Below are 55781 nucleotides of genomic sequence, written 5' to 3'. Positions count from 1 at the left end.
CAGCGCACCGACACCGCTCTACGCGATCTACCAGCAGCGCTGGGGCTTCTCCCCCGTCACGGTCACCGTCGTCTTCGGTGTCTACGCGGTGGCCGTACTCCTCTCCCTGCTGGTCTTCGGAAAGATCTCCGACCATGTCGGCCGTCGCCCCGTCCTGGTGACCGCGCTGCTCGGACAGGCGCTGGCGATGATCGTGTTCGTCAAGGCCGGCGGGGTGGACGCGCTGCTCGCCGCCCGCGTCCTCCAGGGCGTCAGCACCGGCGCGGCGGTCGGAGCGCTCGGCGCCGGGATGCTCGACATCGACGCGCGCCGAGGGGGCTTCCTGAACTCCCTCGCACCGACGATCGGCACGGCAGGCGGCGCCCTGGTCTCCGGGCTGGTCGTGCAGTATCTGCCCTCGCCCACCCGCCTGGTCTACCTGCTGCTGCTGGGCGTGTTCGTCCTCCAGGCGCTGGCGGTACTGGTGATGGGCGAGACGGTCTCCCGTAAGCGGGGTGCCCTGGCCAGCATGGCTCCCGAGTTCAAGCTCCCGCGCTCCGCACGCGCCGCCGTGGCCATCGCCGCGCCGGTCATGTTCGCGGTGTGGGCGCTGACCGGGCTGTACGCGGCTCTGGGACCGGCCATCGTCCGGACCCTGGTGCACTCCTCCTCCGTGGTGTGGGGCGGACTGCCGCTGTTCGTGCTCGCCTCCTCCGCCGGCCTGGCCGTCGTGGTGCTGCGTGGTACCGCCACCCGCAAGGTCATGTTCATCGGGATCGGCGCACTCGCCGTGGGGGTGCTGATCACCTTGGTGTCCGTGGCCTCCGGTGGTGGCGGCACCCTCTCGGTGACCGGCTTCTTCATCGGCGCGGCGGTCTCGGGCTTCGGTTTCGGCGGCGGCTTCCAGGGCGGCATCCGGCTGGTCGTGCCTCTGGTCGAGCCCCACGAGCGCGCCGGTGTGCTGTCGCTGTTGTACGTCATCTGCTACGTGGGCCTGGGCGTCCCGGCCGTGATCGGCGGGCTCCTGGTGGTGCACGGCGGCGGGCTGGTGGCGACCACCCGGGAGTACGGCGGGGCCGTCGTCCTGCTCGCCCTGGTGGCACTGACCGGGCTGCTGGTGAGCGGCCGCCGCGCCGAGCGGGTCGCCGTACTGCGACCGGCCGACCTCGCAGTCACGCCCGCACCATCGACCGAGATGGCGGAGCGGTGACCTCACTGGCGCTACGATAGACAGATCTGTCTGAGAGAGGTGTCGAAAATGGCGACCAGCAAGGCCGGGACCCGAACCCCGGCGCGGGAGCGACTGCTCCAGGCAGCCAACGAGCTCTTCTACGGCGAGGGCGTGCAGGTCGTCGGCATCGACCGTGTCATCGAGCACGCCGGCGTGGCCAAGGCGTCCCTCTACAACACCTTCGGCAGCAAGGAAGGCCTCGTCTGCGCCTACCTGGACTTCCGCAGGGACCGCAGCCGCGAGCGGATCACCCGGTCCCTGACCCGCTTCCGCACCCCGCGGGAGCAGCTGCTCGGCGTCTTCGACGCACAGGGCGAGGCGTTCACCGACCCTGCTTACAACGGCTGCGCGTTCGTACGGGCCACCGCCGAGGTGCCGGCCGACAGCATGGTGCGTCGTGCCGCCGAGGAGTACCGGGCCTGGGTGCGCGGCCTGTTCGCCGAACTGGCGACCGCCTCCGGCTTCGCGGAACCGGAAGAACTGGCCCGCCAGCTGCACCTCCTGTACGACGGCGCGGAACAGGCGGCGCGGATGGACCGCGATCCCTCCGCGGCCACGACCGCCCGCAAGGCAGCCGCCGCACTCCTCGATTCGGCGCCGCTCGCGAAGTCGGCGGACTGACGGTCGCCCCGGCTTCGACGCTCGTACGACCACGCCCCAATAGGCGGGTCGTTACAGCGGACAGGCCCGCGGTGCGCCCGGAGTCCGACGTGCCGGGAGTCCTACGTGTTCGGAGTCGGACACGGTCGGACTCGGGCGTGCCTGGAGTCGGACGTGTCGTCGACGTAGAGACCACGGAACCCAAGGACGTCCTGCACCCGTTCGGATGATTGCCGAGTCAACTCACCGGCAATCTCGTACTCGCCACAGGCCGAACGCAAATCGATCCTTGAATCATCGTAGGATTTGTCGCATGAGCACTCCCCTCCCGTTCAGGTTGGTGAAGCGGACGCCCGCCTACTGGCGCGTCACCTTTGATAATCCGCCGATCAACCTGGTCGACTACGGAGTCTTCGCAGCACTCGGAGACCTTGTCGACCAGATGGAAGCGGACGACGAACTGAAGGTGGTCGTATTCGACAGCGCGGATCCCGACTACTTCCTGGCGCATTTCGATCTGCTGCCACCCGAGAAGCCCTACACCGGACCCACCTGGCTGGACATTGCGGCCCGCATGACCCGTTCTCCCGTCATCAGCATCGCCTCCGTCCGCGGCCGGGCACGAGGAGTCGGCTCCGAATTCACCCTGGCCTGCGACATGCGATTCGCCAGCAAGGAGAAGGCCGTACTGGGGCAGCCGGAGGTGGCGGCGGGGATCACCCCCGGGGGCGGAGCGACCGAGAGGCTGCCGCTCCTGGTCGGACGAGGGCGCGCTCTGGAGATCATCGCGGGAGCGGACGACTTCGACGCGGAGACGGCCGAACGGTACGGCTGGATCAACAGGGCCCTCCCCGATGCCGAGCTGGACGCTCACGTGGAACGCGTCGCCGGCAGAATCGCCTCGTTCGACCGCAAGCCGCTGGCTGAGGTGAAGGCACTCGTCAACCGCTCGACGCTGCCCACAGAGGCAGACTTGACGGCAGGTCAGGACACGTTCCGCGCATCCTTGACCTGGGCGGAGGCCCACGAGCGCATCCGAAAGCTTCTGCGGCGAGGCATGCAGCAGCGAGGGGAACTCGAATACGACCTGGGAGAACGTATCGCCGAAAGCGAGTGAGTGTCGCAGCAGCCGCCGGGGCACTCATCGCTCGGCCGACACGTGACCGCGACACCTTCGAGAGGGTTCACCTGTTTCATCGGTGAGCCCTCTCGGCTTTGCCGGCGATGTGCCCTCCGAGCGACCCCTACCGAGCCCAACCAATTGGCGCGACAGGCCTGCACATACTTGACACGGCAACTATTGTGCGTTTCGATACTCCTACCGTTTGTTCGCGACCGAATCGGGCTCTGCTTGCCCGTCAACCAAGTACTGGAGTAGCCCGTGAGTTTTCTGCTGAACGAGGCCGCACCCGACGATCCGATGTGGAACAAGCGTGGCGCTCTCTATGTGCCGTCTGGAGAGGGGCCAACGGTGTGGGCCGCGGACGACATCTATACGGTCAAGGCGACGGGCGCTCAGACCAACGGAAACATAGGCTTTATCGAGGCCACGGTTCCGGCCGGTGGCGGTCCCGTGCCACACGCGCACACAGAGGAGGACGAGACTTTCTACGTTCTCGACGGTGAGCTGGAATTCGTGGACGGAGACCACACATTCACCGCTGTTGCGGGTGACTTCATCCACGTCCCCAAGGGCATCCGGCACGGCTTCAAGAACCGCCGCATCCACGCCGCGAGGTTGCTCTTCATCTACACGCCGGCGGGCCTGGAGCAGCTCATGCTCGATCACAGCACACCCGCCCGACCCGGCGAGACGCCGCCACCTGTCAACGACGACATGATCGCCCGCGCGGAACAGGTGATCCACCAGTCGAAGACCATCATGCTGCCGTGACTCTTCAGCAGCCTCACCCCCTCACGCCGCGGTCACTGTGAGCCACCGTCTTCCCGTGCCTCGACGTCACGCCGACGGGGCACCGGTCACCGCGCAAGCGTGGTCAATGGGCAGGACCAGACGGCCTCTTCGCCCCAGGGTGCTGCCGCTCTCCCTCAATGTGCCGTGTGCGCGCGACTGTTGATCAGTTGTCAGATGACGTAGCGTGATGCCCGAGCCGATGGGGGGAGACCATGCGAGCTCCCAAGGAAGCCATGAGAGGGGGCGGCACGCTGCATGACGAACGCCGACTGGATGGGGCAGGGATCGTGCCGGACGGCCGACCCGGATGAGCTGTTCGTCGAGGGCGCCGCACAGAATCGCGCCAAGGCAGTGTGCACCGGTTGCCCCGTGCGCACGGAGTGCCTGGCCCACGCCCTCGACGGGCGCATCGAGTACGGCGTCTGGGGTGGCATGACGGAGCGGGAGCGACGCTCGCTGCTACGGCGGCGGCCGGACGTACGCTCGTGGCGGGAGCTCTTGGAGACGGCTCGCTTCGACCACGCACGCGGCTCGGAGGACCCGGTCACCGAAACCAGGGCGAGCTGAAGAGACGGCGAGCTGCCCGCTCTCGCGCCGACGCTCTGTCTGACGTCACGTCGGACTCCTGGACCTCTCCCGTCGCCTGGGACGTCTTGGTCGCGGCGATCAAGTCGCTTGATCGTTCCGTGCGCGCAGGTGTTGCCGCGGTGGGTATCGATCCTGACTTCATCCCGGAGCCCTGACTAGACGGGGCTGTTGACGGCGGCGTGTAAGCGGTGACCCGAACCCCTGGTGTTCCACTGGCGACCACACCGTCGTCGCGTGGTCGAAGACCCACTGGGAGCTCCATTCACCACATCGTCGTCACTGCCGGCGCTCAATCTGTCGTCGCCGTTGCCAACCACTGCCTGCTAGCCGCAAGAGGCCGTAAGGCCAGTGGGAGCTGCCCGCCCCACCGCAGGGGACACCACTGCCGCATCGCCGTGAGCACTGACGGCGACCCCTGGGCGCAGCCCCGGTCATCCCTCACCGTCGTATGCAAGCCACGTCCCGCTCGGCCAGTGCACAAACGCGATGTGACGGGGGATCCGGCACAACTCCGGTACCGGATCCCCCTCTCCCCATCTCCTGCTCCGGGGCGACACGTCCCAGAGCGGGAGTCGACAGGGGTACTGGCGGAGTGCCACTCATGAGCGCATTCCTGCCTCGCCGCCCCACGACCACTACGGCGAGGACCCTGTCATAGAGAGAACGTCTCGTATGACCCACTGGGTTCACATCAGCGCCCAGAATTTTTTCGCCGCGAGACGCGGCGCCGTGGAGACGTTCTCGAGCAGCCCAGAGACGCCCCGCGTCAGGCCCGGACCCTGGTGGTGACGCCTGCATTCAGCCGCCTCGGTCACCTGCCGGCCATCGGCCGTCTTCACTGCGTCACCTACCCCACGAGGCGACTCGACGCGTTTCCCGCCATCCACGGCTCCGCATCTGTACCGTGCCTGCAGGCGAGGGCCTGAGACCTCGGACGGACGGTCACGCAACGGCGGGGGGCTGGGTGCGGAAACTCATCAGCAGGACATGGTGGCTCGAGCTAGCTGTATACCTGGCCTTCGGCGCAGCGGCCACAACCGTACTTTGCCTGGCCGCTTCGGTGCTCCTGATGGGACTCCCCCATGGTTGGCATGCGGCGACAACCTGGGTGCATATCGAGCATCGCTTCCTATGGCTGGCGAGCCGCCTTGTGCCCGCCTCGGTGGGGGCGTACCTCGTCGTACGTCTCCGTCGTGCACGGACGGAACGGCTCCGTCGTCGCGCGCCGGAGCACCGAACGCAACCCAAGTCGCTGCCCTCGACTCGGTACCGGGGCCGACACCTGTGAGCCGTCCCGGGCTCCGCTGACCGCCAACGCATGCCATACCTGACCCTCCCGCCGACAACTATTGGCGCCAAGGTCGCGCTGCTAGGCGGCATCGCACCCGGCGCGGGCGAAGGACCAGCCGAGTGTGCGAGGCGAGCGGCCGCTGTCCGTTCCGCCTTCCGACGGTGACCGTTCCGCCTTCCTCCGGTGACCGTTCCGCCTTTTGACGGCGCCTTACGGCCGGTCGCTGCCGGATTCTGGATTCTCAGGTACAGAAACTGTTAGGATCGTCCACATGGGCAGGCCACGATCGTTCGACGAGGCCGCCGTGCTCGACGCGGCGGCGGCGGAATTCCGGGTGCACGGCTTCGCCGACACCTCGACCGAGCAGCTGTGCGAGGCGGCGGGGGTGCGGCGGAGCAGCCTGTACAACGCCTTCATCTCCAAGGACGAACTCTTCGTGCGCGCCCTGGAGCGTTACGTCGCCATGTACCGCGAGGCCCGGACAAAGCTGCTCACCGACGACCAGCTCAGCGGGGGCGAGCGGCTTCGCCTCCTTATGGAGGGCGTTGCCGAGGAGGAGCGAGCCGCGCGACAACAGGGGCATGCGGCGGGCTGCATGGTCGCACACAGCCTGATGACTCCGGACCTGCGCGAGCGGGACGAGCGTGTGACCCGCATTCTCGACCGGGACCTGCGCGACCACGTGGCCCTCCTCGAAGAGGCGATCCGGGCCGGGCGCCTCGACGGCAGCATCCGAGCGGAAGTCGAGCCGGAGGAGGGCGCCTTGCTGGTGATGGCTCTCATCTCCGGTCTGCGCGTGACGGCTCAGGCCGGTGTCGAACCGAGACTCTTGCGGCAGGTCTCGCTCAACGGCCTTCGCTCGCTCTTGAGTTGACGACAGCATCTTCACGGCGGCGCATCCACCTGCCTACATTTTGGATTATCGAATACAGAACTGTGAGGACTGGGCCCGTCAGATCTCCGACACGCAGCTACGCAGACCCATTTGGCGAATGCACCGTCAACTCACCGCCCGTGCGACTGACTTACAGGGTCGGCGTCAGAACACGCTGACCAGTCCGAACTACACCAACGGCCAACTTGAGCCACGTCACTCGTAAGGACACCCATGACCATCACACTCATCACCGGGGCCAACAAGGGCATCGGATTCGAGACGGCCAGACAGCTTCTGGCGTTGGGCCACGTCGTCTACATCGGCGCTCGTGACGTCGAGCGCGGCGAGAAGGCCGCTGCGGCGCTCGGTGCCCGCTTCGTGCAGCTCGACGTGACCGACGACGTATCGGTGAACAGCGCCCTGGCCACGATCGACTCGGCCGAGGGCCGACTCGACGTCCTGGTGAACAACGCGGGCATCCTGGGGAACGGCACCCTCGACGGTCCCACGGCGCTCCAAGCCTTCGACACCAATGCCGTGGGGGTCGTGCGCGTCACGGAGGCGGCGCTTCCCTTGCTGCGCAGGTCCTCGAACCCCACGGTGGTCACGGTTTCCAGCAGCGCCGGGTCCTTCTGGGCGGTGACCAATCCGGAACGGCCGGAGTTCAAACTGCCGTTGGCGCTCTACTCCGCGTCCAAGTCGGCAGCGACCATGCTCACGGTGCAGTACGCCAAGTCCCAGCCGGGCATCAAGTTCAACGCAGTCGAGCCGGGCACCACCGCCACTGACCTGACCGCGGCATTCGGCGTAGGACGGTCACCGGAGGAGAGCGCCAGGGTCGTCGTACGCCTCGCGACTCTCGACGCGGACGGTCCGACCGGGATCTTCCAGGACGAGAACGGTGAAGTGCCCTGGTAATCGGCTGAGGGCGGTCGGGGGCAGCCCGGCCTGGGCGGGCCCCCGACCGTGGCGGCTGAGCCGACGCGCAGACCGACCGGACCCCCACGGGCGACTCGCCCAAGCAGGCGCGCCCGTCGGCCGCCGGCCAACCTGCATCGATCGCAAGAGGATCTCGACGACCGACGATGCCGGACTCCGCCGTCGGGCGCATCCATGCCCTGGCCGTCCGGTGACCCGGACCAGGTCATTCAGTAGCTGTCGTAGCTGGGCTCACCGTTCGGACGGTAGACGGCGACGATGGTGCCGCCCTTCGTCGTCGAGACGCTCACCGGCTCCAGCGCGGTGGGGATCGCGCCGTCGGCGAACAGCCTCTTTCCGGTGCCGATGATCACGGGGTGGATGGTCAGCCTGTACTCGTCGACGAGGCCGTGCCGCATCAGGGTCTGAGCGAGGTCGCCGCTGCCGACGACATTGATGTCGCCGCCGTCGGACGCCTTCAGCTTGCGTACGGCATCCGCTGTGTCTCCCTCCAGCAGTGTGGAGTTCTGCCAGTCGACGGACGTCAGGGTCCGGGAGGCCACGTACTTGTGCATGGTGTTCATCCGGCTGGTGAACGGGTTCTCGGGGTCCGCCGTCGGCCAGTACGCGGCGAAGATGTCGTAGGTCTTGCGGCCGAGCAGCATCGCGTCGGAGCCCTCGTACCAGCCTGCGATGGCTGCGCCGACCTCGTCGTCGGACACCGGCCTCTGCCAGCCGCCGTGCTCGAAGCCGCTCTCCGCGTCCTCGTCCGGGCCACCCGGCGCCTGCATGACGCCGTCCAGCGTCAGGAACGTGCAAACGTTGATCTTGCGCATGGTGCGCTCCCTTCGTCGACAGGTAGACCACGCAGCCGCCGGAAACTCATCGGAACAGCTCGCGCGGCTCAGCAGTCACAATGCCGTCGGATCGGCCCGGCTGCATGGATGCGGTCCCTTTCGGCCGCCCCGGCGAGTCTGGTGCGCAGGCACTGGCGTCGCCGGGGGGGGGCGCGTCGGCTCGGGGGACCTGCAATTCAGTGGGACATGTCTGGGACGGGTTCAGGCCAGAACCGCCCTGGCCCCCTGGTGGGCCTGTGCCCCGTTCCGGACCGACGGTACGGGCCTGGAGTGCAGGACGTTGACGTCGTCCTTCGAGGTTTACGAGAGGAGGCGGCAGCGGTGCCTTGGCCCCGCGATCGCTTCGATAAGGCCTCCCGGTAGCGTCACCGGGACACTCGCTTCGAAGGGGAGCAGCTACTCGTGGACCTCGGCATCATCGGGCAGGCAGCCGGACTGTTCGCCGTCACCAACATCGACGACATCCTGATCCTGGCGCTGTTCTTCGCCCGGGGAGCCGGCCACCCCGGCTCCGCCCGCCTGATCGCGCTGGGCCAATACCTGGGCTTCGCCGCGATTCTGGTCGTGGCGGCGGCCGCCGCCTTCGGAGCCACCTTCCTGCCCGAGTCCGCCATCCCCTACCTCGGCCTGCTGCCACTCGCCTTGGGCTGCAAGGCCGCTTGGCAGGCCTGGAGGGACTACCGCGACGGGGACGGTGACGGTGACGAGGGGGCGGAACAGACCCAGGACGGCGGGCCGAGCCCGCTGGAGGTCGCCGCGGTGACCTTCGCCAACGGCGGCGACAACATCGGCGTCTACGTGCCCGTCTTCGCCACAGCCGGCATCGGCGGGATGAGCGTGTACGCGGCGGTGTTCCTCGTGCTCGTGGGCGTGTGGTGCTTCGCGGGCAACTATTTCGCCACCCGGCCCGTCATCGCCAAGGCCCTCGCCCGCTGGGGCCATGTCCTCCTGCCGGTGACTCTGATCGCCATCGGCCTGCTCATCCTCGTCGAAGGCGGCGCCTTCGACCTGTAGCACCGCGCGGCGCGTCATCGGCGCAGTTCGCATTCCTCACGGCACCAAGCACCTCCCGAACCGGTGAACAAGTAGTGCCGCTCCTCGCCTGCAGAGGCAGCACCGCGACACTCAAGTGCCGCCCACTGAAGCACCGTTGGGGTACGGACGGTGGCGCCGCCCGTGCCGGCAGTCCCGAAATGAGGGACTACTGACCTCCCCCGCGAGTCGCCGCTCGGTGGTCGGTCTGTGCACACGCGCGGGCGCGGAGCATCCAGCAGGCCGCCGTGAACCGTACGTCCGCGCCGTGGACGTAGGGATCGAAGGCCGGGCGGACCTTTGCGACGACCTGTGCGCGTGTCTGCTCGTCCGCCTCCCGCAGTCTCAGGCCGACCGGGCCCAAGCGGGTGAAGTAGCCGACCAGCTCGGCTTCGGGCAGGACGCAGGTCACGTCGATCGGTCGGATGTCGACGTCGGACCAGCCGCTCTCCCGCAGGATGCCGCCGACCCGGTCCGCGTCGGCGAAACCGAACTGGCCCGGCTCGTCCGCTCGGCGGACCGGGAGATCCGGCAGCAGCGGTGCCGCGGCGCGCTCGGCCGTCGTCATGAAGGGATTGTCCTCAGGACCGCGCCACGCAATGGCCCGCAGGAGGGCGTGGTCCGCGGCGGCCCGCCGCAGGTTCGCGAAGGCGCGGACCGGATCCGGGAAGAACATGACGCCGAAGCGGGACACCACGGCGTCGAACGCTCCCGGGTCGAACGCGTGCTCCTGCGCGTCTCCGATGATGAAGGACACCGGCACCTGCTCCCGCTCGGCTCGCTCCCGGGCGGCGGTGACCACCGGCTCGGAGATGTCGAGACCGACGCAACGGCTCGACGTGCCGAGGCGCCGCGCGATGGCGAGGGTGGTGGCACCAGTTCCACAGCCGACATCCAGCACCCGACTCCCAGGAGCCGCGGTGACCTCCTCGACCAGTAGCTCTTCGAGAGGCCTGAAGAGGTTCTCCAGCACGTCCTGTGCGGCCACCCAGGCGTTACCGGCCGCTCCGTTCCAACGGGTCGCCTGGTCGCCTTCGTCGCTCTGTCCGCTGCTCACGGTCGCCTCCTCAGCTGTCTCTCATCGCTCCGGAGTGACACTGTGCCACCCCTGTGCGACGTGAGGTGAAGGTCATGATGGACCTGGGCGCTGCCGGTGTGCCGCGGCGCGCCGAGACCGCCGCACGGTCGTGGCGCGGCCTTCCCGCCCGGGCCGCCTGCTGGGCCTCCTCTCCTCTCGACCTGTCCGCCGCCGCTCCACTCCCCCACGCTCGTCAGATACCCGCGCCGGCCGGTCGGCGTTGCGCCCGGTGACGCGGCGGCTGAGGCAACGCGCCGATGCCGACCGACGCCGCTCGCTGTCAGTCGGCACGGACTAATCTACAGTCCATCTGTACAGTTAGGTTGTAGATAATATTTCCCGAGGAGGATCACCATGAAGCTCACCAAGCACGCCCATGCCTGCGTGACCCTTGAGAAGGACAACGCGCGCCTGGTCATCGACCCGGGCACCTTCACCCCGGACGCGGGAGCGGCCGTCGCCGGCGCCGACGCCGTCCTGATCACTCACGAGCACTTCGACCACTTCGACGAGCAGCTCGTCGCCGCTGCTCTGGAGTCCCGACCCGAGCTGCATGTCTACGGCACAGCCGCCGTCGCGGCCGCCCTCGGCAGCTACGGGGACCGCGTCCACAGCGTCACCGCGGGCGACACCTTCACCGTGGGCGCCCTCGACGTCTCGGTCCACGGACACCGGCACGCGCTGATCCACGCCGACATCCCCTGCCCCGACAACGTCGGTTACCTCCTGGACGGCGGAGCCGTGTACCACCCCGGGGACGCCTACTTCGCACCCGACGCCGCCGTGCGCACGCTCCTGCTGCCGACCAGCGGCCCCTGGACCAAACTCGGCGAAGCCGCCGACTACGTCCGCAGGGTCGAGCCCGAGCGGATCATCCAGATCCACGAACTCATGCTCAGTGACCTCGGACAGCAGTCCACTGCCAACATCCTGGGTGAGAACGGGCTTACCGGCACCCCGATCACCCGTCTGGCCCCCGGCACCAGCATCCAGCTGTGATGCCGTCCCTCACGAGCTCCGCAGGCGGTCGGTCAGTCGAGCCAACAGGCGTACGCAGTCACTCAGTTGGCGCCGCTCCTCCACGTCCAGCGCTTCGCTGATCGCGGTTCCGAGCCGGCCTGACCGCTGCTCTCGTTCGGCCTGCAACCGGGCGCGTCCGGCGTCCGTGATGTGGACCAGGAGCTTGCGCCCGTCGGTGGGGTGGGGCTCGGTGCGGACGAAACCGTCGGCCAGGAGTTCTTTGACGGTCTTGGCAGCCGACTGGTGCGTCACCCGACGGCGCTGCGCCAACTCGGCCGTCGTCTGCGGACCGCCGCGGTCGAGGTGTCCCAGAGCAGCGGCTTCTCCGGACGGCATGGTGTCCACCGTGCGTACGGCCCGGACCAGCTCGCCGATCGTGTGGCGCAGCTCTTCCGCCAGCGCTTCGTCGTCCATGGTCGCACCCTACCCGCGGAGTTGAACCCGACTGTACAGTTCGGCTGCGGATTGCGCGCGTGGGCTACGCACCGGGCGGCGCAGGCGTGACCGCGGCACAGGCGTGACCCGTGGACGAACGCGCCGCCTCTCCCGTACAACCACCCGTCCATCCAGTTGTTGCGGGGCTCTATACGTGCACCCAGCTGCGGTACGCGTCCATGTCGACGTTGCTGCCGCAGATGACGGTGGCGATGTGCCGGCCTGCGAAACGGTCCCGGTCCTCCAGGACGGCGGCGACGCCGAGGGCCGCGGAGGGTTCGACGACCAGGCCGGCACACTCCAGGAGCATGCGCATGCCTGTGACGATGGACGCCTCGCGGACGAGGACGGCGTCGTCGGCCACCGCGATGAGGTCGTCCAGGACGGCGGGGATGGGATACCGGCCGGCGACGCCGTCGGCGATCGTGTCGGTCGGCCCCGTGGTGACGACTCGGCGCTGGTGCCATGAGCGGGTCATGGCGGGTGCGCCGGAGGGCTGCACGCAGATGACCTCCACGTCCGGAGACAGGCTCTTGAGAGCGAAGCCCACTCCGGTCGCCATGGCGTCTCCGCCGAGGGCGATCAGTACGGCGCCCAACGGGGCCGCCGAGCATGCCAGTTCCAGACCGATCGTCGCCGCGCCCTCGCAGGTCTCGATGTCGAGACTGTCCTCGACCAGTCGGATGCCTCGCAGTCGCGCGAGGTGCGCGGCCCGTTCACGGGCGCTCTCGAAGTCACCGTCCACTACCTCCAGTTCGGCTCCCGAGGCGCGGATACGGTCGAGCTTGATTGCGGGTGCCATGTGTGAAGCCACCACCGTCACCCGCACGCCCCGAAGGCGGCCGGACCAGCCCAGTGCCTGCCCGAGATTGCCGGCACTCGCACACACCGCCTCGGTTTCGCCCCGGTCAGCCAGCAGTCGCGCGACGAGTTCCGTGCCACGCGCCTTGAAGCTGCGCACCGGGTTCGCCGTCTCCAGCTTGATGCTCACTGTGCAGCCGAGCTCGCGGCCCAACGCGTCGCACTGATACAGCGGTGTGTCCAGAAAGACCGGGTCGATGATCCCGCGGGCCGCGCGGATCCGGTCCAGGTCGAGTCGCGTCGAAGGCATGCGCAAGAACGTAGCGCGCGACGCGGGGCGACGGGGACGACGTCGATGAGACGGGCAGGAGCCCCCCACGGCGCCCCGCTCGCCCCGAGATCTGCCGCTTGCTGCCGTGCCCGCTCCCTGTGGAACCCCCTCTCACCTGGCGTGCTGCTGCACGTAAACTCCGGCCCGCTCCCCCACCCGCCCGCTGACGACCGAGACTCAGGGACGACTCATGCCCACGATGCGCCGCGTCGCCGCTCTCTGCGCAGCTCTCCTGGTGCTCGCGGGATGCGGCGACTCACGAGGACGGCACGAGGATCACTCGTCCCGTACCAGTCGTCCTGACGGCAACACCGCTGCCCCAGGCTGGAGTTACGACTACACCGGTCAGAGCACCAACGCCTCCTTCACCGACATAACGGCCGCCTCCGCCGACGACGCCTGGGCCGTGGGCAAGAGCCCCGTCACCGGCTGGGTGGACGACCAGCAGACACTCCTCTTCCACTACTCCGGGAAGGTCTGGCGCCCCTACGACCTTTCGTCCGAACTGCGCCGCCGCCTCGATGAGCTCCCGACCGTCCGGCTCGACTCCTCCGGCCCCGGGGACGTGTGGCTCTTCGCGGGCGTCCTCACCAATCCGGACAGGAGTCGTCCGCCACTGGCCGCGCACTGGGACGGCACGGTATGGCGGACCGTCCGCCTTCCCCGGGACTTCCCCCAGATCGTGAGGGGCGCCGCCGTCTTCGGTCCCGAGGACTCCTGGATCGTCGACGGTTCGCGCACCGCCTGGCACTGGGACGGACGCCAGTGGCGCGCTTCCCGGCTCCCCGTCCGGGCACAGGCGCTGGCGGGTGTGTCCGGGCGCGACCTTTGGGCGGTGGGATCCGAACTCACACCTGAGGCCAACCCGGGCCTTGCCGGGGCACATTGGGACGGCAGTCAGTGGACGGAGACGACGATGCCCGACCTGGCGCCGGGCCCGAAGGGCGACCAGCACTACGGCGAACTCACCCGAGCCATCGCTGTGTCGGCGGAGGATGTGCGCGCCTTCGGCACCGTCTCGAGCGAAGGCGGGGACACCGACGCCTACTTCGCCCGGCTCGCCGTACGTTGGGACGGCTCTCGGTGGAAAGAGGAGGACCGACCGCCGTGCTGCGTGACCGGCGGAATCGCCGGCGGTCTTCTTCTCACGCCCAAGCGCTACCTGACCGCATCCGGCGAGGCGAGACGGATCGCCCAACCCCACTGCTCGACCTCCCGGTCAGGCGGGCGTGGATGCGGGCAGCACCTCGAACTAGAAGACTACGCAACGGTTCCGGGCACCCGGCAGGTCTGGGGCGTCGGGTCGCTCAGAGGCGGCACACCCACTCCACGCCCGGTCATCGTCCGCCTGTCCACGGCTCGTTGACCAGAAACACCAGCTCTCGGTTCGTCGCACGGCCCCCTCTGGCGCCAGCCCGCCAGACATAGCCCAACCCGCGCGCCCATCAGGGTCTTTGGTACGCCACACCCGGCCCCCGCCCTCCGGCTGCCGTACTCGATCTCGGCCGCCGTGGTCCGGGGTCACGTGCTGCGCGCCAGCACCGCCTCCAGAGCCCGGGACAGCGCCCACGCGCTCGGGTCCGCGCCGCCGGTACCTGTCATGACGACGGTCGGTGCCTTCCCTGTTCGCCGAGCGGTGCGACGGGCGATGTCGTGAGCGGGCCCGGCGGCGGAGCCTGATCCGCACAGGAGCAATCGACGTCCCTCGCCGACCAGTTCGGGCAGAGGGCCGTGTGGCACCCGCAGGCCCGTCATCGCTAGGGAGAGGATGCGCTGCGGCCCCTCGTGCTCGCGCAGAAGGGTGTCGTACACGCCCGGAGTGACTCCGGGTGCGGTGACCAGGCACACGACGTCCGCGCCCGGCTCCCCGGCCCGCAGTACCGCGAGCCGGAAGCCTGTGCCGCCGAGCGGGGGTGGTGCCATGCCGGGCACCGGGGAACCCGCCAGCAGGTGCAGGGCGTCGCCCACCGTCGGATGCTCGTCCCGGTGCTTGGGCAGGCCGTCCAGCAGGTGCAGACACTGGTCGAGGACGGTGCGGACGTCGGTGGCCGTGAATCTCGTCCGGTCGTACAGGGCGGTCAGTACGAGGGTGCCCTCGCTGTCGTGGTGCGCGGCCAGGGTCAATGGGGTCGCCGTGTCGCCACCGGTACTGTGCGGCGGGCCCGCCCCGATGCCCTGCGCCGCCAGTTCGGCCCGCAGATCCTGAGGGAGGTCGGGCTTGCTGTCGAAACGCACCGTGGTCTCGACGAGGCCGGCGTCCGGTCCGCGTCCGCTCCACCGGCGGATGTTCTCCTCGCAGACCCAGGCATACGGGGGCAGGTCGAGCGCGGCGTCCCGGACCCGCAGCAGCAGGTCGGCCAGCGGCGCGGAGGGCTCCACGGTGACGGTGACGGGCAGCGTTTCACCCAGCAGTCCAGGGGTGTCGGCCGCACCCCGCAGCGACATGTCCCGCCCGGAGACGTGCACGCCGAACGCCACCGGCAACGGGCCGCGGGCACCGGCCGCCCGGTACAGCAGCAGCGCCCACACCACGTGCAGCACACTGCTCTCCCCCGCGCCCCGGTCCGCGGCCCACGCGCACAGCCGGGCGGTCTGGGACGCGCTGAGCCTGCACTCGATACGGCCTCGTCCGCCGCCCCCGGGCAGGGGTGGCCCACTCTGACGGCCCACCCTGACGGCGGCAGCGGCCGGCGGTGCGGCCGACGCCCAGAACGCGCTCGCTCCGGCCGGGTCCTGCCGGGCCCGCCACCGGGCGTGGTCACGGAGATCGGGACGACGCTGCCCGCCGGGCAGGATGCCGCCGGCGAGATAGGAACGGTAGAACTGCCGTACCAGCAGCCGCACTCCGCGCTCGTCCAGTAGGGCGGCGTGCCAGCTGAGGACCACACGGGCGGGCCCCCCTGCGGCGCCGTCCCCATGCGGCCCGTCCAGCAGCAGGACGCGCAGCAGGCCGGGCCGGTACAGCTCGAAGCCGCGGGCGCGTTCCCGCTGGAGCAGTTCGCCCAGCGCGACGCCGGCGTGCGCGTGGTGGACGACCTCCACCGCCACACGATCGTGGAGTACCAGGCGAGCGGCGCCCGCAAGGTCGAAGCCGGCCCGCAGGACCGTCTCCCGCTCGGCGACGGACTGCCATGCGGTGATGAATTGGCTGGAATCCAGGGGCCCCGTCCAGTCCCACCACAGCTGCTCCACGTACCGGCCCGAGCCGTTCGAGTCCTCGACCGCCGCCGTGAGCAGGCTCCGCTGATCCCCGCTCACGGGGATCGTCTCCGCCTCTGACGGTGCCAGCAGATCGGCCAGCAGGTCGTCGGTGAGCGTCGCGCGGGATCCGGTCCGGGCGTGCAGGGTGAGCCGCTGGGCGGACCGGCCGGTCCGTCCGGTGTCCGCACCGTCGGCCAGGGCGACGTCGTAGCCCCGGTGGCGTGCCGCGACGCGGGCCGCGACGGCCTCCGCGCCGGTCCGGGTGAGCGAGCACAGGTCGAAGACGAGCGGTGATCCGGTCGAGGACGGTTCGTGCACCACCGCGGGAACGGTGCCCAGGTGCTCGTGACGGCTGTTCACCCGTCCCTCCCCATGCCGCACGCCTGCGTCCGAACAACCGTGCCGGGCCCCTCGACCCCATTGACGAATCGTTTCGGCACCGTGCGTCGCCGCGAAGCTCCGGCAAGCCGCCTCCCGGCCCCGGCGCTCACTGCCGTCGGGGGCTCCGACGCCCCGAGAAGTCGATGATCTTCACGTCCGACGGCGATGAGAGCTCTCGGCCCTTCGCTGATGCGGATCCGGCCGCCGAAGCGGGTGCGGGTGCGGACGCCGGAACGGGTGCGGATACGGGTGCGGGTGGGGGTGCGGACGCCGGAACGGATGCGGATACGGGTGCGGGTGGGGGTGCCTGCGACCGGGACTGCTGTGCCGTGCTCCGGCAGTGCGCCTCGCTCACCCAGAAGCGGCCCCCTACCAGATGCGTGGTGAAGGCCCACTCCCCGACCGCGTCCCCGACAAGACGAGCGCCGCCCGTCGCGTCCCACTCGAAACCGACCGCCGAGAACCGGCGCCGCATGCCGTGCCCCAGCGCCTTGGTGTACGCCTCCTTCAGCGTCCACAGCCGCAAGAACCGCTCCGTACGCTCCGGTTCGGGCAGAGCCGCGAGCACGTCACCCTCCTCGGCGGTGCACACGTGCTCGCGCAGCGCCTCGAACGAGATACGCCGGTCTACGGGTTCGGCGTCCACGCCGATGGGCCCGCTGCGGCTGACTCCGACCACGATCAACTCACCGGTGTGAGTGAGGCTGACCTCCAGGTCCGCGCCGAGCCCGCGCAGCACGGGCCGCCCGCCCGGCAGGTAGGCCAGGTCGAGCCGGTCCGTGGGTACCTGCAGTGCGGCGGCGGCGGTGTACTTCACCACGGCCCGTGAGACGGCGAGGCTCATCCGGCCCGCCGCTGCCGGGTGTTGGCGGTAACGGGGCCAGTCGCGGCCCAGCAGGGTGCGCAGCCCGGGGTCCAGCAGGACAGGGGTCAGCCACTGGCCCCAGGTGGCGTGCACCACCGCCCGGCCCGTCTCTTCGACCCGCTCCTGGACCTCCTCCCACGGCCCGTCCGGCCCGGGGGCATGGCACGGCGGCGGCGACGCCGGTGCGGCGACGACGGGTCCGAGGTCCCGGGGCACGCTCACCACGCAGTCCTCGTCGCATACAGGTCGCAGTCCACACGGTCGGCCGCACGCCGAACCAGTTCGTCCCATACGGGCGAGGTCTCGGGCGTCCGGTCGGACACGGGCAGGGCGAGCCGTTTGCTGATCCGTCCCAGTGCCAGAAGCGCCCAGTCGCTCCCGCCGAGGAAGCTGGGAGGCGTCACGGCCGCCGCGTCCCACACGCCCAACACCGCGACGGCAAGCGCCAGTAGGGCCTGACGGTCGGCCAGCGCCCGTGCCGCCGGGTCGGCGGCATCGTGAACGGCATCGGCCACACAGGCGAGTTGCAGCTCCCGCTGCTCGACGAGCAGCCCGCGGACGAGGCGGGAAAGCGCGGCGGTGCCGGGACGGCTGTCGTCGGCGAGTCGCTCACCGGCGGCCGTCAGCGCCGCTGCCCATGCCTGGGGGCTGTCGCTGCCTGGCTCGGTGGTGATGCCCTCGGTGATCCTGAACAGCTCGGCGGGGTAGGGGGCGTGGGGCGGCCGCGGGTTGTTCGCCGCGTTCAGTGCGCACACGACACGGGCCTGGGCGTTTCGTTCGGTACTCCAGTCGGCTCCGGCGAACGCCTTGTCCCGCTGGATTCGGGCCAGCGTGCGCCGTTCGAGGGTGTCCGCGCCGAACCCGCACTCGTTCAGCACCAGTTCGAGATCGCCGAGCATCTCGTCGAGCAACCGCGGCACGAGGTACCCCACGACATCGGTGAGCCACTGCCCGCCCTGGGCCGAGTCCGGCCCGTCCGTATCCGGAGTCCGTTGCGTGCGGGAGCGCAGAGCTACGGCGGTCAGGCTCTCGCAGGCGAGGAGGTCGGCGAGGGCCGAGGCCAGGACCGGCCGCCACTGGCCGGCACCGGGCTCGTACGCGCACAGGCCGTCCACGATGCGAGTGGCCCCGCGCAGGACTCCGGCTGTTGAGGCGAGCAGCGCCGCCGGCCCGAGCAGCGCCACCGTCGGTGGCGGGACGACGGTGTTCAGGAGCGGACCCCTGGTCCAGGCGTGCGCGAGGGCCAGATCCCGGCGAAGGAGCGGGCGCAGGGCGCGGGAGATCTGCCACGGTGCGGCCCTCACCTGTGTGGCGTCGGGCAGTCCGGCGGGCGGGGCGGGCAGAGCGCCAGGTTCCGCGGCCCACAGGGCGGCACGCCCGTAGGGGTGGGTGCGGTCCCGGGGATCGCCCAGCAGGGCCTCCAGGCGCGCCGCGTACCGCGCCACACCGGACGCGTCGTCCGCCGGGCGGGTCGCGGTCGACGACGCGGGGTGCCGGTTGGTGCCCGGAAGTTGCCGGGTCAGGTTCATCGCGGACCTCCTCGTCGTCGTGGTTGCGCTCGTTGTGCCGGTCTGTTCCGCAGCGGTGTTCATCGCAGTCGGCGTACGGCGCTCTCGGCGTGCCAGCGCGCCAGGTCCAGGGCCTCGGTGCTCGAACGTCCCAGCCATTCGCGAACGTGGTGACGGGCATCCACGAGCAGGGCGTCCTCGCCCAGGACGGACTGGACCGCGCTCTCATCGAGCATCACCTGGTGCACCGAGACGACCCGAACTCCGCTCTCGTCCGGTTGCAGTGACCACTCCCCCCAGTGCGCGGCGACGAGATCGGGCGTCACGATGTCCTTGTGCACGATCCGTCCGGCAGCCGGGAAACACAGCCGTACGGACTCGGACACCCGCGTGTCGCCCGTGTCGGGAGCGAAGGTGTGCAGGACTGTCAGCTGGACGCCCGGCTGGTCCTCGGTGAGATCGACCCGTTCCACGTCGGGCACCAGGTCGACCCAGTCCTTGACGCGGTAGAGGAAGTCGTAGACCAGCTCCGAGGAGCCGAGGACGTACACGCTGTCCTCGAAGGACAGCAGCAGTTCGTCCAGTCGGTCCCAGCGCTCGGCCGCCTCGCGGAGCGCCGTCAACTCCGTTGCCACGTCCGCCCGGAGTGCCTCGGTCTCGTCCCGGGAACGGCGCGGGCGTTCCTGACGCAGGGTCAGCAGACACCGGTCGGCGCTTTCGGACGCCACGCTCCAGGAGCCGGACGTCGGTGCGTCGGGCAGCAGGTCGTCGCGCGTCTCGAAGTCGATGCGGCGTTCACCAGGGCGCAGTTCGCGCCGGGCCAGCGCGGAGCGCACCGCACCGTGCCACACGTGCCACAGACGAAGGCTCTCCTGCGTGCCGTCGAAGTCCAGGCGTTCGACATGGACGAAGGGGGGCAGCAGGACCGGCCAGCGCGGGGCGTCGGCGAGCATGCCGTAGACGACGTCGGCGGGCGCCGCGACCGTGACGGTCTGCTCGGCGACACACACTGACTGCGACGGCATGCGCGACCCCTTCCTCCAGATGTGCTCAACGCTGCACGACCGAACCTGAGCGGTGCTCGATTTCCGGCGGAGACGACGCGAAACGGCCCGCGACAGGGCGAGATGACGTTCCGTCAGCCGACGGTGGCCACGGGGGCGTGCGTCGTGGGGCGCCCGGGCAGCGTGCGGGGGCCGGACATCAGCATGGAGCGCTGAAGCTTGGCCAGCGTCGGAGACGGTTCCAGGCCCATGGTGCGTACGAGGGTTGCGCGCAGCCGCTGGTAGGCGTCCAGCGCCTCACCACGACGGCCCGAACGGTAGAGCGCCAGCATGAACTGGCCACACAGGCTCTCGTGCGTGGGGTGCTGACCGACCAGCACGGTCAGCTCTCCGAGCAGTTCACGGTGCCTGCCGAGCCGCAGGTCCGCGTCGACACGCTGGTCCAGGGCGCACAGCCGGCTCTCCTCCAGTCGCCTGACCTCGGTCCGCAGCTGGGGGCCCACCTGGACGCCGGAGAGTGCCGGGCCGGTCCACAGGTCGAGCGCCTCGCGCAGCAGACTGGCGGCCCGGGGTCCGTCCCCGGCGTCCATGGCGCGGTAGCCGCAACCGGCGAGGCGTTCGAAGTCCTTCACATCGCTGGCGCCCTCGCCCTCCTTGAGCAGATAGCCGCCGGGGACGGTGAGCAGGACGTCCTTGGCCGGGCCGCGCTGCTCCGCGCCGTCGCCCGCGCTCTTCTCCAGGGCGGCGCCGATGAGTTCGCGAAGTTGCAGGATGTAGGTCTGCAGGGTCGCTCGGGCACTGCGCGGGGGCCTGGCCCCCCACAGTTCCTCCGTCAGGTCGCTCACCGGAACGACCTGCCCCGCCCTCAGCGCCAGGAGCGCGAGCACTTGGCGCGGCTTGGGTGCCGTCGGCGTGACGGGTATGCCGTTGAGTCGTACGGCGAGTGTGCCGAGTATTTCGATGTCCACGCGTCCCCCTGCGGTCTGGTGCAGCTCTAGTGCTTCCCCAGCACCGCGAGTAAAAAACAGCACGCGCGGTATGTCAATACCGTACCGGTTGCCCTGTTTCCCGTCCAGTGGGACTCCAGGCGTGTACGAGTAGGCACATTTGCACGTAATGCCCCGCTTCACTCCGGCAGGGTCACCTGGAAGTGGATTCAGTTAGGCGACACACGGTCTTTTTTACGGAGGGCCTGACCAGGGCGTCCCACCCCGCAGGAGGCTGTGGCGTGCCGGTAGCGGAGGGACACGAGGACATGTGCGCCGCCTTCGCCGTAGGGACGCATTCTTTTTCGGGCGGGGCCTCCAAGACCGGTCGGCCGCCGCAGAGGATTATTCGGTTGCGGCGTACGGCATGCGCCGACCCCGGGAGCCCGGCACGACAGCAGGCGTCCCGGGGCCGGACACAGGGCAGGCGTGCCGTGGGTACGGCGTTCCTACGCCTGGCGGGTGGGCAGGATGATCGCCTGACGCAGGTTCACGTGGCTGGCCCGGCTGGTGGCGTAGGCGATCAGATCCGCGATGTCCTCCGCCGACAGACCCGTCAGCGCGTCGAACATGCCCGCCAGCTGACCGGACAGTTCCGCGTTGTCGATGTGGCCGCCCAACTCGGTGCTGGTGAGGCCCGGTTCGATGTTGGTGACGCGCACGTCGCGCGGGCCGAGCTCGGTACGCAAGGACTGGGACAGATAGGTGAGAGCCGCCTTGGTGGCCCCGTAGACGGCGTAGTCGGGGAAGGTGATGTGGGCGCCGATCGAGGAGATGTTCACCAGGTCGGCCGTCCGGCCGTCCTCGGCGGACGCGATCAGGTCGGGGGTGAACGCGCGGATGACCCGCAGGGCACCGGCCACGTTCGTGTCGAGCATGCGCTGCCACTCGTCGGTACGGCCGTGGGTGATGGGGTTGGGGAGCATGACCCCAGCCGCGTTGACCACCAAGTCCACCTGCCCGTACGCGGCGTGCACCTGCCGCACCGCCACGTCCACGGATGCCTGGTCGGTGACGTCGGCTGCGACCACGAGGGCCTGTCCGCCGTCCGCCTCGATCTTGGCGGCCAGCTCCGTCAGGCGGTGTGCGCGTCGGGCCAGCAGGGCCACACGCACACCGTGCGCGGTCAGTTTCCGGGCGGTGGCCTCTCCCATGCCGCTGGCGGCTCCGGTGACGAGGGCGGTACGGCCGGCGAGGGTGTCGTACGACATGAGGGCTCCTGGGTGGTGGTGTCGTCGGGTTGCCGTGACCGGGGTGTCTCGCGGTCACGGCAACCACCCTGCGACAGAGCGAGGTTGTTACCCAGGGTGGCCGTTTTCCTGGGTCCACCAGTACCAGGATCGGATGCAAGGCGGCGCCTAGGATCGGTGCATGGACACATCCAGGCACGCGGAGATCGGCGACTTCCTGCGCTCGCGGCGCGCTCGGATACAGCCCGAGGAGGTCGGACTGCCGCCACACGGCAGGCGGCGCGTGCCCGGACTCCGCCGCGAGGAGGTCGCCCAGCTCGCCGGTGTCAGTGTCGACTACTACATCCGCCTGGAGCAGGGCCGCGGCACCTCCGTCTCCGACGCCGTGCTCGACGCCGTCGGTCGCGTCCTGCAACTGGACGCCACCGAGCAGGAATACCTGCGCACGGTGGCCAGGCCCGGGCCCCGCCTGGCGCCCGCCTCCCCGGCTGCGGTGCAGAAGGTGCGCCCCGGGCTGCGGCTGCTGCTCGACAGCATGGACCGGGTCCCCGCGTTCGTGCTCGGGCGCCGCATGGACGTCCTCGCCTGGAACGCGCTGGCGGACGCCGTCGTCGGGTTCTCGCTGATGCCTGCCGAGGAGCGCAATATGCCGCGCCAGGTCTTCCTCGACCCGCGGGCGCCCGAGGTGTATCCGGACTGGGCCGCGGTGGCCGCGGAGACGGTCGCCCACCTGCGACTGGACGCGGGCCGCCACCCACGCGACCGCCGGCTGGCCACGCTGGTCGGCGAACTGTCCATCGGCAGCGAGGACTTCCGCCGTCTGTGGGCGGACCACCAGGTCAAGGAGAAGACGTACGGCGCGAAGCGTGTGCGGCACCCCGTGGTCGGGGAACTGACGCTGCCCTACGAGACCTTGACCGTGGCCGGCGACCCGGACCAGATGCTGGTCGTCTACACACCGGAGCCCGCGTCCCGGACGGCCGAACGCCTGGACCTCCTGGCCAGCTGGACGGCGACCCCGGAGCCGGCGCGGGAGTGAGCGGAGTTCGACTGGTTCCCTCACCTCTGGAAACAGGACGCAGGACACGTGGTGCCCGCAGTGGAGCGTGGACCGCCGATCACCGTGCTCCCCTCCCCGCGGCATAGGGTCGCCATCGTAGGGAAAGCCACACATGCATGCAGACACGGGCATCCGGCAAGGACGCATCTCCCGCTGGAGACAGCACAGTTGAAGTGGTCCGCAGAGACGGGGCCTACCGTGACCTCCTGCGCGGCTACGAGGTCCTCATCGACGGCCGCAAGGTGGGGCAGGTCCGTCGCGGGCAACGGGCCCGCTACGACGTCACCCCGGGCCCGCACACGGTCCGGATGCGTATCGATTGGTGTTCGAGCCCTGACGTCAAGATCACAGTGGAGGCGGGGGAATCGGTCACGCTGACATGTGAGCCGAATGGTTCCGCCGCTCGCGGGACGGTCCAGATGCTGACGTCGCCCCGCAAGTACATCCGGCTGCAGCTGGACGATTCGCCCTCGGCCTGAGAGCTCTTTTCCGGATCACCCCGTGGCGAGTCGATTTCAGGCCTGCTGAGTCCGAAGGAGTCGCTGCCTGCGACGATGTGCTGGTGAGCTATGACCTTGCGGTGTGGGACGGCGACCGTCCACTCGACGACGGGCAAGCGGGCTCGACCTACGACGAGCTCTTCGAGCGCCACCTAGAGTCGGACGATGCTGTCGTACCTCCGGTGCCGCGCATCGTGGCCTACGTGGAAGCCCTCGTCGCGCGGTACCCGGACGACGAGGGCCGTGCCGTATGGGCGTCACCGCCGGTGATCGAGGAGGCATCGGGGCCGCTGGTGTACCTGCTCATGTCCTATGGCAGGGCTGAGGAGGTGTCCGAGTACGCCTCTGCGCTGGCTCGCGAGCATGGACTCGTCTGCTTCGATCCGCAGGCGGAACGCCTCCGGCCATGAGCTGCCGGTCTCTCAGCGGGCAGACCAGAGGAAGATGCCGGCGATGTGGAGTCCGTCCAGGAAGACGGTCGCGGTCTTCTCGTAGCCGGTCGCCATACCGCGCCACGCTTGAGGCGGTTGATGCACCGCTCGACGGTGTTGCGCTGCTTCGGCCGGCAAGGACCGGCCCTACTCCGCCCGCGCAGCATGCCCGTTCAGCGTCTTGACGACCTGGTCGTAGTCACCGCGGGCCTCGCCGTAGCGCAGGAACTTCACGCGCTCGACCTGGATCTCCTCGGCGTCGGGCTGCGCTTCGATCAAGTCCATGACCTCGGTGACGAACTCGTCGAGAGGCATGGCGTGTTCGTTGTCCTCGTGCCCCGGCATCAACGCGGTGCGGACGGCGGGCGGTTCGAGCTCCACGATCCGTACCCAGGTGCCGGCGAACTGCAGGCGCAGCGACTCGCTGAGCATGTGGATCGCCGCCTTCGACGCGTTGTAGCTGGGGGTGATGCCCAACGGAGCGAACGCGAGCCCCGACGACACGGTCATGATCGTGGCGTCCGGCCGGGCGCGCAGGTGATCGACGAACGCGGCGATGAGCCGGATCGGACCGAGCACGTTCGTCGTCACCGTTGTCTCCGCCGAGGCCAGGAACGAGGACGGGCGACTCCAGTCCTCGGCGTACATCACGCCGGCCATGGTGACGAGGACGTTGAGGTCCGGATACTCGGCCAGCACCTGCTTCGCGGCGGACGCGATGCTCGCCGCGTCCGTCGTGTCGATCCGCACCGTGCCGATGCCGGGGTACTCGGCCGCGATCCGTTCCAGCAGCTCGGTTCGCCGGCCGCCGATGATCACGGTGTTCCCGCGAGCCCGCAGTTCCAGAGCGAGGGCGAGACCGATGCCGCTGGTGGAACCGGGGATGAAAATGGTGTTTCCGGAGATGTTCATGCCCCGATGGTCGGCGTTCCGCTGGGGCGGGTGCAGAGACCGGTTATCAGGGGATCGGCGATCCCTGGCTCGCCCCCGGGGGCAGAGCGATACTCGACCACATGGACCACGCAGCACTGGCCGACTTCCTGCGCCGCCGACGCGAGGCACTCCAGCCCGAGGACGTAGCTCTTCCCCCGGGCACGCGTCGGCGTACCCGGGGGCTGCGGCGCGAAGAGGTCGCTTCCCTCGCCGTGATGTCGACCGACTACTACACACGGCTGGAGCAGCGGCGCGGCCCGCAGCCCAGCGAGCACATGCTGGCCTCTCTGGCCCGGGCGCTGCGGCTGACGGGGGACGAGCGCGACTACCTGTACCGGATCGCCGGGCACAACGCGCCGACGGCCCTGTCCCTCTCACCGCATGTGGCGCCCGCCCTGCTACGGGTGCTGGACCGCCTCCATGACACTCCGGCGCTCGTCCTGACCGACCTGAGCGAGACGCTGGTGCAGAACAGGATGGCCACCGCCCTGTTCGGGGACGCGTCGAACCACCGAGGGCTTGCCCGGAGCGCGATCTACCGGTGGTTCACCGATCCCGCCGAGCGGACGATCTATCCCGAGGCCGACCGGGACCGGCAGAGCCGCGCCCAGGTCGCGAGCCTGCGCGCCGCCCACGGAGTACGCGGTCCGCGGTCCAGGGCCGGTGAGCTCGTACGGGCCCTGCACAGGGCGAGTGAGGAGTTCGCCGAGTTGTGGGCGCGGCACGAGGTCGCGCAGCGCTTCGAGGACCACAAGACGCTTCTTCACCCCGAACTCGGCGCGATCGAGCTGGACTGCCAGGCGCTGTTCACCGAGGACCGCTCGCAGACCCTCCTCGTGCTGACGGCTCCGCCGCGGACCGAGGGCTACGAGAAGCTCCAGCTGCTCGCCGTACTGGGGCTGGACCGCTTCACCCCTGCGGAGAACTAGGCTCCGCGCCGACGCCACCCGCGCCGACGTTCTCTCGAGAGGCCGAACGAGCCGGCGGACGTCGGCCCGTGGTTCCAGGCCGTCGGACACCGCTCAGCACTGCTGCTCGGACTGGAGATCGCCGTAGTATCTCGCCGCGAATGTCCTCGCGGGTGCCCACGATCTCCGATCTGGACGCAGACGCCGTGTCGCGTATCACCGGCCGCCGCGTCCAGGACCGTGTGCTGGAGCGGGAGCCGTCTCAACGTGATCGTCGAGTTGTACGCCGCGATGCGGCAGGATGCCAATCACCCGCGTGCTGCGGTTGGTTCGGCCGAGCTGGGCCTGGTCGGCGGGGCGACGACCAACTCGGTGTCCGGGTCATGGCCGATGTGCGGAGGGCCGGCGACGATCATGGTGGCTCGCGCCCACGGCTGCTCTCGCACCATGAACGGCAGTTCCTCCAGCAGCCAGTTCGCCACGTGCTCCCGCTGCTCGGAGTAGTCGCCGTCGCGGACCGCCAACAAGCGCTCTTGCTCGTCGAGGTCACCTTGCATCCACACCGAGATGTCCAACCACGGGGCCAGCTCTGCGCGGATGACGCCGGTGCCCTCGACCCAGACGAAGTCGGCACCCGCGGGGATGGTGATCGATCCCGGCCGGCCGTACTGGCTCCAGGCATCAGGGCGGTAGTCCACCGCCTCACCCCGGTGCAGGGGTTGCAGGATGTTCTCGACGAGGACGGCGCCCCAGTCGAAGTAGGCGTGGTTCCATGCGATGTCGTCGGTGTGCACGACGGCGGAGTTGGGCACCACCTTGCGCAGCCGCTCGGCCAGAGTCGTCTTGCCGGCGCCGCCCCTGCCGTCGATGGCGGTCACCCGCGGACGTCCCGTCACGTCGGGTGATGCGTCACGCAGTTGCCGGACGGCGTCGAGCATGGTCACCACCCGCCAGCCGTCGGCCTCGGTCTCGCCTGGATGCAGACGCATCGGAAACCTGCCTCCGCGGGTGAGGACACCTGCCCGGTCGATACTGACACGCCCGGCTCTTTCTCAGCCAGGGTGTCCGCCGCGCCCGGTAGACCGACCCGGAAGAAGGAAGTCAGCACGGCCCTGCCCACCTCCCCGCTCCCCCGGCCGGATCCTCCTCGTAAGTCTGTCGGCAGGGGGTCAGAAGCTGACGGGTTCCCGTACGAGGGGGCATGTCATGCAGTGGCCGCCGCCGCGTCCACGGCCCAGCTCGGCGCCGACGATGGTGATCACCTCCACGCCCGCCTTGCGCAGCAGCGTGTTGGTCTGGGTGTTGCGGTCGTAGGTGAAGACCACGCCCGGCTCCAGGGCGACCGCGTTGTTGCCGCTGTCCCACTGCTGGCGTTCGGAGGCGTACTCGTCGCCGCCGGTGGCGATCACCTGAAGCGAGGACAGTCCCAGGGCGTGGGCGACGACGTCGGTGAAGGGGCGTGAGCCCTCGTCGGTGATGTGCAGGCCGGGAGCCCGGTCGCTGGGGCGCAGGGAGAACGTGTGCACCGCGTCCATGATCTTCGGGTAGAGGGTCACGATGTCGCGGTCGGCGAATGTGAACACGGTGTCCAGGTGCATCGCCGAGCGCAGCCGGGGCATGCCGGCGACGATGACGTGCTCGGCGGCACCCTGGGCGAACAGGGCTGCGGCAACCTGGGTGATGGCCTGGCGGGAGGTGCGTTCACTCATGCCCATCAGGACGACACCGCCGCCCACCGGCATGATGTCGCCGCCCTCGAAGGTGGCCTGCCTCCAGTCGGTCTCCGGATCGCCCCACCACACGGTCGCGTGGGCGTAGTCGGGGTGGAAGGTGTAAATGGCCTTCATCAGCAGCGTCTCGTCGTGCCGGGCGGGCCAGTACAGCGGGTTCAGCGTCACGCCTTCGTAGAGCCAGCACGTCGTGTCGCGGGTGTAGAGCGTGTTGGGCAGCGGCGGCATCAGGTATTCGCGTACGCCGGTGGACTCGCGGACCAGTGCCAGGTAACCGGACCGGAACTCCTCGGGCAGGTCCGTGGTGGCGAGCCCTCCGATGAGGTATTCGGCGAGCTGACGCGGCGCGAGGGTCTCCAGGAAGGCGCGGGTGGGGTCGACGAGGCCCGTCCCGACCTCGTTGGCGGTGATCTTGCGGTCGAGGAGCCAGTCCTTGGCCTCGGGGATCGCCATGGTCTGGGCGAGCAGGTCGTGCAGTTCGACGACCTCGACGCCGCGCCGGGTGAGCTTGTCTACGAAGTCGGCGTGGTCGCGCTGGGCGTTCTCCACCCACAGGACGTCGTCGAAGAGGAGGTCGTCGGAGTTGGTCGGGGTCAGCCGGCGGTGGGCCAGGCCGGGGGCGCAGACCAGGACCTTGTGGAGGCGGCCGACCTCGGAATGGACGCCGTAGAGCGGCTTGCCGTTGGTGTCGTTGCGGTTCACGGGTGCCTTTCCAGAGGGTGCGGCCGACGGTGGGGCGGGAGGTCAGAGGCTGATCCAGCCGGCGGCCAGGGCGATAAGGCCGAGGACCGCGCCGGCCACGGACACGGCGAGGATGACGAGTTCGGCCGGTGAGAACACCGTCCTGCCCTGTTCCCGGCGGGCCATCACGAACAGGACCGTCGCCGGCGCGTAGATGATGAAGGACACCAGGACGAACTTCAGGCCCGCCGCGTACAGCAGGAACGCGGTGTAGAGCGTGGCGAGCCCCGCCACGGCCAGCTCCCGGAGGGTGCCTCGTCCGCCGCGGGTGCCGGAGTCGGGCCGTACTCGGATCTTGAGAGCGAAGGCGGCCGCGGGTAGGAACGGAATCAGGGTGAGCGCACTGGTCAGGTCGAGTGCGAAGTTGAAGGCGTTCTCGGAGAGCAGGGTGACGAACAGGACGACCTGGGTGAGCAGGGCGGTCATCAGCAGTGCCGGGACGGGCACGTCGGCGTGGTTGGAGCGGCGCAGGAAGCGGGGCATGTCGTCGTCCTTGGCGGCGACGAAGAGCACCTCGGCAGCCATCAGGGTCCAGGCGAGGTAGGCCCCCAGGACGGACACGATCAGCCCGACGCTGACGAAGACGCTGCCCCAGGTGCCGACCGCCGCCTCCAGCACCCCGGCCATGGAGGGCTGGCGCAGTTCGGCGATCTCCGCCATGGGGAGGATGCCGTAGGACACGATGGTGACCGAGGCGAAGACGGCGAAGACACTGAGGAACCCCAGTACAGTCGCCCGCCCCACGTCCTCGCGCCGTTTGGCGTGCCGGGAGTAGACGCTGGCGCCCTCCACGCCGAGGAACACGAAGACGGTGGCGAGCATGGTGCCGCGCACCTGGTTGAACAGGGAGCCCGCGTAGTCGGCGCCGCCGAAGTTGTCGGCGAAGACGTCCACCTTGAGGTAGAAGAGCGCCAGGATGACGAAGACCAGGATGGGCACGACCTTGGCGACGGTGACGATGCGGTTGATGGCCGCCGCTTCCTTCACGCCCCGGCGGATCAGGAAGTAGAACGCCCACACGCCGAAGGAGGAGAGCACGGCGGCCAAGAGGGTGTCGCCGTCGCCGAGCGCCGGCCAGATGGCGCCGATCGTGGACATGATCAGCACCCAGTACGTCACGTTGCCCACGCACGCGCTGGCCCAGTAGCCGAACGCGGCGAAGAAGCCGAGGTATTCGCCGAAGCCGGCCTTGGCGTACGCGTAGACCCCGGCGTCGAGGTCGGGTCTGCGTACGGCGAGGGTCTGGAAGACGAAGGCGAGCATCAGCATGCCGGTGCCGGCGACGGCCCACGCGATCAGCGCGCCGGCGACCCCGGTCTCCTGTGCGAAACGCCGTGGGAGCGAGAAGACACCCGCGCCCACCATCGAGCCGACGACCATCGCGGTCAGCGTCAGCAGGGTCAGTTTCGCCGCCTGCCGGGGTGGACCGGCCGCGCTGTCGGCCGGGGCATCGGTTTCGGTCATGGCGTCCCTGTCTGTACGTCCCGGCCCGCGGGTCACGCCTCGGTGAGTGGCCTTCAACCGGCGCCGTTCATGCCGTTGCCGCCGACAGGGTGAGAACGGCTCCGGTTCGGCGCCGCCGGTCCCGCGCAGGCCCCTCTTCCGCACACGTCGGCTCCCAGGTCGGGCGACAACCCGGTACCGCTCCGGGCTCCGCTCGATCGAGACGAGAACCTACCGGCCTCGATACCCCTTGTCCCGATATGTGCAGCGGATGGAGCAGCACGACCGGCGCCGACGTCTCCCGGTATGCCCGTCGACCGGAGACGCCCCGGGTTCGGCGGTGAAGCCGGTCCGGCGGCTACTGCCGCGCTAGCGGCGTGACCGGAGTCCGGTCCTTCACGTTTCTCACCGGGGCGGGGACGTGGGGCGCCCACATGATGATCCGGATCGTGGTGCCGAGACCGGGGGTGCTGTCGATGTCGAACTCGTGGACGAGACGCCTGGCGCCGCTGAGCCCTAGACCCAGGCCGCCGCCAGAGGTGTATCCGTCGGACAGCGCCTGCTCGACGTCGGCCATGCCGGGACCGCGATCGGTGAAGTCGACCCGCAACCCCCGCCTCCCGCCGGTCTCCTCGCAGGCGATCTCCGCCTCCCCACCACCCCCGTGGATGAGGGTGTTGCGTGCCAGTTCACTGACGGCGGTGACCAGTTTGGTCTGAGCCACCAGACCCATGCCCAGATCGGCGGCGGCACGGCGTACGTGCTGGCGCACCCGCGCCAGCTCACCCTCCGAATCGATGGTCAGAGTGGAGATGACGCTGCTGGAGGCCTGCATCACGGACCTTCCTGGCGACGGCGTCGGGTTGGGCGGAGACGCAAGGCTGTGCGAGGAGACGCGCCGAGTCGACCCGCGCCCCTGGACGCATTTCTGAGTAATGGACACGTCACTCGCTGTTTCTTGTCGTATGACAAACTTTAGCCGCGCGGGGCGCGCGGTGAACACCAAATCCCGGCAAGGAGGTGGAGCGATACCGGACTCCCCCTTCACCTGTCCGTCAGGACAGGACTCGCGTCGCCCACGCAGGCGATTCCGCACGCAGATGACCAGCAGCGATTGCGAAAGTGAGCCTCCCCTTGTCAAGTTTCATGACGCGAGGTATATAGGTGGGTGTCGTCTCATGCGCATCCCGTCTGCGGAGAGGAGTTGACCGAAGATGCTCATGCGAACCGACCCCTTCCGGGAGCTCGACCGGCTCACCCAGCAGGTGCTGGGGACCGCCGCGAAGCCCGCGGCCATGCCGATGGACGCCTTCCGCGTCGGTGACACCTTCGTGGTCGAACTGGACCTGCCGGGCGTGGCCCCCGAGAGCATCGACCTGGACGTCGAGCGCAACGTTCTGACCGTCAGGGCCGAACGCCGCCCGAGCGCCGAGCAGAACGCGGAGGTCGTGATCACGGAACGGCCCGCGGGCACGTTCAGCCGCCAGCTGTTCCTCGGTGAGACCCTGGACACCGAGCGGATCGACGCCTCCTACGAAGCCGGTGTCCTGCGGCTGACGATCCCGGTCGCCGAACAGGCCAAGCCCCGCAAGATCACCATCAGCGGCGGCGACACGCGCAAGCAGATCAGCGGCTGAGACCGCGACAGGTGGCGGGTGGGAGCCGCACCGCAGGCTCCCACCCGTTCGGAGCCCGCTCGGAGCGCTACTCGGAGGCTGTCATGCGTATGCACTGGAGCGCGTTCGTCGCCGCGGTCCAAGAGCGCGGCCAGTACCCCACCCCGCAAGAAGCCGAACGATCCTCCCGCGTCGTCCTCGCCCTCCTCGGCGCTCATCTGGTGGGCGAGGTACGGGCGGAACTGGCCGCCCGCCTCCCCGAGACGCTGGCACTCATCCTCCTCAACCCGCTCCAGGCCCACGAGCCCCTTTCTCCGGAACGATTCATCCGGGCGACCTCGGCGTGGATCGAAGGCGCCTCGGAGAAGACCGCGGCATGGGACGTGAGCGCAGTCCTCAGCGTCGTCGCCGACATCGCGGGCGACGACCTGACCAACCAGCTCCTCCTCCAGCTCCCTCCCGGCTACGACCTGCTCTTCGGCCGTCCGCAGACGAGGTGAACGTCATGCCCGGTGCCTGAGGACGGCACTCGTGACCTGCCCCGGTACGAAGTCCTGCGCGTCGTGCGGGGAAGCGGCCATGCGGTTCGCGTAGAAGGCGCTGGGCGTACGGCCCGTCATGGCCTTGAAGGTGCGGTCGAAGTGCGGCTGATCGTGATAGCCGGCCTGTGCCGCGGCATCGGACCAGGTCGACCCCGTCTCCCTCAGCGCCAGAGCCGTCTGCAAGCGCATGATCTGAGCCGCGCCCTTGGGGCTCAGCCCGATCTGGCAACGGAAGCGCCGTTCGAGGTGCCGGCGGCTCCAGCCGGTCTCCCGCGCCAGGTCCTCGATGCGGGTGCGCCCGCACGAACGCTGGATTCTGCGCCACGCCCAGGCCACTTCGGGACTGCCCACGGGATTCGACGCCAGGGCCTCCTGGAGCACTTGGTCCAGCAGGGCGAACCGACCATCCCAGTGCGGGATCTCCGCCAGCCGCGCCGGCAGTTCAGCCCACGGGGAACGGCACAGCTCCTGCGGCGCCACCGGCAGCCGGCTCCACTCCGACATGGGCACCTTGAACAGCCGGTGGGCGGCGAGCGGAGTGAGCAGGACGGTCACACCGTGGATGAGACCGGTGTGCTCACCGATCGCGGCGGTCGCCCTGACACCGTTGGTGAGGGACACCCCGCTGCCGGCGCACACCGGATCGCAGGTGTCCACCACCCGCAGCGGGCCGCCGAAGCCCAGCATCACCTTCACCACGCCATCGGGCACCAGCAGTCTGCGCCGGACTCCGATCACGTCGAAGCGGAAGCCGCGATAGCCCAGAACCTCTGCGCGCAGGTGCGCGGCCGCGGGCCGGCTCAGTAACTCGTGCATGTCCCGATCCCCCATCGGTCGACGCGAACACCCAGCGATCGTAGGAGAAGCCGCCGCTGGTCAGAGCGGAACAACAAGGGATGGCCAGAACCGCTTCCACGGCGGGGCGGCAGGTCGCATTCGTACAAGCGCAGCCGTGCGATCCCGGCGACGCTTGTCGACGACCGGCGGCGTTCCGTGCGTCCGCCGACCGGTCCGGCCGACCACCCGACGCCATGCGCACACCTCACCGGCGAAGCATTTTGCGCTCCACCGGCCCATCTACAACGCGCTCTCCGCAACGTGCGGGAGAGCGCCTCTGATCGAAACTGGGGGATCAATGACGAAGACAGCAAGGCGAGTTGCCGCGGCACTGGCCGGCACCGCCGCCGTTCTGGTGGCCACCGTGGTGCCCGCGCAGGCGTCCGAAGCCTCCGCCACGGCGGCGGGCGGTGCCCTGCCCTGCTACGGGTCGGCTTACGGATACTGGGCCGAGCCCGGCGCCAACGGCGGCTACGCCCACTATCCCAACTACGGCCAGTGGGACGTCGTGGACGGCAACTGCAACGACATCAACATCAAGACGGACTCCACCCGCACCGTCCGGGTCTGCACCGTGAACAGGTGTCACGACTGGAAGACCGCTCCGAAGGGGACCTGGACGGTGATCTTCAAGAACTCGGTTCCCGGAGCTTCCTACTACCTGCAGTTCCAGGGCTCCAGCTCCAACACGGGCCTGCTCGCGAGCTGACCGGCTGGAGCTGACGGACTGGCGCTCCCGGTGTCCGACTCCGGGAGCGCCACTCGTGGGCCGCTACTCGACACTTCGGCCGCTGAGTCGTCCGGCGCGACGGCTCAGCGGCCGAAGGTGTCCGCGAACCTGCGCCCGTCGACGACGGGGTAGTCGAAGTCCGTCGCATTGAAGGCCGTCGCGTAGGTGCTCGTCAGGCCCGTGGTCGCACCCCGCAGGACCCAGGCGGCGCCGTCGTCGTATCCGTTGGGCAGGACGTCCTCGCCGAACGCGCCGACCGCCAGGTCCGCCCGGCCGTTGCCGTTGATGTCACGCAGCCGCAGCGAGGAGCCGAAGTGGTCGCCCGCCTCGGCGGCACCCGGCACACCGGAAGTGGCCTGGTGGAAGGACTGGGCGCCACTCGTGGTCAGACCCCCTGAACCGCCCTTCAGGAACACGATGTTGCCGACGTTGCTGTGGCCATCCACGGTCTCGTACGAGGCGCCGACCGCCACGTCCGCGCGCCCGTCACCGGTCGCGTCCCCCACCGCCACCGCCGCCCCGAAGTTGTCGTACCGCTCGTCGGTGCCGGGGACGCCCGCGCTGGCCTGGGTGTAGGTCGTGCCCGTGACCGGGAGTCCCGTCGCCTTGCCGTACCGCACGGTGAACGAACCACCCTGCCCGACCGCCGTGTTGCCGGTGACCAGGTCGTCGTATCCGTCACCGTTGATGTCCCCGCCGTCCACGGCCGGTGCCCAGGACGCCCCCTGTGGGGCGGTGCCTTCGGCCAGCACCGAGTAGGAGCGGCCGAGGTCCCCGGGACCGCCGCGCAGGAGCCCGACGTAGTTGCCGGTCGTTCCGTTGTCCGGGTCCGTCTTCCGTCCGTGCAGCACGTAGTCGCTGCCGTCCGTGCTGGAGAAGTGTCCCGCGACGACGCCGTCCAGGAGGACGTTCTCGGGCAGGAAACCGACCTCCGGCGCCAGCGCCCCGTCCTGGGTCGGCTTCCCGTCGGCGTACCACCAGAAGGTGTCGGCGCCGATGACGACCAGGTTGCCGGTGCCGTCGCCGTCGATGTCGGCGAAGGCGGTGCCCTCACCGAAGGCGAAGGCCTCGCCGGTCGGGGCGGTGAGCGTCATGCCGCCGGAGGTGAAGGGGGTCGGTCCGCCCCACACGATGGTGACCGAGCCGCGCGGCTTGCCCGTCACCTGCTCGAAGGGGGCACCGACGATCAGGTCCGCGTAGCCGTCTCCGTCGACATCACCGCTGGTGACGTTCTCACCGAACTTGTCCTCGGACTCCGAGGTACCCGGCACACCAGGCGTGTTCTGCGTGATGTTCACCGAGCGCGCGGGGCTGACGCCGGAAGCCGAGCCGAACAGGACGGTGACCGTTCCGCCACTGGCCTTCGGCGTACCGATGGCCAGGTCGCGGTAGCCGTCTCCGTTGAAGTCGTCCGCGAGTGCGGAGGGTGCCGCGACGGCCCCGGGGGCGCCGAGCCCGGCGACGGCGAGGACGGCAGCCGTGGCAGTGGCCAGAGTACGAGCGCGCAAAGTGATGCTCCCTGTCTGTGGTCCCGGAGCCGATGACGGCATGGGCTTCGGTGGTCTACGACCTCGCGGGTGGACAAAGGGTTGTACGCACGGGAAGACAGGATGAACGGCCCGACGGGAGGGGGAGCACATGGGCCGTACGACTCCACTCCCCGTCGCGGCCGTGCCAGTCACATGTGCCTGCGCTTTGCGTCCGCCCGGCGAGCCCTTTCGAGGCCCGCCCCGAGGCTGCCGTGTCCTCGGGATGCGTCGTCCTCGGCCCTTCCCCACTCCTCACGTACTGCGTGCACCCGGGTCGGATACCGGTGGGGACGGCTGTGCGCGGTCCGGACTACTGGCGAAGGAGCGGGTGCGGTAGCGACTCCGGAACTCCTCCAGCAAGGCGTCGGTGACCTCGGCTCCGGCACTCACGGCGGCGTGGACGTCTCGGAAGTAGTCCTCGTATCCGGCGGGAGTGTAGAGGCAGAGAGCCCGTGCGGGGGACGGACCCGCGTTGCGGAACCCGTGCGGAGTGCCGCGTGTGGCGGCGAGCAGGTGTCCGGGGCCCACGGTCGCCTCACCGTCTCCGGTGTGCAGCGTCAACTCGCCTTTGAGGACGTAGAAGTACTCGTCGTGGCCATCATGTACGTGCGGCCTGGCGCCGATGGCCCCCGGGGCGAGGCGGAACTCCTCGAAGGCGAAGTGTCCGCCCGTGTGCTCGCCGGTGAGCCGGAAGAAGTGGGCGACCCCCGCGACGTCGATGAGTTCTCCGTCCTCGGGACGGCGCAGCAGCGGACGGGCTGGATCGTGCTCGTCGTGATCTGTCATCGGGACATTGTCGCGGAGCGGTCGGTGACTCACGCGACCCCGGCGCACTTGCCCGCTCCCCACACCGAGGGACGCTGCGCGCAGGTCCTCTGCCGGCGCGGCGACGAGCCGTAGGCGGAAGGCCGTGCCGACAACTGCCGTACCAACGGGGGGTGTTCGGACCGCGAGATCGCGGTCCCGCCGGCCCGGGTCCTACCCTCAGTGCGCGGACGGCGACGGCCCAGTTCGAGTCACCTGAGGAGTGCGGTCCCGGCAGACCGTGGTGACACAGCCTGCCGGGACCTCGCGCTGGTCAGTCGTCGTCCCGCTCCGGTAGCGGCGAGTAGCGACTGGCCCCCCTGGAACCGGCCGACCTCGCCGAGCGTCATCGTTTCCCCGGGAAGATCACCGGACCTTGGAACGATCACAGGGGTGGGGGAAATGGCTGTTCTGGTGCTGCTTGTCGTCCTGGCACTTGTCCTGGGTGGCTGCGTGTGTGTGGTGTGGGCGGAATTCGGCGGGCCTCCCTGGGTTCGTGCCGTGGCAGCCGTGATGCGCAGCGTGGGAACGGTTCTGCACCACGCGCAGAAGAGCCGACGGCGGAGTTCAAATGGCGACGACTGAGGGACCGAAGCCCGAAGTCCCGGCACCGGTGACCCGGACCACCTCGCACAGCATGTGACTGCCGCTCTCTGCGCCTCTTCGCGGACGAGCTCAACGCCCCGGGTTCCGTAGACCACGCGGCAGTCGTGCCCGGAGCCGGAGCCGGAGGCCTCGGACGGGCGCGGGCCGCCAGTCACGGCAGCGTGAGGATGCGGGGACCCTCCTCGGTGACGGCGATGGTGTGCTCGAGGTGGGCGGCTCGGCTGCCGTCGACCGTGCGCAGGGTCCATCCGTCTCGGTCGGTGCGGTAGTCGTTGTGCCCTCCGGCCATCAGCATGGGTTCGATGGCGAGGGTGAGGCCGTGGCGCATGGGGAAGCCGCGGCCCAGTCGTCCGTGGTTGGGGACGTGGGGGTCCTCGTGCATCTGCCGGCCGATGCCGTGACCGCCGAAGTCGGACGGCATGCCGCAGCCCGCCTTACGGGCGACCGTGCTGATGGCATGGGAGATGTCACCGATGCGATGGCCGACGGTGGCGGCGGCGATACCGGCGTCCAGGGCCTGCTGGGTGGCCGCGATGAGTTCGAGGTCGACGGGCCGAGGCGTGCCGACGATGAAACTGATCGCGGCGTCGCCCGTCCAGCCGTCGAGTTCGGCTCCGCAGTCGATGCTCACCAGGTCTCCGTCACGCAGGCGGTAGTCGCCCGGGATGCCGTGCGCGACGGCGTCGTTGACCGAGGCGCAGATCACCGCCGGGAAGGGGATCGGCGCGAAGGAGGGCTGGTATCCGAGGAACGGGGAACGCGCTCCGGCCTTCGTGAGCACGGTGCGGGCGGCCTCGTCGAGTTCGCGCATGCGGACTCCTACGGCCGCCGCGTCGCGGGAGGCCGCGAGTGCCTGGGCCACCACGCGCCCCGCTTCTCGCATCGCCTCCAGTGCCGTGTCGGTCTTGATCTCCACCATGTGCCGTGACTCCTCGCGATGCGGCGTTGCCCAATACTTATACCGGTATTAGTATCACGGGCATGGTGAGAGTTCCTTTGAGCCCGGAAGAGCGGCTCCGCGGAGAACGCTTCGGGGCCCTGCTGCGGCAGGCCCGCGGTGACCGCAGCATGGTGGACGTGGCGGCCGCCGCGGGGGTGTCCGCCGAGACACTGCGCAAGATCGAGACAGGCCGGGCCCCCACCCCGGCGTTCTTCACCGTGGCCGCCCTGGCCCACGCACTGCATCTGTCCCTGGACGACCTCGCCGGCGCCTGCGCGCAGGACACCGAGGGCGACGAGCAGGCCATGTCGGCGTGACAGACGGGCGCGCGCCGTCTGTCTCCGGTCGTTACCGACGCCGTGCGCCTGGGCCGCGCCCGGCGGCTCGATCAAGCACACAGCAGGCCGCACACCGCCCAACTCCGCCTACAGCGACGAAAAGGCCCCGGTCTGCTCGGCGTGAGCAGATCGGGGCCTCTCGGGCGTGGCCGTGTACCGCGGGAGTGCTCACCGCGGGTCAAGGCCCGTAGCCGGGATCAGGTTGCTGTCAGGCGGTCTTCTCGACCTTGGCGACCTGGGCCTTCAGGACACTGACCGGCGCCTCGGGGGCCTTTCCGCCGAGCGCGTCCATCGCGTAGATGACGACCAGCGTCGAACCGCTGCGCACGATCGTGTAGCTCATCGGGATCTTGTTGCCGTCGATCGCACCCGTCATCGAGTACGCCACCGCTTCGTCGCCCAAGTCCGGGGCCGTGAGCGACTTGATGCCCGTGTACTGGTAGTCGGTGTGCTCGTAGGAGGTGCACTTCTTGCTTTGCGCGCGCAGGTCGGCAACCACCTTCTTGGCGTCCGCCTCCTTGTGGGCGAGCAGACCCATCCGCACCAGCGTGGCGTCGGTCTGCTTCTCGCTCGTGAGCGAACGGGACACCCGTGCCGCCGCGTCAGGTTCGGTGCCGAGCAGGAACAGGTCGGCGATGGCCTGGCAGCCGGCCGGCTTCGCGGGCACGCTCACCTCCGGGATCTCGTCGTCGGGCGTGTTGCCGACGCGGTACCCCTTCACATCCGCCTTGGTGATCGCGGCCTTCGTCAACTGCGCCTTGGTGAGGGGCTTCAGGCCTTCCTGGGCCGCAGGCGATGCCGATGCCTTGGCAGCAGGCTTCCTCGACCCGCTGCTCTTGTCGTCGGTGTCCTGGCCACTACAAGCGGCCGTCGCGGTGAGCGCCGCCGCCATACCGACACCAACCAGCACGCGACCCAGAGCTGACTTCACGTTCGTTCCCACCCTTTTGCATCCATGGGCGCGTCCACGATTCTGAACGCGCCGAGCCGAATCAAAGCCCACAACCAGCGGCTTTTGCCAGCGCGTTAAGGTCGCTTGGCGTAACGATCAGAGATCGACGCTTTGGTTGTACGGCCCTCAAGTGGCGCGCGCCACAACGGAGGCCCGGCGTGATCCTTTAATCGCTTGCCGCCGCAGGTTCCACTCGGATAGGAATCTCGCATGCTGAGGGGTAGCAAGGTCGGGCTCAGGGCCCGGTACGAGGACGACATTCCGGTCCTGCACAGCGAGCTCTACGACGACGTGGTCAACGCCTCGCGGGCCGAGAGCGGTCCGTGGCGACCAATCACGCCCGGCGCGAAGGACCCGCGGCTCGTCGTGGACGACAACGAGCACGGGCACGTCCCGTTCTCCGTGGTCGAACTCGACGGCGGCACGCTGATCGGCACCGCGAACCTGTGGGGCATCGACAATCACAGCCGCTCCGCGCACATCGGACTGGGCCTGCTGCCGTCCTCGCGAGGCAAGGGCTACGGCACGGACGTGGTCGCGGTGCTGTGCCACTACGGTTTCGTCGTACGCGGCCTGCACCGGCTCCAGATCGAGACGCTGGCGGACAACCCGTCGATGCTGCGCGCCGCGGAACGCAACGGCTTCGTCCGCGAAGGCGTACTGCGCTCCTCGGCCTGGGTGATGGGCGAGTTCCTCGATGAAGTGCTGCTCGGCCTGTTGGCCCGGGACTACAAGCCGGACCCGGTGAGCTAGGCCGCCGCGCCCCGGCCATCCGCAGCACGGCGCGCTCCCCGCTGGGCCGGTACCAGGACGGGGCCGGAACCAGGACGGAGTCGGGACCAGGGCGGAGTCGGGACCAGAGCGGGGCAGGGACCAGGAGGGCTCCGTCGTCCCACACGTGACCCTGCGTCGAGACCGGAGCCCCGGGCGCCACTGGGCCGCGTCCGGGCGGACGTGCCGTCCGCGGGGGACCCTTTCAGGCCGACGACAACGCGACTCGGCACCGCCGGCACCACACCGCATCGCATCGCATCCACATCGCGCCCTGACCCGGCCCCGGTCCGCCCGCCGGCTACGTAGGTCACGCGTGGGTCGATCTTGGCTGCCCGCCGTAGACCTCACGGCTCACGCGCGCCCCAGGCGGAGTCAGCACGGCCCCGGGGTGGAAATCAGGTGTGCTCGAAGTAGGGCTGTACTCCGTCAAGGTTGCGATTTTCGGGGTACACGGTAGGGAGCAGCACTACTCCGCGCAGGAGGCGGCCATGCTTCTCATCGGCGTCATTCTTCTGATCATCGGATTCCTCACCGGAATATCGATCCTGTGGACGATCGGGATCATCCTCGCCGTCATCGGCGCGATCCTGTGGATCATGGGCTCCATGGGGCACGCGGTGGCGGGCCGCAAGCACTATTGGTGACCTGCCGTAGCAAGCAGGACCTCCCCCTTTCTCGGGGGCGGCGCCGGTCGTCACTGTCCCTGCCGGGGCGGAGGCGACCGGCGCCGTACTCTTTGCGGATCTTCTCGTTCCGTGGCGTGGCGAAGCGCCTGAGACGGCCACATCGCGGACCTTCGCGGCCATCGGGCCACGGCTCGGAAGCCGTTGCCGTGACGCGGGTCGAGCGACCTGATCCTTGGCGTGGTGCCGGTCGAGCGACCTGACCGTTGGCGTGGTGCCGGTCGAGCAAGCTGGCCGTTGCCGTGATGCCGGTCGAACGGCCGGGCGATCCCCTCAGTCCTCTCCCACGCGGATGATCGTCCTACCGCCCCCACGTCGCCCGGAAGCCAGGGCCGCGACCGCCTCGGCCAATGGCCGCACCTCACCCACCCGCACTTGGAGGCGGCCCGCGCGCAGCCGTTCCGCCAGGTCGGAAAGCTGGGCGCGATCGGGCTCCACGACGAAGAAGACCGCCCGTCCATCCTCAGGCCGGACCGTGGGTGGCTGGGCGATGGTGACGAGAGTGCCACCGTCGCGCACGAGCGCGGCCGAGCGGTCGAGGATGTCACCACCGATGACGTCGAATACGACGTCGACCTTTCCGGCGTTCTCCAGGGGGTCCGCCCCCAGGTCGAGGAAGGCGTGCGCGCCCAGAGCGAGGACCGTTTCCCGGTCGGCGGTACGACCGGACCCGATCACGCGGGCTCCCGCCTCGCGCGCGAGTTGCACGGCGATCGACCCGACACCGCCTGCCGCGCCGTGGACGAGGACCGTCTGGCCGGTCGCGATGCGGGCGTGGACGAACAACCCCTGCCAGGCGGTCAGCCCGGAGATCACGAGCGCGGCCGCGGCCGTGTGCTCGACGTCTGCCGGGAGCGGGGCGAGGTTCCGGGCCTCGACGGCGACGTATTCGGCCAGTGAGCCGTCGCGTGCCCAGTCGGTGAGCCCGAACACGCGCTGTCCGACGGTGAGGCCGGTGGTTCCGTAGCCGAGGTCCGTCACGACACCCGAGACCTCGTGCCCGGGCACACTCGGGGTGCGGTCGCGGCCGGCGCGGTCGGTCCAGGTGGCGGGCCAGTCGAGTTCTCCGCGCGTGAACCCCGCGGCACACACCCGGACGATCACGTCGTTCTCGGCGGCATGAGGACGGGGCAGGTCGGTCAGGGTCAGCCCGCTGACTCCGGCCTCCCGGTCCTGGGCGGTGATGGCGAGCATGGTTCCCTCTCTCTCCGAGTACCTTGGCGCCGCCGACCTCGACCAGGTCGGTCAACACCCTTCTGCCGTCTTTGCCCACCCTCAGTGTCCCGCCTCGGCGAGCCGCTCGCACGGGCCGCACGCAGTCCCTGGGGGTAGGGCGCCACGCCTCGTGCACGAGCGTGCCGGGACCCCTGCTTTCCTGCCCTTTCCGACTCGGAAGCCACGTGGATGTATGCCTCCAACCATGCCGAGCGGGGTGCGTCGGCGCCGCCTCGTTCACGCCGTGAAGCACTCGAAAACGGACACCGATCCGGACGCTGCGGCAGCGAGTCACCTCCCGGCCATTTGGCCGAGCCCGCCGGGCAGCGCAGGCAAATATTCCGAGCCAACGGGAGAGGCGGCACCTACGCTCGGCAATGGCTCGTCGACGTCTCTGCCTCTGTAGCTGACGCTGTCGCTGTGGCTGTCGCTGAGCAGACGGCGGCGTGATGGATGCGCGGTGACAACATCGGCCTCCGGACCCCGTGGCGCGACCAAACGGACCCGCCCTTCCCCACCCCGCCCAAGCCGTGAGAAGGAATCCTCCGTGACCACACCGGCCTCGCCGTATCCGGATTCGGAACTCCCCTCCATCCTCGGGGTGTTCGCGCACCCCGACGACGAGAGCCTGCTGGCCGGCGGTGTGCTCGCCCGGCACGCGGCTTCCGGTTCCCGTGTGGCGGTCGTCACCGCGACCTGGGCGCCGGACACCCCGAGGGCCGCCGAACTGGCCGGTGCGCTCGCCGTCCTGGGCGCGGGCACGCCGCGGATGCTCGGTTACGGCGACGCCCGCGACGAGGACTCGGCACCCGGACGGCCCCGGTGGTGCGACCTCGACCTGGACGAGGCCGTCGGTCAAGTGGTGATGCAGATCAGGCAGTTCCGACCCACCGTCGTCGTGACCCACGATGCCTTGGGCCAGCTCACCGGTCACCCCGACCATCGGCGCACCCACCAGGTGACGCTCCTTGCGGTGGAGGCCGCCGCTCTCGCTGATCTCCATCCCGAGGCCGGGCCACCGTGTCGGGTCAGCGCCCTCTACGCGGCAACCCATCCCCATTCCGGAATCGGCGCCCTGCGGCCACTCCTGCAAGGGGTTGGCAAGACGCTGCTGAGCGTTCCCGACGAGTACGCGAGCGCAACCGTGGACGTAAGCGCCTGGCTTGATCAGAAGTGGGCCGCGATCCGCTCCCACCACAGCCAGCTGGCGGGTGAACGGCCGCTGCCCGCACTGCTGTCCCGCCTCGACGAGGCCACCCGCGCCCACATCCTCGGCACCGAATACTTCAGCCGCCTCCACCCCCTTCCGGATGCGCCCGGTTCGCGGCGCCTGGGGCCCTGACACGCACTCGCGCCAACCGCTACATCGACGCCCGCGCCCCGGACGTCCTGCCACAACTGACAGGCCGTGTTCCGTCTGTTCACTTGTGGTGGACGCCTCTAGGCTGAGCGGCCCTCGCGTCCCAGGGAGGTCTCGTGAAGGGTCTCCGTACGGTCATCGTCGCTTTTGTCCTCGCGTGTACCGCGGTGGCTTCGCCGGCCTCGGCCGCGACACCGAGTTGGTCGGCGTTGCCCGTGCCCGCGGCCGTCCCGCCGGTGACCGTGTCCGATCTCGCCGCTCGCGGTCCCGGCGAGGCGTGGGCGACCGGCTACGAACACGCTGCCGACGGACTGCGGCCGATGTCGTACCGGTGGGACGGCACGGCATGGAGCCGCGACACGACGTTCCCAGGCTCCGGTGAGCCGGGCTGGCTCGGAAAGGTCCAGTTCGTCGGCGAGGAGACGTGGATCTTCCACAACCGTGCCGGTGCCGGCGAAATCCTGCGCCGGTCCGCCGAGGGCTGGAGTGCCGTCCCCTTGCCGACGACCTTGTGGACCTACCAGGACTTCGCCGCGGTACCGGGCGCCGCGTGGGTGGTAGGCGAGGACGAGACCGGTCTCAAGGTCCTGCACTACGACGGGTCCGGCTGGACCACTCAGTCCACCCCGGACGGCGTCCTGTACCTGATGGGCGTCACCGCTCGCACCGCCGGCGACGTCTGGGCATGGGCGGACACCAGCACCGGCCCTGCCGTCCTGCGCTCGGACGGGGTGAAGTGGCGGGACGCGAATGTACCGCTCCCGCCGGACAGCAACGTCCACACAATCCTGGTCGAACCGTCGGGACGCGTCACGATCGGCGGCAGCCAGTACGTCGACGGTGCGGCCCGTACCTACCTGATGACCTGGAACGGGCACGCCTGGCGCACCACGCATCCCCCACTGGGCGACACCTATACCGAGGGCATGGTGCGCGGCCCGGACGGCGCGCTGTGGCTGCCCGTACGCAGCGACCGCGCGTTCCAGTCGAAGTACGGGCGGGTGGACGGCCTCCGCACCACCTTCTCCTACGGACCGGAACGCGCGAACGCCATCGACGTGAAGCCACGTGCGCTGGCGGCCTGCGGATCGTCATTGCTGTCCTTCGGGACCGAGATCTACGGCTCGAAACCGAACCTGATGAGTGAGCGGCTGGGAGGCTGACATGGCACGCCGATTTCTGGTCACGGCTCTAACCGCCGCCATGACCGCCTTGGCCCTCCTCTCTCCCGCTGGGGCCTCCGCCTCGCTCGCGGCGGAGACGCCGTCCTGGCAGCACGTTCCGGTCCCGCCGGAGGTACGCCCGCAGGCCGGGCTGAACGAAGCCGTGGCCTTCTCCCCGGACCGGGCGTGGGCGGTGGGAGCCGACGCCGTCGGCCGTGAGGCTCCGGGCTTCCCACTCGTCCTGCGGTGGAACGGAACCGCCTGGCAGCGCCAGAGCCTGCCCGGCGTCGGCTGGCAGGGCGAGTTGTTGTCCGTCGCCGCGACCTCGTCCACCTCCGGCTGGGCGGTCGGCCGTGACTCGGCGGGTGGTGCCCGCCTGCTCCGCTTCGACGGCCAGACCTGGTCCGAGAGCCGGCCGCCGCGCGGTGTCGTACTGACCAGGGCCGTCGCCGGAGGAGGTGAGACCTGGCTCATCGGTTCCCGCGCCGGCGCGCAGGTGCTGCTGCGCTGGGACGGCCGCGGCTGGCGTGACGTCCCGGTGCCGCCGGGCTACGTGTACGGCCTCCACATCCTGGCGGCCGACGACGTCTGGGCCGCGGGCGCCGCCGACTCGGGCGCGGTCGTGTCCCACTGGGACGGTCAGGCGTGGCGGCAGTCGGTCGTGGACGCGTTTCCGCAGTCGGCCGTGAGCAGCGTGCTCGCGGTCTCGCCGACGGAGGTCTGGGCGGGTGGCACGGCCGGATTCGTCGGCGGCCCCGTGGGGAAGCCGATTCCGCCGCTGCTGGCCCGCTGGGACGGGCAGTCGTGGAGCAAGGTGCCGGTGCCCACCGACTTCGGTTCGATCAGCTCACTCGCGCCCACCCCGTCCGGCACGCTGGGCTGGGTCTCGGTGGCCGGGTCGCAGAAATGGGGGCCGGCCGGTAGCTATCCTCCGCTTGTTCCTGGGCCTGCGTTCTTTGCCCGGAACGGGGATTCGTTCACCGAGTACCTGGAACCGGGGGTGGCCGGAGAGGGTGCCTCCCGGGTGCTCCGCCTGGCGCCGGTGCCCGGCACGGCCACGGTGTGGTCGGTCGGGCGCGCCGACGGTCCTGAGGGCACCTTCGCACCACGCGTCCTGCGGTTCGGCTGAGAGGAGCGGTCGCAGCGCCGTCCAAGCGCGGGGAGCCTCACTTACGTACGCCGCGGTGTCCCGGGGCTCTCAAGGGCGGCAGGGCCGGCCACGCGCAGAACCCCGTCCTGTCGAACTCACAGCGGAGGGCGTGACGTCACTCCCCCGCGCGGCCCCGTGAGCGACGGCCGAGGACTACGGACTACGACGCCCGCTGACCTTCGTCCCGATGACCAGGATGAATCCGCTGATCAGGGCCAGCCCCACGATGACCGCCGCCGCCTCGATCTCCAGAATGGCGAGCACGACGACGAGAGCAAGGGCTACGAGGCAGCCGAGCAGGACCCGGCCCTTGGATGGGGGCGTCGTCCGCGGCTCCCGCCACGGGCTCCCCTCGTGATAGGCCATCGCGCACCTCCGAGCTGCGTTCGTACCTCCAGGGTGCGCCTGCTTCGGGACGGGTGCACGGCGGCCATTGAATGCCTGATCGCAGCGGTGCTGCCGTCCCTCCATCCGCCGCCGCCCGCACCTTCGTGCCTTGATGGGAGTCCATCGGCCCCGAGGTCGCGCTCGGCAAGAAAGAGAGACACCGATCACCCGGCAAGGGCGTTTTGAGGATCGGACCGCCCCCGGACGGGGACCGCCCTCTTACTAGGAAGGAGTCCTGCCGGTCAGGTTCCTCTCCCAGAACACCTCGTCGCGCCAGGCGCCGTCGGCGTAGAAGTGTTCGTGGGCGATGCCCCAGGAGCGGAATCCGTGCTTGCGGAGGATCGCCTGTGAGGCGAGGTTCTCCAACTGGGTGTGTGCTTCCAGGCGATGCAGGTCGAGTTCGTCTTCGGCGACCCGCAGCGCGAGGCCGACCGCACGGCCGGTGTGCCCGAGCCCTTGATGGAGGGAAGAGACCCAGTAGCCGAGGAACCCCTTCTGGAACGGGCCGCGCAGGATGGAGCTGATGGTGACCTGCCCGATGACGTTGCCCTCGGAGACCACGACTCCTGGCCATGCGAGCCCTTGTGCGTGAGACGCCAGCAGGGAGGCGATGACCGACGCTTGGCCGTCAGGCGTGTAGAACTCTGCGGGCCTCGCAGGCAGCCAACGCACATACGCCTGCTTGTCCCGGGCGAGCAAGCCCGCCAGCACGGGACCGTCTGAGGGCTCGACCAGACGAATCGACGTGGTGTTCAAGGGTGTTCTGCTGTCTGGTCAGCTGCGGTGGGTGAGCAGGTACGCAGGATTCCAACGGGAGTCGCGTTCGATGGTACGCGGTGGTCACCCGCGTCGCTCCAGCGACGTCCGTTGGGGATGGGGCCGCCCCTGACACACCGCACGGCGCGCGAGCGTTCGCCGTATGCCGCGAGTCGTCACGTTCGGTCGGCGGTACGCACGGCAGCACGCACCATGCTCAAGCAGGTCCCCGAGTTCAGGACGACTTCGGCTTGGCCGCCACCAACAGGGCAGCCCCGACCGCCCAGATGGCGAGCGTGATCATCGGAGTGCCCCTGAAATACCTGAGGCTGCCGACGGCGCGGACAGCTGCGCCGGGAGGCAGCACGGGTGAGATGACATCGGCGACGGTCAAGCGCTGACCGGTCTCCTGTGCGTACATGCGGACAAGTCCCGTGGCGATGGCGGTGGTTGACTGCCCATTGGCTCCCGCGACTTCGAGATGCAAGGTGTCGTCGGCATTGCCGGCTCCCTGACTCAGCGAAGCCACGACCTCGCGGCGATCGAGCGCCTGTCGCCCGGCGGCCGGGTCGGCGACCCCGACGATGTGTGCGCTGGGCCCCAACGCGTCACCCACCTCGTGGGCGAGCCGGGTGCCTGCCACCGCGACCGGAAGACCGTGGGGCTGCGGGTCCCGCTGAAGGCCTATGTAGGCGGCGATGAAGGCCGCCAGGACGGTCAGACCGATGAGCGCCGGCTGCAGCCAGGCTTTCACCGGCACGCGACGTCGTTCGGGCTCCGTGGGCGGGTCGGGCGCCGTCTCGCCGGACTCGGCGCCGTGTCGGTCGGAGTGCAGGGACGCCTCCGCGAGTGCTGGTGGGGCGAACTCTCCCTGGGCATACGTACGAGATCCTGTGCTCCCGCGGATTCACCTGTCCGCGTGGGAGCGGCGCTGTTCGCCCCTCGCCCGCCCGCACGCATTTCTCGCAGAGACGGCCACGAGAGTTTCGGGAAGGTCAGACCTCGCGGATACGCACCAGTGTCCCACCGTCGCAGCGCCGCTCATTTCGCCGCCTGGGCATGGTCGTGAATTCCTGGGCAGGGCGGAAGGCATCCGTGTGCGGAATCGGGCGCGCTGACGGCCGGCGTCGGCTGAGCGGTGCGGCCATCGGTGTCCCCGCCCCGTCCAGCGGGTTGTTGACGTGGCCTTCGACGCCTCCGGGCTCCCGGCGCCACCAGGCGGCGGGGCGGTCGCTCCGAGTGTCGGTGAGCAACCGATTTGTGGCCGTAGATCTAGACTTCCTGGGCGGTGGTGCCGTAAGCCCCCGGCACGAGGGACCCTCGCCTGAATGGCCGCAGGCCGTCTTCATGAAAGGAAGACCAGTGCTTCTGAGAACCTTCGGTTGGTCGCTCGCGATCACCGTCCTCGGTCTGGTCGCGGCAGTCTTCTACGACGGTTGGCAGGCTTTCGGCATCGTCGCGATCCTGGCGGTCCTGGAAGTTTCGCTGTCATTCGACAACGCAGTGATCAACGCCGGAATCCTCAAGAAGATGAGTGCCTTCTGGCAGAAGATCTTCCTGACGGTCGGCGTACTCATCGCCGTCTTCGGTATGCGGCTGATCTTCCCCGTCGTCATCGTCGCCATCAGCGCGCAGCTCGGGCCCATCGAAGCCATCGACCTGTCGTTCAACGACCCCGACAGGTACAAGGAGCTGGTGACGGACGCCCATCCGGCGATCGCCGCCTTCGGTGGCATGTTCCTGTTGATGATCTTCCTCGACTTCATCCTGGAGGACCGTGACATCCAGTGGCTGCGCTGGATCGAGCGGCCGGCCGCCAAGCTCGGCAAGGTCGACATGCTGTCCATCTGCGTCGCGTTGATCGTTCTGCTGGCCACCGCACTCACCTTCGCCACGCGGGCGCACCAGCACGCCGGTCATGCCGACAAGGCGGAGACCGTCCTGCTCGCCGGTGTGGCGGGCCTGATCACGTACCTCGTCGTCGGAGGGCTCTCCGGCTTCTTCGAGAACAGGCTGGAGGAGCAGGAAGAACGCGAGCACGAGGAGGAGGAAGAGGCTGCCCGGGCCGGGAAGCCGGCATCCGCAGTCGTCCTAGCGGGCAAGGCCGCGTTCTTCATGTTCCTGTATCTGGAAGTGCTCGACGCCTCCTTCTCCTTCGACGGAGTCATCGGCGCGTTCGCCATCACCAACGAGATCGTGCTGATGGCCCTGGGTCTCGGGATCGGCGCCATGTACGTACGGTCACTCACCGTGTACCTGGTCCGCCAAGGTACCCTGGACGACTACGTGTACCTGGAGCACGGCGCGCACTACGCAATCGGCGCGCTGTCGATCATCCTGCTCGTCACCATTCAGTACGAGATCAATGAGGTGATCACCGGTCTCGTCGGCGTGGTGCTGATCGGCTGGTCGTTCTGGTCGTCGGTCCGCAGGAACAGGGCCCTCGCCGCGGCGGGCGGCGACGACGGCGAGCAGGGTTCCGTGCCACACCAACAGCCCTGAGCGAAACGCCGTTCCAGCACGGCGCCGGTGGCAGCAGGTCAGTTGACCGTCTCAAGAGACCGCCGCTGCCTCGGGATGGGCAACTGGGACGGGACCACGCCGCGTGCGAGGTCGGCGCCGGGCTCGAGAGGCGTGGCGCACATCGTGCCGGGCCAGCCGTACAGACGGGGATCAGCCGCGTAGGCCGACCAGCCGTAGCCGTACTGGAAGGCATCGCCGGCACAGCGCAGGGACCTGGCGACCGGCGCGAGGTCGATCGCCGCGCGCAGGCGCCTCATCGCAATTTTCAGGGACCTCAATGCAGGTCGCATGGCATACACCTCAACTGGCGCACAGGGCACCGGACTTCGTCACGTATACGGCGCCACTTCCGACTGATTCACCCGCCGTCCGCTTGTCGCCCAGGGCCGAACGAACTCAGTCTCCTTGAGGGCACCAGCGTTGAGCATGGTCGCCGGAGTCCCCGGAATCGGCTGTTGCGCGTGGTCGCCCCAGGTTCTCGGCTGTCCGAACCGGACGTCCGCACCTCTACAGCATGACGAAGAACCCGAACCTCCACACCCACAGGGATATCGCCGCGGCGAGAACGACCACCACGAGTGCCGTGATGAGCAGGTTCCTGCGCCGCACCGCAGGGTCCAGGGCTTTCCGGGCGGCGTTGGTGATCTTCCGTTTGACCCACCGCAACAGGAGTTGGGCCCAGACGAATTCCGTTGCCCATACACCCACGCCGGCGAAGATCACCAGCCAACCCGGGCCCGGGCAGCGGCAACAGCACGATGCCTGCGCCGACCACGGCCAGGCCGACGAAGAAGACGCCGACCTTCCAGACCGTGTGCAGCACCTTCGAGCGCTTGATCCGCGCCGGGGCCCGGGAGCCGAGGGCTCTCCCCTCGGGCGGGTCCCGAGCGTCGCCCTCGACCGGTCCGGTCGGCCGACGCCGCGGCTCCTGAGTCGCCGTGGAACACAAGCCCGCAGAATCACGGGGCTGATTGTCTCCACTCCCAGTCGCCTTCATACACACAAGTTACTCTCGAAAAATCGAGATCCAAATGGTCACTGTCAGTTCCCGCGCACATCAAGACGTCACAGCTCCGGATGCTCAGCGATTGTTTCTCGAATTCTTACAACTGCACTGGCGGATATCGCATATCAGGCGGAGACTGGGTAAGCCGCCGTACAGACTCCTCCGGCCCGATACTCCCGTCGACGGCAGCCTCGGGCCCGGAGCGAGCGGCGAGGCCGCGTCGACACGTTTTGCCGTCCAGCGTCGGAGCCTGTCAGCACAGCCAAGCGGCAACCGAACCGTTTGCGCTCAGTTCAGCACCGGCTTTGAGGGACGACATCCGCGAACCTCTCGACCGCGTTTCGCAGGTATGGCGGGAGGTCGGAGAGGCCGTCCACGATGTGGGTCAGTTAACTCGCGAGGTCCCGGTGAACGCTCCAGACCGCCGGGGCCCTGGCCAGAACTGCTCGCAGCAAGTCACCCTCGCCCATATGACCTTCGGCCAGCGGGTCGTCGTGAAGCACCTCCACTGCGAGCGGGAGCAGCACAGTCAGCCCGATGTTCTGCCCGATCAGCAGGCGTAGGTCCTCAACGGTCAGAGTCCCGACCGGCCGGCTCCGCAGGGCATGGGCCGTCGCCATGAGACGCGTGGCGTCCGGTGGGGGCGCCGGCCAGCGGTCACGCTCAAGCTCCTCAAGGGACCGGCTACGGTCGATGGATACGGTCACCAGAGGATTCTCTCGTAGAGGCTGGAGCTCATGCGAGGGCTCAGTCCCCTTCAAGACGGCGAGACCGATCCATCACATGCCAGGAGCCCTCAGCCCCGCCCTCGCCCTCCTCTGAGCAGCGCATCACCTTCCGCCGGGAGGACTGTCGCGCCCTTCGCTCACCCGGAGATGTGGGGGGGGTGGATACGCGGCATCACATCTCCAGGCCCGAGCCGCTGCCGGGGCCTGTCCGACCCACCCCCCATGGCCGCGAGTCCCTCACGATCTCCGTCCGGCCTCCAGGTCGGAGCGTATCCCGCGCCACTGACAACGTGACCGGTGCGGGACGAGTGGCCCGGCGGTACCGGCACGGCCGTCGTTTGCGGAGGCGGAAGCAGTGGGTGCGGGACCGGCGGCCATAGCCCTTATGACCCTCGGGAAATACGACGCGAAACGGGCGGCGTGGAATTGTTGGTGCGGTGCGGTTGCGAACAGGACGACAGCGCCGCCCTGTTCGTCATTTCGAACATCATCAGGGCCTGAACAGCCTTGACTCGACAACCAGTTGATGCGGTCGCCTTCGCAACTCACTTCCGATGCTGCTTTCGTGAAGAAACAGTATCCGGTTGCCGCACGTCGAGATAGGGTCGGCTTCCGGCACGGGCGATGACGCACGGCGGAATCCGTCATGGCGTCATACGCCTGTGACCCCCTCCGTAAAGCCTCCCCGACGCAGCGGAACGGGCGAGGACATCCGGCCTCCCTTTCACGGCTCATGAGCCCCGCTGACCGTCAGTCACCCCCGTGAGGAACGATGAGCATGCGCGCCCGCACCACCGTAGCTGCGGCCCTCTCCACCGTCCTGGCCCTCTCCCTCTCCGCATGCGGCGACAGCACCGGCGAAGGAGACGACGGCACCGTCTCCATCGGCATCGCCATGCCCACCAAGACGTCCGAGCGATGGATCAACGACGGCCAGGACATGGTCAAGAACCTCAAGGTCTTCGGCTACAAGTCCACGCTGAAATACGCCGACGACGACCCCAAGACCCAGGTTTCGCAGGTGAAGGACATGATTTCCGAGGGAGTCGACGCGCTGGTCATCGCGTCGGTCGACGGCCACGCCTTCAAGGGCGTGCTGGACAAGGCGCGCGACGCCGGCATACCCGTGATCTCCTACGACCGGCTCATACTGGACACCGAGAACGTCGACTACTACGCGTCCTTCGACAACGAGGAAGTCGGGGAGCAGCAGGCCCTCTTCATCGCCGAACGACTCGGCCTGGTCAACGGCACCGGCAAGGGCCCGTTCACCGTCGAGCTCTTCGCCGGGTCCTCGGACGACAACAACACCCGCTTCTTCTTCAAGGCCGCGATGGACATCCTCAAGCCCTACATCGCACAGGGCGACCTCATCGTCAGGTCCGGTGAGACCGAACTCGATGAAGTCACCACCCGCCGCTGGGACGGCGTGCTGGCAGAGAAGAGAATGAACAGAATCCTCGACGCCGATTACGCGGGAAAGCGTATCGACGCCGTCCTGTCCCCGTACGACGGCATGTCGCTCGGTGTCATCAGAGCGCTCAAGAAGCACGGCTACGGCACCGCGGGCAAACCTCTCCCCCTGGTGACCGGGCAGGACGCCGAGATTCCCTCCATCAAGTCGATCAAGGCGGGTGAACAGTCCCAGACCGTCTACAAGGACACCCGCAAGCTGGCGCTCATCACGTCCTACATGGTCAACGCCGTACTGCACGACAAGAAGCCCGCCATCACCGACGAGGAGACTTACCACAACGGCCGCAAGGTCGTCCCCGCGTACCTCCTGCAGCCGGTGAGCATCGACAAGAGCAACTACAAGTCCGTGCTCGTCGGCTCGGGCTACGTGGACAGCAGCGACCTGGACTGAGCCGTATGGGCCGGTGGTGACAGCTAGCAGCTGTCACCACCGGTTTCGTCACGCTGGGTGATTTCGGGTAGACCCCTCGCGAGACAGCGGTCACCATGGGCATGCAATCTGGGCTTGCGGGGAACTCGGGTAGGTCTGTAATCACCGAGGAGGGTCATGGACGTCGCCGATGCCGACACGGGCGGTTCCCCCGTGCCCGGGCACCAGGAGCGTTCCGGTGCCCTGCCCGGGACGATGGTGGAGGACATGCACGCGGCCGCCGTCCTCGTCGATGACGACGGCTTGATGCTCGCTGCCAACCGCGCGGCACGGGACGTACTGGGCCGCAGCGCCGAGGACCTGGTCGGCCAGGATTCCCACGACCTGCTGCACCGGGACTGCCACGGGCACGCGATGCCCCGTACGCGCTGCGCGATGAGGAAGGCGCTGCTCACCCGGCGCACCGAGCAGGGTGACACCGAGTGGTTCGAGCGCGGGGACGGGACACTCATCGGGTTGTCCTGGATGGTCACACCCTATGCACTCGATTCGGGCAGGACGGGCGCCCTCGTGTTGCTGCACGGCGTACAGCGTGAAGGACCGTCGCAGGGCGCCGAGGGGATCTCCGCGCCCCTGACGGAACTCGACCGCTTGGCCCTGCTGGCGGAGACGACCACCCAGCTCACATCCACCCTGGACATCGACGAGGCCCTGCACCGACTGGCGGCCCTGACCGTGCCCCGGCTGGCGGACTGGGCGATCTTCGACCTGCTCACCGACCGGGACGAGGTGCGGCGCGCCCTGGTGATGGAGCACAAGGACGGCATCCTGGTCCAGCGCGACGACCTGCAGGGCCCCATGCCTCCCGTCCCTGAGCTCTCCCCTATGCCGCTGTCCCGGGCTCTGCGCGGCGCGGCCTCCTCCCTCGCCGGACCGTCCACCTACCAGGGTCCGCCCGACTCCGGCATCGCGGTCGAGCAGCAGCGCCTGTTCACCGAGACCGGCATGCACTCCGCCGCCATCGCGCCCATCCGGGGTCTGCGCGACGTTCTCGGCGCCCTCACGCTGGGCCGCTCCCAGCGACCCGGCGCCTTCACCGCGGGCGACCTGCCGCTCCTGGAGGACCTCACCCGCCGGGCGGGGCTGGCGCTGGACAACGCCCGCCTCTACGAGCGCCAGCGCAAGGTCGCCGAGACCATGCAGCGGCACCTGCTGCCGCAGCTCCCCACCGTTCCGGGAGTGGAGATGACGGCACGCTACGTGCCCGCTCCACACGCCTCCTCCGTCGGCGGCGACTGGTACGACGCCTTCACGCTGGCCGACAGCGCCCACGCGCTCGTCATCGGCGACGTCGTCGGGCACGATCTCGACGCCGCGGCCGGAATGGCCCAGGTACGCAACATGCTGCGCGCCTTCGCGTGGTCACAGCCCGACAGCGTCCCCAGTGCCATCGTCACCCAACTCGACGAGGCCGTACGGCACATCGCCGAAGTCCCCATGGCCACCATGATCCTCGCGACCCTCGCCCGACGTGACGACGGGCTGTGGGCGCTGCACTGGACGAACGCCGGCCACCCGCCCCCGCTGCTGGTCGGCCATGACGGCCAGACCCGCTATCTCGACGACGCCCACGGCATACTGCTCGGGACCGGGCTCACCAGAGCCCGCCCCGACGCGATCACCGTCCTGCCGCCGCGGTCCACGCTCCTGCTCTACACCGACGGTCTGGTGGAGACCCCGCACCGCTCCATCGACCACGGTCTCGACCGGCTGCGCCGGCATGCCGCCGCTCTCGCGCACCGCCCGCTGGACTCCTTCTGCGACTCCCTGCTGGAGCAGGTCCGCCCGACCGACAACGACGACGACGTCGCCATGCTGGCCCTGCGTACGCCCAGCGGCTGAGCAGGCCGCAAGGTTCGACAGGGCACGGCGGCGCCGCAGGTACCCAACTGCTCGCTTCGGGAAGCCCAGTTGAGGTGTGTCGAGTCGGTTCACGGAGCGGCCGCGCCCTCAACTCTCCAGCGCACCTGCCGGGAAATGGGGGGGGGGGAACATGCCTGAACGGCGGGCCCCTTCACCGGCGGCGGGCTGCCCGGCCCGCTTCACCGGTCGAGCGGGTGGGCACGGGAAGGCGGATGCGCAGGTCGGTCAGAAGCACTCCGGTGCGAAGTCCGGCCGGGAACCAGTCACGCAGTGCCGGGGGTGCGTCGACGCGGACGCTCAGCCGGGCGCGGCGGGCTCGGCCGTGCGCGCTCGCACGGAAGATGAACGGCTCTCCGCCGGGGCCGAGTTGGAGCAGCGGCAGCACAGGTGGAACGTACGCCGGAAGCGGGATCCGGCCGGTGGTCATCTCGACCTCGATGCGCCATCCGGGGCCCGCCACTGCCCGGTACATGTCGTGGACGGTTCCGCTCAGTTCCTGTTCGCCGCGCGGGCGGCCCAGGTCCTCGAACTCCGCGGGCGTCTTGGGTAGGGCCCAGTTCTCACGTCCGGCGACCAGCCCGGCCGGCGAGTCGACCGCCATGAAGGGGACGGTGGCCAACAGGGTGCCGGCGCGCCGGTGGACGACCACCGCGGTGATCTCGTCGTAGGGGCCGACCGGTGTCGACTCGTAGTGGATCAGTGCGCCCACCACCAGTTCGGGTGTGGCGTTCGCGCGGACGGGCTCCGGCACCACCGCCTCGATGGCCCGGCGAGCCGAGGCGTCGGGGCGGCGTGCCCAGCACAGGGCACGGGCCCGTACCGCCCAGGGAGCCGGTGAGCGGTTCTCCGGCAGCGCGGCGATCTCCTCGGGGCTCAGGTCGATGTCCGGAACGCCCGCGAGGCCGGCGAAGGTACGGCGCACGATCGTTCTCCCTCGTGAGGACTCAGGGGTGCCCGTGTCCATCCTGGCCGGAAGCCCGCTGGTGAAGTCCGTGGTGATGCCGGTGCCGTAAATCAGGCGCCCGTCTTCGAGGCCATCGCGTCCAAGGTCGCGGCCAGTTCGTGGACCTCGTGCTCCGAAGGTGTCGGCGTGCCCAGACGGTCGGCGAGATCACCGCGCGTGAGCAGGACGGCGGCTCCTCGGTAGTCGTCGGAGTCGAGGGAGGTGGCGTCGACCACCTCGGCCCGCCCCTCCAGTAGGACGAGCGCGGTGTCGTCCTGCGCGGCGAACAATTCCCGGACGTGGCTTTCGCTGATCATCTGCGGTCGGCCTTTCTGAGTGCGGGGGCCGGCCGAGTACCCCGTCCGGCCGGCTCTACTTCCCGGTTCCGAGCCGGTCAGCCGAGGGCCGCCATCCGGGTGACGGCGCCCGCTGGGCGGCGAGGCAGGCGGTGGACGATGCCATCAGAGCCAAGTATGGCTGTCTCCTGTTCACGAAGTGAGATCTAGGGCCTGTCGTTTGGATCAGGTCGGCCGTGACAGACGGTTCGTCCCGGCCGACCCGAGCGGGGTCTGGTGCGTGCAGCTGCAAGGCGGAGG

Annotated in this window: 55 protein-coding genes and 1 pseudogene (1 of these 56 running past the window's edge); 26 read left to right on the top strand and 30 right to left on the bottom strand. The window is 69.3% G+C overall.

Features of this window, described 5'->3' with window-relative positions; genetic code table 11:
* The 5 genes from ACFYQQ_RS31465 to ACFYQQ_RS31445 form a co-directional block, all read left to right on the top strand.
* A protein-coding gene (locus tag ACFYQQ_RS31465; RefSeq protein WP_388906046.1) for an MFS transporter crosses the window boundary here: on the top strand, positions 1-1189 show its 3' portion. It extends 152 nt beyond the left edge of the window; only the last 1189 of its 1341 coding nucleotides appear in the window; its start codon lies beyond the left edge, outside the window; it ends in the stop codon at positions 1187-1189.
* A 48-nt stretch (positions 1190-1237) separates the two neighbouring features.
* On the top strand, positions 1238-1831 hold the full coding sequence (locus tag ACFYQQ_RS31460; RefSeq protein WP_355783779.1) for a TetR/AcrR family transcriptional regulator: 594 nt from the start codon (positions 1238-1240) through the stop codon (positions 1829-1831).
* 292 nt (positions 1832-2123) lie between these two features.
* The gene (locus tag ACFYQQ_RS31455; protein WP_355783782.1) at positions 2124-2927 is read left to right on the top strand and encodes an enoyl-CoA hydratase/isomerase family protein; all 804 of its coding nucleotides are present in this window, start codon (positions 2124-2126) and stop codon (positions 2925-2927) included.
* Between the two features lie 264 nt (positions 2928-3191).
* On the top strand, positions 3192-3704 hold the full coding sequence (locus ACFYQQ_RS31450; protein ID WP_355783785.1) for a quercetin 2,3-dioxygenase: 513 nt from the start codon (positions 3192-3194) through the stop codon (positions 3702-3704).
* 276 nt (positions 3705-3980) lie between these two features.
* Positions 3981-4292: a WhiB family transcriptional regulator gene (locus ACFYQQ_RS31445; RefSeq protein WP_355783788.1), complete on the top strand. Its 312-nt coding sequence runs from the start codon at positions 3981-3983 to the stop codon at positions 4290-4292.
* A gap of 707 nt (positions 4293-4999) precedes the next feature.
* Here the strand turns inward: ACFYQQ_RS31445 and ACFYQQ_RS31440 are convergent.
* A complete protein-coding gene (locus ACFYQQ_RS31440) occupies positions 5000-5152 on the bottom strand; it encodes a hypothetical protein (RefSeq protein WP_355783791.1) in 153 nt (50 codons plus the stop codon).
* Positions 5153-5875: 723 nt separating this feature from the next.
* Here ACFYQQ_RS31440 and ACFYQQ_RS31435 point away from each other — a divergent pair.
* Both ACFYQQ_RS31435 and ACFYQQ_RS31430 read left to right on the top strand, forming a co-directional pair.
* Complete coding sequence (locus tag ACFYQQ_RS31435; RefSeq protein WP_356240555.1) at positions 5876-6478, top strand: TetR/AcrR family transcriptional regulator; 603 nt, start codon at positions 5876-5878, stop codon at positions 6476-6478.
* Between the two features lie 234 nt (positions 6479-6712).
* Positions 6713-7399, top strand: coding sequence for an SDR family NAD(P)-dependent oxidoreductase (locus ACFYQQ_RS31430; RefSeq protein ID WP_355783797.1), 687 nt, complete (start codon positions 6713-6715; stop codon positions 7397-7399).
* 230 nt (positions 7400-7629) lie between these two features.
* Here ACFYQQ_RS31430 and ACFYQQ_RS31425 read toward each other — a convergent pair whose 3' ends face one another.
* The gene (locus ACFYQQ_RS31425) at positions 7630-8235 is read right to left on the bottom strand and encodes a dihydrofolate reductase family protein (RefSeq protein ID WP_355783800.1); all 606 of its coding nucleotides are present in this window, start codon (positions 8233-8235) and stop codon (positions 7630-7632) included.
* A 423-nt stretch (positions 8236-8658) separates the two neighbouring features.
* Between ACFYQQ_RS31425 and ACFYQQ_RS31420 the strand changes: the two genes are divergently transcribed.
* Entirely contained in the window at positions 8659-9270 is a 612-nt protein-coding gene (locus ACFYQQ_RS31420) for a cadmium resistance transporter (RefSeq protein WP_355783802.1), read from the top strand.
* 187 nt (positions 9271-9457) lie between these two features.
* On the opposite strand, the gene ACFYQQ_RS31415 is transcribed toward ACFYQQ_RS31420, so the two are convergent.
* Positions 9458-10345 carry a class I SAM-dependent methyltransferase gene (locus ACFYQQ_RS31415; protein ID WP_355783805.1) on the bottom strand — a complete coding sequence of 296 codons (888 nt, stop codon included), beginning with the start codon at positions 10343-10345 and terminating at the stop codon, positions 9458-9460.
* 375 nt (positions 10346-10720) lie between these two features.
* Between ACFYQQ_RS31415 and ACFYQQ_RS31410 the strand changes: the two genes are divergently transcribed.
* On the top strand, positions 10721-11365 hold the full coding sequence (locus tag ACFYQQ_RS31410; RefSeq protein ID WP_355788251.1) for an MBL fold metallo-hydrolase: 645 nt from the start codon (positions 10721-10723) through the stop codon (positions 11363-11365).
* A gap of 9 nt (positions 11366-11374) precedes the next feature.
* On the opposite strand, the gene ACFYQQ_RS31405 is transcribed toward ACFYQQ_RS31410, so the two are convergent.
* Entirely contained in the window at positions 11375-11800 is a 426-nt protein-coding gene (locus tag ACFYQQ_RS31405; protein WP_355788254.1) for a MarR family transcriptional regulator, read from the bottom strand.
* A 169-nt stretch (positions 11801-11969) separates the two neighbouring features.
* A complete protein-coding gene (locus ACFYQQ_RS31400) occupies positions 11970-12932 on the bottom strand; it encodes a pyridoxal-phosphate dependent enzyme (protein WP_355788257.1) in 963 nt (320 codons plus the stop codon).
* Positions 12933-13143: 211 nt separating this feature from the next.
* Here ACFYQQ_RS31400 and ACFYQQ_RS31395 point away from each other — a divergent pair, with 211 nt between their 5' ends.
* Positions 13144-14319, top strand: a complete 1176-nt coding sequence (locus ACFYQQ_RS31395) for a hypothetical protein (protein ID WP_355788259.1) — start codon at positions 13144-13146, stop codon at positions 14317-14319.
* Between the two features lie 155 nt (positions 14320-14474).
* Here the strand turns inward: ACFYQQ_RS31395 and ACFYQQ_RS31390 are convergent, their stop codons facing one another.
* The 6 genes from ACFYQQ_RS31390 to ACFYQQ_RS31365 form a co-directional block, all read right to left on the bottom strand.
* Complete coding sequence (locus ACFYQQ_RS31390) at positions 14475-16514, bottom strand: condensation domain-containing protein (RefSeq protein WP_356240570.1); 2040 nt, start codon at positions 16512-16514, stop codon at positions 14475-14477.
* A 127-nt stretch (positions 16515-16641) separates the two neighbouring features.
* Positions 16642-17622: a 4'-phosphopantetheinyl transferase superfamily protein gene (locus ACFYQQ_RS31385; protein ID WP_355794372.1), complete on the bottom strand. Its 981-nt coding sequence runs from the start codon at positions 17620-17622 to the stop codon at positions 16642-16644.
* Complete coding sequence (locus ACFYQQ_RS31380) at positions 17619-18929, bottom strand: hypothetical protein (RefSeq protein ID WP_356240573.1); 1311 nt, start codon at positions 18927-18929, stop codon at positions 17619-17621. Before ACFYQQ_RS31380 ends, ACFYQQ_RS31385 begins: the two co-directional genes overlap by 4 nt.
* A gap of 59 nt (positions 18930-18988) precedes the next feature.
* Positions 18989-19933 (bottom strand): SRPBCC family protein, encoded by a 945-nt coding sequence (locus tag ACFYQQ_RS31375; protein ID WP_355790489.1) that lies wholly within the window; start codon positions 19931-19933, stop codon positions 18989-18991.
* A gap of 113 nt (positions 19934-20046) precedes the next feature.
* Entirely contained in the window at positions 20047-20880 is an 834-nt protein-coding gene (locus tag ACFYQQ_RS31370) for an AfsR/SARP family transcriptional regulator (protein ID WP_355790492.1), read from the bottom strand.
* A 467-nt stretch (positions 20881-21347) separates the two neighbouring features.
* The gene (locus ACFYQQ_RS31365; protein ID WP_355790494.1) at positions 21348-22109 is read right to left on the bottom strand and encodes an SDR family oxidoreductase; all 762 of its coding nucleotides are present in this window, start codon (positions 22107-22109) and stop codon (positions 21348-21350) included.
* Between the two features lie 160 nt (positions 22110-22269).
* On the opposite strand from ACFYQQ_RS31365, the gene ACFYQQ_RS31360 reads away from it, so the two are divergent.
* From ACFYQQ_RS31360 to ACFYQQ_RS31350, 3 genes are all read left to right on the top strand, one after another.
* Positions 22270-23127 carry a helix-turn-helix transcriptional regulator gene (locus tag ACFYQQ_RS31360; protein WP_355790496.1) on the top strand — a complete coding sequence of 286 codons (858 nt, stop codon included), beginning with the start codon at positions 22270-22272 and terminating at the stop codon, positions 23125-23127.
* A gap of 137 nt (positions 23128-23264) precedes the next feature.
* Positions 23265-23627, top strand: a complete 363-nt coding sequence (locus tag ACFYQQ_RS31355; protein WP_356240576.1) for a hypothetical protein — start codon at positions 23265-23267, stop codon at positions 23625-23627.
* An 83-nt stretch (positions 23628-23710) separates the two neighbouring features.
* Positions 23711-24058 carry a hypothetical protein gene (locus tag ACFYQQ_RS31350; RefSeq protein WP_355794994.1) on the top strand — a complete coding sequence of 116 codons (348 nt, stop codon included), beginning with the start codon at positions 23711-23713 and terminating at the stop codon, positions 24056-24058.
* 168 nt (positions 24059-24226) lie between these two features.
* On the opposite strand, the gene ACFYQQ_RS31345 is transcribed toward ACFYQQ_RS31350, so the two are convergent.
* Complete coding sequence (locus ACFYQQ_RS31345; RefSeq protein ID WP_356170700.1) at positions 24227-24991, bottom strand: SDR family NAD(P)-dependent oxidoreductase; 765 nt, start codon at positions 24989-24991, stop codon at positions 24227-24229.
* A gap of 101 nt (positions 24992-25092) precedes the next feature.
* Here ACFYQQ_RS31345 and ACFYQQ_RS31340 point away from each other — a divergent pair, with 101 nt between their 5' ends.
* Positions 25093-25941 (top strand): helix-turn-helix transcriptional regulator, encoded by an 849-nt coding sequence (locus ACFYQQ_RS31340; protein WP_355784391.1) that lies wholly within the window; start codon positions 25093-25095, stop codon positions 25939-25941.
* A 287-nt stretch (positions 25942-26228) separates the two neighbouring features.
* On the opposite strand, the gene ACFYQQ_RS31335 is transcribed toward ACFYQQ_RS31340, so the two are convergent.
* The 4 genes from ACFYQQ_RS31335 to ACFYQQ_RS31320 all read right to left on the bottom strand — a co-directional run bounded on the left by ACFYQQ_RS31335 (position 26229) and on the right by ACFYQQ_RS31320 (position 30669).
* Complete coding sequence (locus ACFYQQ_RS31335; protein WP_355784393.1) at positions 26229-26909, bottom strand: hypothetical protein; 681 nt, start codon at positions 26907-26909, stop codon at positions 26229-26231.
* A gap of 180 nt (positions 26910-27089) precedes the next feature.
* Entirely contained in the window at positions 27090-28352 is a 1263-nt protein-coding gene (locus ACFYQQ_RS31330) for an arginine deiminase (RefSeq protein WP_355784395.1), read from the bottom strand.
* A gap of 42 nt (positions 28353-28394) precedes the next feature.
* A complete protein-coding gene (locus ACFYQQ_RS31325; protein ID WP_355784398.1) occupies positions 28395-29855 on the bottom strand; it encodes a basic amino acid/polyamine antiporter in 1461 nt (486 codons plus the stop codon).
* 337 nt (positions 29856-30192) lie between these two features.
* Positions 30193-30669: an anti-sigma regulatory factor gene (locus tag ACFYQQ_RS31320; protein WP_355784401.1), complete on the bottom strand. Its 477-nt coding sequence runs from the start codon at positions 30667-30669 to the stop codon at positions 30193-30195.
* Between the two features lie 379 nt (positions 30670-31048).
* Here ACFYQQ_RS31320 and ACFYQQ_RS31315 point away from each other — a divergent pair, with 379 nt between their 5' ends.
* Together ACFYQQ_RS31315 and ACFYQQ_RS31310 are read left to right on the top strand one after the other, a co-directional pair.
* Positions 31049-31471: an Hsp20/alpha crystallin family protein gene (locus tag ACFYQQ_RS31315; RefSeq protein ID WP_355784403.1), complete on the top strand. Its 423-nt coding sequence runs from the start codon at positions 31049-31051 to the stop codon at positions 31469-31471.
* An 83-nt stretch (positions 31472-31554) separates the two neighbouring features.
* The gene (locus ACFYQQ_RS31310) at positions 31555-31950 is read left to right on the top strand and encodes a DUF2267 domain-containing protein (RefSeq protein ID WP_355784406.1); all 396 of its coding nucleotides are present in this window, start codon (positions 31555-31557) and stop codon (positions 31948-31950) included.
* Between the two features lie 3 nt (positions 31951-31953).
* Here ACFYQQ_RS31310 and ACFYQQ_RS31305 read toward each other — a convergent pair whose 3' ends face one another.
* A complete protein-coding gene (locus ACFYQQ_RS31305; protein ID WP_355784409.1) occupies positions 31954-32808 on the bottom strand; it encodes an AraC family transcriptional regulator in 855 nt (284 codons plus the stop codon).
* A gap of 319 nt (positions 32809-33127) precedes the next feature.
* Here ACFYQQ_RS31305 and ACFYQQ_RS31300 point away from each other — a divergent pair, with 319 nt between their 5' ends.
* A complete protein-coding gene (locus ACFYQQ_RS31300) occupies positions 33128-33538 on the top strand; it encodes a hypothetical protein (RefSeq protein ID WP_355784411.1) in 411 nt (136 codons plus the stop codon).
* Positions 33539-33642: 104 nt separating this feature from the next.
* On the opposite strand, the gene ACFYQQ_RS31295 is transcribed toward ACFYQQ_RS31300, so the two are convergent.
* The 3 genes from ACFYQQ_RS31295 to map all read right to left on the bottom strand — a co-directional run bounded on the left by ACFYQQ_RS31295 (position 33643) and on the right by map (position 37417).
* Positions 33643-35067, bottom strand: coding sequence for an FG-GAP-like repeat-containing protein (locus tag ACFYQQ_RS31295; protein WP_356240583.1), 1425 nt, complete (start codon positions 35065-35067; stop codon positions 33643-33645).
* A 273-nt stretch (positions 35068-35340) separates the two neighbouring features.
* Positions 35341-35874, bottom strand: coding sequence for a cupin domain-containing protein (locus ACFYQQ_RS31290; protein ID WP_355786695.1), 534 nt, complete (start codon positions 35872-35874; stop codon positions 35341-35343).
* Positions 35875-36649: 775 nt separating this feature from the next.
* Positions 36650-37417, bottom strand: coding sequence for a type I methionyl aminopeptidase (map, locus tag ACFYQQ_RS31285; RefSeq protein WP_355786689.1), 768 nt, complete (start codon positions 37415-37417; stop codon positions 36650-36652).
* A 62-nt stretch (positions 37418-37479) separates the two neighbouring features.
* On the opposite strand from map, the gene ACFYQQ_RS31280 reads away from it, so the two are divergent.
* On the top strand, positions 37480-37755 hold the full coding sequence (locus tag ACFYQQ_RS31280) for a helix-turn-helix transcriptional regulator (protein WP_355786686.1): 276 nt from the start codon (positions 37480-37482) through the stop codon (positions 37753-37755).
* Between the two features lie 229 nt (positions 37756-37984).
* Here the strand turns inward: ACFYQQ_RS31280 and ACFYQQ_RS31275 are convergent, their stop codons facing one another.
* Positions 37985-38707: a hypothetical protein gene (locus tag ACFYQQ_RS31275; protein ID WP_355786683.1), complete on the bottom strand. Its 723-nt coding sequence runs from the start codon at positions 38705-38707 to the stop codon at positions 37985-37987.
* Positions 38708-38938: 231 nt separating this feature from the next.
* Here ACFYQQ_RS31275 and ACFYQQ_RS31270 point away from each other — a divergent pair, with 231 nt between their 5' ends.
* Positions 38939-39481, top strand: a complete 543-nt coding sequence (locus tag ACFYQQ_RS31270) for a GNAT family protein (RefSeq protein ID WP_355786680.1) — start codon at positions 38939-38941, stop codon at positions 39479-39481.
* A 509-nt stretch (positions 39482-39990) separates the two neighbouring features.
* Positions 39991-40146, top strand: a complete 156-nt coding sequence (locus ACFYQQ_RS31265) for a DUF6131 family protein (RefSeq protein ID WP_355794809.1) — start codon at positions 39991-39993, stop codon at positions 40144-40146.
* A gap of 312 nt (positions 40147-40458) precedes the next feature.
* Here ACFYQQ_RS31265 and ACFYQQ_RS31260 read toward each other — a convergent pair whose 3' ends face one another.
* Positions 40459-41379 carry an NADP-dependent oxidoreductase gene (locus ACFYQQ_RS31260; RefSeq protein ID WP_355794810.1) on the bottom strand — a complete coding sequence of 307 codons (921 nt, stop codon included), beginning with the start codon at positions 41377-41379 and terminating at the stop codon, positions 40459-40461.
* 568 nt (positions 41380-41947) lie between these two features.
* Here ACFYQQ_RS31260 and ACFYQQ_RS31255 point away from each other — a divergent pair.
* The 3 genes from ACFYQQ_RS31255 to ACFYQQ_RS31245 all read left to right on the top strand — a co-directional run bounded on the left by ACFYQQ_RS31255 (position 41948) and on the right by ACFYQQ_RS31245 (position 45052).
* On the top strand, positions 41948-42742 hold the full coding sequence (locus ACFYQQ_RS31255; protein WP_356240592.1) for a PIG-L deacetylase family protein: 795 nt from the start codon (positions 41948-41950) through the stop codon (positions 42740-42742).
* Between the two features lie 134 nt (positions 42743-42876).
* The gene (locus tag ACFYQQ_RS31250) at positions 42877-43923 is read left to right on the top strand and encodes a hypothetical protein (protein ID WP_355794243.1); all 1047 of its coding nucleotides are present in this window, start codon (positions 42877-42879) and stop codon (positions 43921-43923) included.
* 1 nt (position 43924) lies between these two features.
* The gene (locus ACFYQQ_RS31245) at positions 43925-45052 is read left to right on the top strand and encodes a hypothetical protein (protein WP_356240598.1); all 1128 of its coding nucleotides are present in this window, start codon (positions 43925-43927) and stop codon (positions 45050-45052) included.
* Between the two features lie 174 nt (positions 45053-45226).
* On the opposite strand, the gene ACFYQQ_RS31240 is transcribed toward ACFYQQ_RS31245, so the two are convergent.
* From ACFYQQ_RS31240 to ACFYQQ_RS31230, 3 genes are all read right to left on the bottom strand, one after another.
* The gene (locus tag ACFYQQ_RS31240) at positions 45227-45439 is read right to left on the bottom strand and encodes a hypothetical protein (RefSeq protein ID WP_355794614.1); all 213 of its coding nucleotides are present in this window, start codon (positions 45437-45439) and stop codon (positions 45227-45229) included.
* Between the two features lie 243 nt (positions 45440-45682).
* The gene (locus tag ACFYQQ_RS31235; RefSeq protein WP_355794612.1) at positions 45683-46216 is read right to left on the bottom strand and encodes a GNAT family protein; all 534 of its coding nucleotides are present in this window, start codon (positions 46214-46216) and stop codon (positions 45683-45685) included.
* A gap of 235 nt (positions 46217-46451) precedes the next feature.
* Entirely contained in the window at positions 46452-46976 is a 525-nt protein-coding gene (locus ACFYQQ_RS31230; RefSeq protein ID WP_356240601.1) for a hypothetical protein, read from the bottom strand.
* A gap of 602 nt (positions 46977-47578) precedes the next feature.
* Here ACFYQQ_RS31230 and ACFYQQ_RS31225 point away from each other — a divergent pair.
* A complete protein-coding gene (locus ACFYQQ_RS31225; RefSeq protein WP_356240604.1) occupies positions 47579-48718 on the top strand; it encodes a DUF475 domain-containing protein in 1140 nt (379 codons plus the stop codon).
* Between the two features lie 38 nt (positions 48719-48756).
* Here ACFYQQ_RS31225 and ACFYQQ_RS31220 read toward each other — a convergent pair whose 3' ends face one another.
* The 3 genes and pseudogenes from ACFYQQ_RS31220 to ACFYQQ_RS31210 all read right to left on the bottom strand — a co-directional run bounded on the left by ACFYQQ_RS31220 (position 48757) and on the right by ACFYQQ_RS31210 (position 50365).
* A complete protein-coding gene (locus ACFYQQ_RS31220; protein WP_355784588.1) occupies positions 48757-48996 on the bottom strand; it encodes a hypothetical protein in 240 nt (79 codons plus the stop codon).
* Positions 48997-49246: 250 nt separating this feature from the next.
* A pseudogene (locus ACFYQQ_RS31215) lies at positions 49247-49736 on the bottom strand (TIGR02611 family protein).
* 398 nt (positions 49737-50134) lie between these two features.
* Positions 50135-50365: a contact-dependent growth inhibition system immunity protein gene (locus ACFYQQ_RS31210; protein WP_355784597.1), complete on the bottom strand. Its 231-nt coding sequence runs from the start codon at positions 50363-50365 to the stop codon at positions 50135-50137.
* A gap of 886 nt (positions 50366-51251) precedes the next feature.
* Between ACFYQQ_RS31210 and chvE the strand changes: the two genes are divergently transcribed.
* Together chvE and ACFYQQ_RS31200 are read left to right on the top strand one after the other, a co-directional pair.
* Positions 51252-52340 (top strand): multiple monosaccharide ABC transporter substrate-binding protein, encoded by a 1089-nt coding sequence (chvE, locus tag ACFYQQ_RS31205; protein WP_356240612.1) that lies wholly within the window; start codon positions 51252-51254, stop codon positions 52338-52340.
* A gap of 156 nt (positions 52341-52496) precedes the next feature.
* Positions 52497-54221: a SpoIIE family protein phosphatase gene (locus tag ACFYQQ_RS31200; RefSeq protein ID WP_388906016.1), complete on the top strand. Its 1725-nt coding sequence runs from the start codon at positions 52497-52499 to the stop codon at positions 54219-54221.
* Positions 54222-54393: 172 nt separating this feature from the next.
* Here the strand turns inward: ACFYQQ_RS31200 and ACFYQQ_RS31195 are convergent, their stop codons facing one another.
* Positions 54394-55164 carry an acetoacetate decarboxylase family protein gene (locus ACFYQQ_RS31195; RefSeq protein ID WP_355793046.1) on the bottom strand — a complete coding sequence of 257 codons (771 nt, stop codon included), beginning with the start codon at positions 55162-55164 and terminating at the stop codon, positions 54394-54396.
* Positions 55165-55256: 92 nt separating this feature from the next.
* Entirely contained in the window at positions 55257-55502 is a 246-nt protein-coding gene (locus ACFYQQ_RS31190; RefSeq protein ID WP_355793044.1) for a hypothetical protein, read from the bottom strand.
* Positions 55503-55781: the final 279 nt, after the last annotated feature.

The sequence above is a fragment of the Streptomyces sp. NPDC005496 genome, assembly GCF_042872045.1.
In the GTDB taxonomy this organism is placed as follows: domain Bacteria; phylum Actinomycetota; class Actinomycetes; order Streptomycetales; family Streptomycetaceae; genus Streptomyces.
This window is presented reverse-complemented; position numbering and strand designations above follow the sequence as displayed.

Coding starts and splice junctions, on each gene's coding strand:
- ACFYQQ_RS31460 (WP_355783779.1), top strand. CDS start 1,238: ATGGCGACCAGCAAGGCCGGGACCCGAACCCCGGCGCGGGAGCGACTG.
- ACFYQQ_RS31455 (WP_355783782.1), top strand. CDS start 2,124: ATGAGCACTCCCCTCCCGTTCAGGTTGGTGAAGCGGACGCCCGCCTAC.
- ACFYQQ_RS31445 (WP_355783788.1), top strand. CDS start 3,981: ATGACGAACGCCGACTGGATGGGGCAGGGATCGTGCCGGACGGCCGAC.
- ACFYQQ_RS31435 (WP_356240555.1), top strand. CDS start 5,876: ATGGGCAGGCCACGATCGTTCGACGAGGCCGCCGTGCTCGACGCGGCG.
- ACFYQQ_RS31430 (WP_355783797.1), top strand. CDS start 6,713: ATGACCATCACACTCATCACCGGGGCCAACAAGGGCATCGGATTCGAG.
- ACFYQQ_RS31425 (WP_355783800.1), bottom strand. CDS start 8,235: ATGCGCAAGATCAACGTTTGCACGTTCCTGACGCTGGACGGCGTCATG.
- ACFYQQ_RS31410 (WP_355788251.1), top strand. CDS start 10,721: ATGAAGCTCACCAAGCACGCCCATGCCTGCGTGACCCTTGAGAAGGAC.
- ACFYQQ_RS31405 (WP_355788254.1), bottom strand. CDS start 11,800: ATGGACGACGAAGCGCTGGCGGAAGAGCTGCGCCACACGATCGGCGAG.
- ACFYQQ_RS31400 (WP_355788257.1), bottom strand. CDS start 12,932: ATGCCTTCGACGCGACTCGACCTGGACCGGATCCGCGCGGCCCGCGGG.
- ACFYQQ_RS31395 (WP_355788259.1), top strand. CDS start 13,144: ATGCCCACGATGCGCCGCGTCGCCGCTCTCTGCGCAGCTCTCCTGGTG.
- ACFYQQ_RS31380 (WP_356240573.1), bottom strand. CDS start 18,929: ATGAACCTGACCCGGCAACTTCCGGGCACCAACCGGCACCCCGCGTCG.
- ACFYQQ_RS31375 (WP_355790489.1), bottom strand. CDS start 19,933: ATGCCGTCGCAGTCAGTGTGTGTCGCCGAGCAGACCGTCACGGTCGCG.
- ACFYQQ_RS31365 (WP_355790494.1), bottom strand. CDS start 22,109: ATGTCGTACGACACCCTCGCCGGCCGTACCGCCCTCGTCACCGGAGCC.
- ACFYQQ_RS31360 (WP_355790496.1), top strand. CDS start 22,270: ATGGACACATCCAGGCACGCGGAGATCGGCGACTTCCTGCGCTCGCGG.
- ACFYQQ_RS31355 (WP_356240576.1), top strand. CDS start 23,265: ATGCAGACACGGGCATCCGGCAAGGACGCATCTCCCGCTGGAGACAGC.
- ACFYQQ_RS31345 (WP_356170700.1), bottom strand. CDS start 24,991: ATGAACATCTCCGGAAACACCATTTTCATCCCCGGTTCCACCAGCGGC.
- ACFYQQ_RS31340 (WP_355784391.1), top strand. CDS start 25,093: ATGGACCACGCAGCACTGGCCGACTTCCTGCGCCGCCGACGCGAGGCA.
- ACFYQQ_RS31335 (WP_355784393.1), bottom strand. CDS start 26,909: ATGCGTCTGCATCCAGGCGAGACCGAGGCCGACGGCTGGCGGGTGGTG.
- ACFYQQ_RS31325 (WP_355784398.1), bottom strand. CDS start 29,855: ATGACCGAAACCGATGCCCCGGCCGACAGCGCGGCCGGTCCACCCCGG.
- ACFYQQ_RS31320 (WP_355784401.1), bottom strand. CDS start 30,669: ATGCAGGCCTCCAGCAGCGTCATCTCCACTCTGACCATCGATTCGGAG.
- ACFYQQ_RS31315 (WP_355784403.1), top strand. CDS start 31,049: ATGCTCATGCGAACCGACCCCTTCCGGGAGCTCGACCGGCTCACCCAG.
- ACFYQQ_RS31310 (WP_355784406.1), top strand. CDS start 31,555: ATGCGTATGCACTGGAGCGCGTTCGTCGCCGCGGTCCAAGAGCGCGGC.
- ACFYQQ_RS31305 (WP_355784409.1), bottom strand. CDS start 32,808: ATGCACGAGTTACTGAGCCGGCCCGCGGCCGCGCACCTGCGCGCAGAG.
- ACFYQQ_RS31300 (WP_355784411.1), top strand. CDS start 33,128: ATGACGAAGACAGCAAGGCGAGTTGCCGCGGCACTGGCCGGCACCGCC.
- ACFYQQ_RS31290 (WP_355786695.1), bottom strand. CDS start 35,874: ATGACAGATCACGACGAGCACGATCCAGCCCGTCCGCTGCTGCGCCGT.
- map (WP_355786689.1), bottom strand. CDS start 37,417: ATGGTGGAGATCAAGACCGACACGGCACTGGAGGCGATGCGAGAAGCG.
- ACFYQQ_RS31280 (WP_355786686.1), top strand. CDS start 37,480: ATGGTGAGAGTTCCTTTGAGCCCGGAAGAGCGGCTCCGCGGAGAACGC.
- ACFYQQ_RS31270 (WP_355786680.1), top strand. CDS start 38,939: ATGCTGAGGGGTAGCAAGGTCGGGCTCAGGGCCCGGTACGAGGACGAC.
- ACFYQQ_RS31265 (WP_355794809.1), top strand. CDS start 39,991: ATGCTTCTCATCGGCGTCATTCTTCTGATCATCGGATTCCTCACCGGA.
- ACFYQQ_RS31260 (WP_355794810.1), bottom strand. CDS start 41,379: ATGCTCGCCATCACCGCCCAGGACCGGGAGGCCGGAGTCAGCGGGCTG.
- ACFYQQ_RS31245 (WP_356240598.1), top strand. CDS start 43,925: ATGGCACGCCGATTTCTGGTCACGGCTCTAACCGCCGCCATGACCGCC.
- ACFYQQ_RS31240 (WP_355794614.1), bottom strand. CDS start 45,439: ATGGCCTATCACGAGGGGAGCCCGTGGCGGGAGCCGCGGACGACGCCC.
- ACFYQQ_RS31220 (WP_355784588.1), bottom strand. CDS start 48,996: ATGAGGCGCCTGCGCGCGGCGATCGACCTCGCGCCGGTCGCCAGGTCC.
- ACFYQQ_RS31210 (WP_355784597.1), bottom strand. CDS start 50,365: ATGGCGACGGCCCATGCCCTGCGGAGCCGGCCGGTCGGGACTCTGACC.
- chvE (WP_356240612.1), top strand. CDS start 51,252: ATGCGCGCCCGCACCACCGTAGCTGCGGCCCTCTCCACCGTCCTGGCC.
- ACFYQQ_RS31200 (WP_388906016.1), top strand. CDS start 52,497: ATGGACGTCGCCGATGCCGACACGGGCGGTTCCCCCGTGCCCGGGCAC.
- ACFYQQ_RS31190 (WP_355793044.1), bottom strand. CDS start 55,502: ATGATCAGCGAAAGCCACGTCCGGGAATTGTTCGCCGCGCAGGACGAC.